General features: G+C 68.1%; 53 protein-coding genes and 1 pseudogene (1 of these 54 only partly in view). 36 read left to right on the top strand and 18 right to left on the bottom strand.

Going from position 1 to position 56,238, the window contains the following annotated elements; translation table 11 throughout:
* The 3 genes from mutL to VK98_RS14380 all read left to right on the top strand — a co-directional run.
* Positions 1-267, top strand: partial view of a DNA mismatch repair endonuclease MutL gene (gene mutL, locus VK98_RS14390; RefSeq protein ID WP_048414706.1) — the 3' end only. Its footprint begins 1,626 nt before the window's first position; only the last 267 of its 1,893 coding nucleotides appear in the window; the start codon falls outside the window, past its left edge; the stop codon is at positions 265-267.
* Between the two features lie 3 nt (positions 268-270).
* The gene (locus VK98_RS14385; protein ID WP_048414694.1) at positions 271-1,092 is read left to right on the top strand and encodes an MBL fold metallo-hydrolase; all 822 of its coding nucleotides are present in this window, start codon (positions 271-273) and stop codon (positions 1,090-1,092) included.
* Between the two features lie 366 nt (positions 1,093-1,458).
* The gene (locus VK98_RS14380; protein WP_048414693.1) at positions 1,459-3,837 is read left to right on the top strand and encodes a glycosyl hydrolase family 18 protein; all 2,379 of its coding nucleotides are present in this window, start codon (positions 1,459-1,461) and stop codon (positions 3,835-3,837) included.
* Positions 3,838-3,845: 8 nt separating this feature from the next.
* On the opposite strand, the gene VK98_RS14375 is transcribed toward VK98_RS14380, so the two are convergent.
* The gene (locus VK98_RS14375) at positions 3,846-4,079 is read right to left on the bottom strand and encodes a hypothetical protein (RefSeq protein ID WP_048414692.1); all 234 of its coding nucleotides are present in this window, start codon (positions 4,077-4,079) and stop codon (positions 3,846-3,848) included.
* Positions 4,080-4,168: 89 nt separating this feature from the next.
* Here VK98_RS14375 and sgrR point away from each other — a divergent pair, with 89 nt between their 5' ends.
* The 4 genes from sgrR to VK98_RS14355 all read left to right on the top strand — a co-directional run bounded on the left by sgrR (position 4,169) and on the right by VK98_RS14355 (position 8,196).
* On the top strand, positions 4,169-5,848 hold the full coding sequence (sgrR, locus tag VK98_RS14370) for an HTH-type transcriptional regulator SgrR (RefSeq protein ID WP_048414691.1): 1,680 nt from the start codon (positions 4,169-4,171) through the stop codon (positions 5,846-5,848).
* Positions 5,849-5,976: 128 nt separating this feature from the next.
* Positions 5,977-6,522, top strand: a complete 546-nt coding sequence (locus VK98_RS14365) for a MarR family winged helix-turn-helix transcriptional regulator (RefSeq protein WP_048414690.1) — start codon at positions 5,977-5,979, stop codon at positions 6,520-6,522.
* Positions 6,519-7,730 (top strand): cyanate transporter, encoded by a 1,212-nt coding sequence (locus VK98_RS14360; RefSeq protein WP_048414689.1) that lies wholly within the window; start codon positions 6,519-6,521, stop codon positions 7,728-7,730. The genes VK98_RS14365 and VK98_RS14360 overlap by 4 nt, the downstream gene beginning before the upstream one ends.
* Positions 7,731-7,779: 49 nt before the next feature.
* Positions 7,780-8,196 carry a RidA family protein gene (locus VK98_RS14355; protein ID WP_048414688.1) on the top strand — a complete coding sequence of 139 codons (417 nt, stop codon included), beginning with the start codon at positions 7,780-7,782 and terminating at the stop codon, positions 8,194-8,196.
* Between the two features lie 57 nt (positions 8,197-8,253).
* On the opposite strand, the gene VK98_RS14350 is transcribed toward VK98_RS14355, so the two are convergent.
* From VK98_RS14350 to VK98_RS14320, 7 genes are all read right to left on the bottom strand, one after another.
* Entirely contained in the window at positions 8,254-9,450 is a 1,197-nt protein-coding gene (locus tag VK98_RS14350) for a flagella assembly protein FlgT middle domain-containing protein (protein ID WP_231589285.1), read from the bottom strand.
* Positions 9,451-9,524: 74 nt separating this feature from the next.
* The gene (locus VK98_RS14345) at positions 9,525-10,169 is read right to left on the bottom strand and encodes an LPP20 family lipoprotein (RefSeq protein WP_048414687.1); all 645 of its coding nucleotides are present in this window, start codon (positions 10,167-10,169) and stop codon (positions 9,525-9,527) included.
* Between the two features lie 109 nt (positions 10,170-10,278).
* Entirely contained in the window at positions 10,279-11,196 is a 918-nt protein-coding gene (locus tag VK98_RS14340) for a GlxA family transcriptional regulator (RefSeq protein ID WP_048414686.1), read from the bottom strand.
* Entirely contained in the window at positions 11,186-12,094 is a 909-nt protein-coding gene (locus tag VK98_RS14335; protein WP_048414685.1) for an EamA family transporter, read from the bottom strand. Before VK98_RS14335 ends, VK98_RS14340 begins: the two co-directional genes overlap by 11 nt.
* Entirely contained in the window at positions 12,081-12,299 is a 219-nt protein-coding gene (locus tag VK98_RS14330; protein WP_048414684.1) for a DUF1737 domain-containing protein, read from the bottom strand. Before VK98_RS14330 ends, VK98_RS14335 begins: the two co-directional genes overlap by 14 nt.
* A 109-nt stretch (positions 12,300-12,408) precedes the next feature.
* Positions 12,409-12,960: an isochorismatase family protein gene (locus tag VK98_RS14325; RefSeq protein ID WP_048414683.1), complete on the bottom strand. Its 552-nt coding sequence runs from the start codon at positions 12,958-12,960 to the stop codon at positions 12,409-12,411.
* 70 nt (positions 12,961-13,030) lie between these two features.
* Positions 13,031-13,741, bottom strand: coding sequence for a LysE family translocator (locus VK98_RS14320; protein ID WP_082159038.1), 711 nt, complete (start codon positions 13,739-13,741; stop codon positions 13,031-13,033).
* Positions 13,742-13,973: 232 nt separating this feature from the next.
* Here VK98_RS14320 and VK98_RS14315 point away from each other — a divergent pair, with 232 nt between their 5' ends.
* The 12 genes and pseudogenes from VK98_RS14315 (at position 13,974) to VK98_RS14265 (ending at position 31,089) form a co-directional block, all read left to right on the top strand.
* Complete coding sequence (locus VK98_RS14315; RefSeq protein WP_048414682.1) at positions 13,974-15,422, top strand: PLP-dependent aminotransferase family protein; 1,449 nt, start codon at positions 13,974-13,976, stop codon at positions 15,420-15,422.
* Between the two features lie 201 nt (positions 15,423-15,623).
* A complete protein-coding gene (locus VK98_RS22860) occupies positions 15,624-18,902 on the top strand; it encodes an EAL domain-containing protein (RefSeq protein ID WP_197083054.1) in 3,279 nt (1,092 codons plus the stop codon).
* A 368-nt stretch (positions 18,903-19,270) separates the two neighbouring features.
* Positions 19,271-19,483: pseudogene (gene infA, locus VK98_RS14305) on the top strand (translation initiation factor IF-1); the annotation flags it as partial.
* A gap of 102 nt (positions 19,484-19,585) precedes the next feature.
* Positions 19,586-19,771, top strand: a complete 186-nt coding sequence (locus tag VK98_RS23765) for a hypothetical protein (RefSeq protein WP_156187881.1) — start codon at positions 19,586-19,588, stop codon at positions 19,769-19,771.
* Between the two features lie 299 nt (positions 19,772-20,070).
* Positions 20,071-21,228, top strand: a complete 1,158-nt coding sequence (locus VK98_RS14300; protein WP_082159035.1) for a chitinase — start codon at positions 20,071-20,073, stop codon at positions 21,226-21,228.
* Between the two features lie 217 nt (positions 21,229-21,445).
* Positions 21,446-22,036 carry an ANTAR domain-containing response regulator gene (locus VK98_RS14295; RefSeq protein WP_082159033.1) on the top strand — a complete coding sequence of 197 codons (591 nt, stop codon included), beginning with the start codon at positions 21,446-21,448 and terminating at the stop codon, positions 22,034-22,036.
* An 18-nt stretch (positions 22,037-22,054) separates the two neighbouring features.
* Positions 22,055-23,152 carry a CmpA/NrtA family ABC transporter substrate-binding protein gene (locus VK98_RS14290; protein ID WP_048414681.1) on the top strand — a complete coding sequence of 366 codons (1,098 nt, stop codon included), beginning with the start codon at positions 22,055-22,057 and terminating at the stop codon, positions 23,150-23,152.
* 375 nt (positions 23,153-23,527) lie between these two features.
* On the top strand, positions 23,528-24,730 hold the full coding sequence (locus VK98_RS14285) for a NarK/NasA family nitrate transporter (RefSeq protein ID WP_048414680.1): 1,203 nt from the start codon (positions 23,528-23,530) through the stop codon (positions 24,728-24,730).
* Positions 24,731-24,748: 18 nt separating this feature from the next.
* Positions 24,749-27,181: a nitrite reductase large subunit NirB gene (nirB, locus tag VK98_RS14280; RefSeq protein ID WP_048414679.1), complete on the top strand. Its 2,433-nt coding sequence runs from the start codon at positions 24,749-24,751 to the stop codon at positions 27,179-27,181.
* Positions 27,182-27,188: 7 nt separating this feature from the next.
* Positions 27,189-27,518, top strand: a complete 330-nt coding sequence (gene nirD / locus VK98_RS14275) for a nitrite reductase small subunit NirD (RefSeq protein WP_082159031.1) — start codon at positions 27,189-27,191, stop codon at positions 27,516-27,518.
* 16 nt (positions 27,519-27,534) lie between these two features.
* Positions 27,535-30,228 (top strand): nitrate reductase, encoded by a 2,694-nt coding sequence (locus tag VK98_RS14270; RefSeq protein WP_048414678.1) that lies wholly within the window; start codon positions 27,535-27,537, stop codon positions 30,226-30,228.
* A 69-nt stretch (positions 30,229-30,297) separates the two neighbouring features.
* Positions 30,298-31,089, top strand: coding sequence for a transporter substrate-binding domain-containing protein (locus tag VK98_RS14265; protein ID WP_156187880.1), 792 nt, complete (start codon positions 30,298-30,300; stop codon positions 31,087-31,089).
* 1 nt (position 31,090) lies between these two features.
* Here the strand turns inward: VK98_RS14265 and VK98_RS14260 are convergent, their stop codons facing one another.
* Positions 31,091-31,879: a DinB family protein gene (locus VK98_RS14260; protein ID WP_048414677.1), complete on the bottom strand. Its 789-nt coding sequence runs from the start codon at positions 31,877-31,879 to the stop codon at positions 31,091-31,093.
* Between the two features lie 208 nt (positions 31,880-32,087).
* Between VK98_RS14260 and VK98_RS24440 the strand changes: the two genes are divergently transcribed.
* Together VK98_RS24440 and VK98_RS14250 are read left to right on the top strand one after the other, a co-directional pair.
* On the top strand, positions 32,088-33,197 hold the full coding sequence (locus VK98_RS24440) for a methyl-accepting chemotaxis protein (RefSeq protein WP_048414676.1): 1,110 nt from the start codon (positions 32,088-32,090) through the stop codon (positions 33,195-33,197).
* Positions 33,190-33,654, top strand: coding sequence for a GNAT family N-acetyltransferase (locus VK98_RS14250; protein WP_048414675.1), 465 nt, complete (start codon positions 33,190-33,192; stop codon positions 33,652-33,654). The genes VK98_RS24440 and VK98_RS14250 overlap by 8 nt, the downstream gene beginning before the upstream one ends.
* 10 nt (positions 33,655-33,664) lie before the next feature.
* On the opposite strand, the gene VK98_RS14245 is transcribed toward VK98_RS14250, so the two are convergent.
* A complete protein-coding gene (locus VK98_RS14245) occupies positions 33,665-34,099 on the bottom strand; it encodes an anti-virulence regulator CigR family protein (protein ID WP_048414674.1) in 435 nt (144 codons plus the stop codon).
* Positions 34,100-34,242: 143 nt separating this feature from the next.
* Here VK98_RS14245 and VK98_RS14240 point away from each other — a divergent pair, with 143 nt between their 5' ends.
* Genes VK98_RS14240 through VK98_RS14230 form a run of 3 tightly spaced genes read left to right on the top strand, consistent with a single transcriptional unit; the run spans position 34,243 to position 37,744 of the window.
* Entirely contained in the window at positions 34,243-35,172 is a 930-nt protein-coding gene (locus VK98_RS14240) for a chromate resistance protein ChrB domain-containing protein (RefSeq protein WP_048414698.1), read from the top strand.
* A 2-nt stretch (positions 35,173-35,174) separates the two neighbouring features.
* A complete protein-coding gene (gene chrA / locus VK98_RS14235; RefSeq protein ID WP_048414673.1) occupies positions 35,175-36,521 on the top strand; it encodes a chromate efflux transporter in 1,347 nt (448 codons plus the stop codon).
* A 32-nt stretch (positions 36,522-36,553) separates the two neighbouring features.
* The gene (locus tag VK98_RS14230; protein ID WP_048414672.1) at positions 36,554-37,744 is read left to right on the top strand and encodes an MFS transporter; all 1,191 of its coding nucleotides are present in this window, start codon (positions 36,554-36,556) and stop codon (positions 37,742-37,744) included.
* A gap of 46 nt (positions 37,745-37,790) precedes the next feature.
* On the opposite strand, the gene VK98_RS14225 is transcribed toward VK98_RS14230, so the two are convergent.
* On the bottom strand, positions 37,791-38,693 hold the full coding sequence (locus tag VK98_RS14225; protein ID WP_048414671.1) for a LysR family transcriptional regulator: 903 nt from the start codon (positions 38,691-38,693) through the stop codon (positions 37,791-37,793).
* Between the two features lie 155 nt (positions 38,694-38,848).
* On the opposite strand from VK98_RS14225, the gene VK98_RS14220 reads away from it, so the two are divergent.
* The 5 genes from VK98_RS14220 (at position 38,849) to VK98_RS14200 (ending at position 43,368) form a co-directional block, all read left to right on the top strand.
* Positions 38,849-40,576, top strand: a complete 1,728-nt coding sequence (locus VK98_RS14220; protein WP_048414670.1) for an acyl-CoA dehydrogenase family protein — start codon at positions 38,849-38,851, stop codon at positions 40,574-40,576.
* A gap of 91 nt (positions 40,577-40,667) precedes the next feature.
* Positions 40,668-41,231, top strand: a complete 564-nt coding sequence (locus VK98_RS14215; RefSeq protein WP_048414669.1) for a putative glycolipid-binding domain-containing protein — start codon at positions 40,668-40,670, stop codon at positions 41,229-41,231.
* 1 nt (position 41,232) lies between these two features.
* Complete coding sequence (locus VK98_RS14210) at positions 41,233-41,742, top strand: GNAT family N-acetyltransferase (protein WP_048414668.1); 510 nt, start codon at positions 41,233-41,235, stop codon at positions 41,740-41,742.
* An 80-nt stretch (positions 41,743-41,822) separates the two neighbouring features.
* Complete coding sequence (locus VK98_RS14205; protein ID WP_048414667.1) at positions 41,823-42,737, top strand: GyrI-like domain-containing protein; 915 nt, start codon at positions 41,823-41,825, stop codon at positions 42,735-42,737.
* A gap of 88 nt (positions 42,738-42,825) precedes the next feature.
* Positions 42,826-43,368: a hypothetical protein gene (locus tag VK98_RS14200; RefSeq protein ID WP_156187879.1), complete on the top strand. Its 543-nt coding sequence runs from the start codon at positions 42,826-42,828 to the stop codon at positions 43,366-43,368.
* A gap of 18 nt (positions 43,369-43,386) precedes the next feature.
* Here VK98_RS14200 and VK98_RS14195 read toward each other — a convergent pair whose 3' ends face one another.
* Genes VK98_RS14195 through VK98_RS14185 form a run of 3 tightly spaced genes read right to left on the bottom strand, consistent with a single transcriptional unit; the run spans position 43,387 to position 45,513 of the window.
* The gene (locus VK98_RS14195; protein WP_048414665.1) at positions 43,387-44,133 is read right to left on the bottom strand and encodes a metallophosphoesterase; all 747 of its coding nucleotides are present in this window, start codon (positions 44,131-44,133) and stop codon (positions 43,387-43,389) included.
* Positions 44,130-44,849, bottom strand: coding sequence for a VUT family protein (locus VK98_RS14190; protein ID WP_048414664.1), 720 nt, complete (start codon positions 44,847-44,849; stop codon positions 44,130-44,132). The genes VK98_RS14195 and VK98_RS14190 overlap by 4 nt, the downstream gene beginning before the upstream one ends.
* A 4-nt stretch (positions 44,850-44,853) precedes the next feature.
* Positions 44,854-45,513, bottom strand: coding sequence for a helix-turn-helix domain-containing protein (locus tag VK98_RS14185; RefSeq protein ID WP_048414663.1), 660 nt, complete (start codon positions 45,511-45,513; stop codon positions 44,854-44,856).
* Between the two features lie 314 nt (positions 45,514-45,827).
* On the opposite strand from VK98_RS14185, the gene VK98_RS14180 reads away from it, so the two are divergent.
* The 6 genes from VK98_RS14180 (at position 45,828) to VK98_RS14155 (ending at position 50,261) form a co-directional block, all read left to right on the top strand.
* A complete protein-coding gene (locus VK98_RS14180; protein WP_048414662.1) occupies positions 45,828-46,046 on the top strand; it encodes a hypothetical protein in 219 nt (72 codons plus the stop codon).
* Between the two features lie 118 nt (positions 46,047-46,164).
* Positions 46,165-46,527: a 5-carboxymethyl-2-hydroxymuconate Delta-isomerase gene (locus VK98_RS14175; protein WP_048414661.1), complete on the top strand. Its 363-nt coding sequence runs from the start codon at positions 46,165-46,167 to the stop codon at positions 46,525-46,527.
* A 15-nt stretch (positions 46,528-46,542) separates the two neighbouring features.
* The gene (locus tag VK98_RS14170) at positions 46,543-47,295 is read left to right on the top strand and encodes a hypothetical protein (protein ID WP_053077395.1); all 753 of its coding nucleotides are present in this window, start codon (positions 46,543-46,545) and stop codon (positions 47,293-47,295) included.
* 182 nt (positions 47,296-47,477) lie between these two features.
* Entirely contained in the window at positions 47,478-48,812 is a 1,335-nt protein-coding gene (locus tag VK98_RS14165) for a DUF3422 family protein (RefSeq protein ID WP_048414660.1), read from the top strand.
* A gap of 175 nt (positions 48,813-48,987) precedes the next feature.
* On the top strand, positions 48,988-49,557 hold the full coding sequence (locus VK98_RS14160; RefSeq protein ID WP_053077394.1) for a cysteine dioxygenase family protein: 570 nt from the start codon (positions 48,988-48,990) through the stop codon (positions 49,555-49,557).
* 77 nt (positions 49,558-49,634) lie between these two features.
* Positions 49,635-50,261, top strand: a complete 627-nt coding sequence (locus VK98_RS14155) for an LpxA family transferase (protein ID WP_048414659.1) — start codon at positions 49,635-49,637, stop codon at positions 50,259-50,261.
* Between the two features lie 103 nt (positions 50,262-50,364).
* On the opposite strand, the gene VK98_RS23760 is transcribed toward VK98_RS14155, so the two are convergent.
* Positions 50,365-50,667 (bottom strand): hypothetical protein, encoded by a 303-nt coding sequence (locus VK98_RS23760; protein ID WP_156187878.1) that lies wholly within the window; start codon positions 50,665-50,667, stop codon positions 50,365-50,367.
* Positions 50,668-50,697: 30 nt separating this feature from the next.
* Between VK98_RS23760 and VK98_RS14150 the strand changes: the two genes are divergently transcribed.
* Entirely contained in the window at positions 50,698-53,100 is a 2,403-nt protein-coding gene (locus tag VK98_RS14150; RefSeq protein ID WP_082159025.1) for a M66 family metalloprotease, read from the top strand.
* A gap of 292 nt (positions 53,101-53,392) precedes the next feature.
* On the opposite strand, the gene VK98_RS14145 is transcribed toward VK98_RS14150, so the two are convergent.
* The 3 genes from VK98_RS14145 to VK98_RS14135 form a co-directional block, all read right to left on the bottom strand.
* A complete protein-coding gene (locus tag VK98_RS14145) occupies positions 53,393-54,025 on the bottom strand; it encodes a LysE family translocator (protein WP_048414658.1) in 633 nt (210 codons plus the stop codon).
* A gap of 419 nt (positions 54,026-54,444) precedes the next feature.
* On the bottom strand, positions 54,445-55,755 hold the full coding sequence (locus VK98_RS14140) for an MFS transporter (protein WP_048414657.1): 1,311 nt from the start codon (positions 55,753-55,755) through the stop codon (positions 54,445-54,447).
* Between the two features lie 35 nt (positions 55,756-55,790).
* Positions 55,791-56,051, bottom strand: coding sequence for a metal-sensing transcriptional repressor (locus VK98_RS14135; RefSeq protein WP_048414656.1), 261 nt, complete (start codon positions 56,049-56,051; stop codon positions 55,791-55,793).
* Positions 56,052-56,238 lie beyond the last annotated feature (187 nt).

Raw genomic sequence — 56,238 nt, 5'->3', positions numbered from 1 at the left:
CCGGTGGACCTGGCTCGCGCGGTGCTGAAGGACGTGCGTGAATTCGGCCTCAGCCAGGTGCTGACCGAACGCCGCAACGAGCTCTTGGCCACCATGGCCTGCCACGGCGCGGTGCGCGCCAACCGCCAGCTGACGCTGCCGGAAATGAACGCGCTGCTGCGCGACATGGAAGCCACCGAACGCTCCGGCCAGTGCAATCACGGCCGCCCCACCTGGACCCGGCTGTCGATGCGCGAGCTGGACAAGCTGTTCATGCGCGGCCAATAAACGATGCGCGTCACCGTGCTGGCGGAAAACCACAGCCTGCGGCCGGATTTGATCGCCGAGCCCGGCCTGGCGCTGCTGATCGAAGACGGCCCGCACCGCATCCTGTTCGACACCGGCCGCAGCGACGCGCTGCTATACAACGCCAGCCGGCTGGGCGTCGATCTCGCCACGCTGAGCCAGGTGGTGCTGTCCCACGGCCATTACGACCACAGCGGCGGCCTGCCGGCCTTGAGCCGCTTGCTGCGCGAACGCGCGGCGCCGCCGCTGCCGCTGCTGGCCCACCCAGAGGCCTTCCGCCGCCGCGAAGCGCGGCTGGGGCCGTTCACGCTGCGCAAGCTGGGCTCGCCGCTGGCCGAGCCCGATCTGCAAGCCAGTTTCGAGCTGCAGCTGCACGCCCGTCCGCACGCCTTCGCCGACCGCTACGTCTTCCTCGGCCAGATTCCGCGGCTGCGCCACGCCGAAGGCCGCGGCGCGCTGGGCCGCCTCGTCGACGCGCGCGGCAGCCGGCCGGACCCGGTGGCCGACGACTCGGCGCTGGTCCGCCGCGGCGAGCAAGGCCTGATCATCTTCAGCGGCTGCGCCCATTCCGGCATCCGCCACATCGTCGACTACGCGCGCGAAGTCTGCGCCGAGCCGCGCGTCCACGCGGTGATAGGCGGCTTTCATCTGCGCAGCGCGGCGCCGTGGCGCGTCTGGCGGACCCGCCGCTACTTCCAGCAGCTGGCGCCGGAGCGCCTGTTCGCCTGCCACTGCACCGGCTACGCCCGCCACGCGCTGGCGCGCCAGCACCCCATCGCCGCCGGCAGTCAACTGAGCTTCGACTAAACCGGTTTCGACAGTTCCTGCCGCGAAAAAACGACAGTTCGTCCGCTTCGCCATTATTCACGGCCGCCGCGCCGCATTGCAGCATTCTCGCAGCAGCTGCTTCCCCCTCCCAAAGCCCCAGACAGCGCAAGCGCAGCCCCCGCGGCGCTTTGCCCGGCCCGACGCCGCCGGCGCGCTCGTCCGCGACCCATCGCTAGCAAAAAACAAGGCGAATACACCTGAAAAAAAGAACAGGTGTGCGCTTAGTCCTTCCCTGCACATGCTTAGGTCCAATACCACTTACATACAACTTTAATACAACTTAAATACAAGTCGGCGCGCCGCGCCGGCCTTTCGCCCCGCCTTTTTCAAAGAAGGAGATGGACTGTGAGCAAAGCCTTACTGCTGCTGAAAACCGGCCTGGCCGGCACCGCCGTGGCCGGCGCCGCGCTGCTGGCCGCCCAGCACGCCCCCACCGCCGCCAAGGCGCCGGCGTCCGCCGCGCGCGACGGCCTGATCAAGACCGCGGCCGCCAGCTGCGCCGATCCGGCCTGGAGCGCCGCCTCGATCTACACCGGCGGCCAACGCGTCAGCTACCAAGGCCAGACCTGGGAAGCCAAGTGGTGGACCCAGGGCAACACCCCCTCCGCCGGCGACGCCAGTCCGTGGAAACTGATAGGCCAGTGCGACGGCGGCGGCGGCAATCCGACCGAGCCGCCGCTGGTGCAAGTGCCGCCGCCCACCGGCAACGCGCTGTGCCGGCCGGAAGGGCTGGCGCGCACCGACGGCGTCGACGTGCCGTATTGCGCCGCCTACCAGAAAGGCGGCGCCGAGCAACTGGCCAACGGCAGCCGCAAGCGGCTGATCGGCTACTTCACCAGCTGGCGCACCGGCAAGAACGGCCAGCCGGCCTACCTCGCCAGCGACATCCCCTGGGGCAAGCTGACCCACATCAACTACGCCTTCGCCCACGTGGACGGCAACAACCGCTTGTCGGTGGGCGAGAACAACCCCGGCAACCCGGCCACCGACATGAGCTGGCCGGGCGTGCCCGGCGCGGAAATGGACGCCAGCCTGCCCTACAAGGGCCACTTCAATCTGCTGACCCAGTACAAGCGCAAATACCCGGGCGTCAAAACCCTGGTCTCGGTGGGCGGCTGGGCCGAAACCGGCGGCTATTTCGGCGCCGACGGCAAGCGCGTCAACAGCGGCGGCTTCTACAGCATGACCATCAACGCCGACGGCAGCGTCAACCAGGCGGGCATCGACGCCTTCGCCGATTCCGCCGTCGCCTTCCTGCGCAAATACGGCTTCGACGGCGTGGACATCGACTTCGAATACCCGACCTCGATGAACGACTCCGGCAACCCGCTGGACTGGAGCGTCGCCAACGCCCGCCGCGGCTCGCTGAACAAGGGCTTCAACGCGCTGACCCGGACGCTGCGCGAACGGCTGGACCGCGCCGCCGCCCAGGACGGCCGCTACTACCAGCTCACCGCCGCGGTGCCGGCCTCCGGCTATCTGCTGCGCGGCATGGAAGCCTTCCAGAGCCTGCGCAACTTCGACTTCGTCAACGTGATGTCCTACGACCTGCACGGCGCCTGGAACGAGTTCGTCGGCCCCAACGCCGCGCTGTACGACGACGGCAAGGACGCCGAACTGGCGCGCTGGAGCGTCTACACCACCGCGCAATACGGCGGCATCGGCTATCTGAACACCGACTGGTCCTACCACTACTACCGCGGCGGCCTGCCGGCGGCGCGCGTCAATGTCGGCGTGCCCTACTACACCCGCGGCTGGAAAAACGTCAACGGCGGCGGCAACGGCCTGTGGGGCACCTCGGTGGGCAGCAACTGCCCGACCGGCCTGAAAACCTGCGGCGACGGCGCGGTGGGCATAGACAATCTGTGGCACGACCTGGACGAGCAGGGCCGCGAAGTGGGCGCCGGCTCCAACCCGATGTGGCACGCCAAGAACCTGGAGAAAAACCAGGCCGGCAGCTATCTGTCCGCCTACCTGGACCCGAGCAAGCCGGAGAACCAGCTCAGCGGCAGCTACCAGCGCTTCTACAACGACACCCTGACCGCGCCGTGGCTGTGGAACGCCGGCAAGAAAGTGTTCCTGTCCACCGAAGATGAGCAGTCCATCGCCAAGAAAGCCGCCTGGGTCGACGCCAACAACGTCGGCGGCGTGATGTTCTGGGAGTTGGCCGGCGACTACGACTGGAAACAGGATCGCAACGGAGGCAAGGGCGAGTACTTCATCGGCACCACGCTGACCAGCCTGCTGTACAACGCCTTCAGCAAGCCCGCCGCCGTCAGCGTCAAGCCCGCCGCCGCGCCGGCCGCCACCGCTGCCATCGACGTCGGCTTCTCGCTAGACGGCTTCGCGCTGGGCGACAGCAATTATCCGATCAACCCCAAGCTGACCATCACCAACCGTTCCGGCAGCAGCCTGCCCGGCGGCACCGAGTTCCAGTTCGACGTGCCCACCTCGGCGCCGTCCAACTTCGCCGACCAGTCCGGCTTCGGGCTCAAGGTGATCAGCGTCGGGCACAGCGGCAACAATATCGGCGGCCTGAAAGGCGACGCCCACCGCGTGTCGGTCAAACTGCCGACTTGGCAAACCCTGGCGCCGGGCCAGAGCGTCAGCCTGGCCGTGGTCTACTATCTGCCGATTTCCGGTCCGCGCAACTTCAGCGTGACCCTGGGCGGCAAGACCTACGCCATCCGCGACGAGGCACCCTACCTGCCCTATCTGCGCTGAGAGCCGCTTCAAGGTCTGGCGCTGGCCCGCCAGGCCTTGAACAGATTCTGAATTCCCTCGTTCTCCTCAGCACCTTCCAAGCCGGGTTCGCCCGGCTCTTTTTTTGCGCCGTCCTCCTCCGGCGGCTGCCATTGCATCAGCTCGTTCAAACGTTGCAACGCCGCCTGCGGCGTCAGGCCGAACACCGGCTTTTTGCCGTCCAGCAAACGTTGGTAAAACAAGTAGGTAGGATCGGTTTTCATCGCTGTGGACTCCCGCTGTGGATGCGAGTATTGTCGGCGCAATATGAGGCAATAAAAATTGCTGACTTTTAATCAGGAAACTTCCTCTTATGTCCGCGCGGCTCGCCCAGCAATATCAGAAACTCCACCGCCACTTCGCCGGCCAGGCAGACGCCGTCTCGCTGCAGCAGCTGGCCGACCTGCTGTTCTGCACCCGCCGCCACATGCGCAGCCTGCTGCAGCAGATGCAGGCGCAAGGCTGGATAACCTGGCAGGCCCAGGCCGGCCGCGGCATGCGTTCGCGGCTGAGCTTCCTGCAGGCGCCGGAGCAGCTGCAGCGCGAACGCGCCGCGCAGTTGCTGGAACAGGGCCGGGTGGAGCAGGCGGTGGACTTGCTGGGCGACGACCGCGGCGAGCTGGCGCCCTTGCTGCTGGCGCGGCTGGGCAAGCGCTGGAGCCAGGACCGCCAGGTGCTGGGCGTGCCCTATTACCGGCCGCTGCCCAATCTCTACCCCGGCACGCCGCTGCGCCGCTCTGAACGGCACCTGGTCGGCCAGATCTTCAACGGCCTGACCCGGATAAATGAGGAAAAAGGGGAAGTGGAAGGCGACCTCGCCCATCACTGGAAGCAGCAAAGCGCGCTGGAATGGCATTTCCACTTGCGCCCGGCGGTGCGCTGGCACGACGGCGGCGAACTCGGCGTCGCCGACGTCCAGGCCTCGTTGCAGCGGCTGCGCGGGCAGCCGCTGTTCTCCCACCTGATCGCGGCGCGGCCGCTGTCGCCGCGCAGCCTGGCGCTGGAGCTGAGCGAGCCCGACCAATGGCTGCCCTGGCTGCTGGCCGACAGCGCCGCGCTGATCCTGCCGGCCGACCACGCCGCGCGCGCCGACTTCGGCTCGCGCCCGGTGGGCACCGGCCCCTACCGCGTCGCCGCCAACACCCGGCACAGACTGTGCCTACAGGCCTTCGACGACTACTTCGGCTATCGCGCGCTGCTGGACCAGGTGGACATCTGGATGATGCCGGAGCTGGGCGAGCAACTGGAACACGGCAACGGCCAGGTCTGCGGCCTGGAGGTGCGCATCAATCCGCGCGAGCCCAGCGTGCAGACCGAAATGGCGCTGGAGTCCGGCGTCTACTTCCTGCTCACCGACGGCCGCTCGCCGCGCTTGCACGACTCCGCGCTGCGCGACTGGCTGGCCCAGGCGCTGGCGCCGCTGGCCGTCATCCACGAAACCGCGCCGGCGGTGCGCCAGTATTGGGCGCCCGCCGCCGGCCTGCTGCCCAACTGGCACCACGCCCAGCCCACGCTGAACCTGCAGCCGCCGGCCGGACTGAGCGCGCTGCGGCTGGCCTATTACGAACAGCACCCGGAATACCAATTGATCGCCGCCGCGATGGCGCGCTGCCTGCAAGCCCACGGCGTGGCGCTGGAGTGCCGCGCGCTGCCCTACGCCGACTGGGAACAAGGCCGGGCCGAGGCCGATTTGTGGCTGGGCTCGGTCAACTTCGCCACCCGGCCGGAATACTCGGTGGCCGCCTGGGTGCTGGGCACCCCGCTGCTGCGCCGCTGCCTGGAGCCGGCGCTGCCGCTGGCGCAATGGCAGCAGAGCTGGCGCCAGGGCCTGTTCCACGCCCAGGACCTGTCCGCCGCCGTGGTCCAGCAACGCTGGATGCTGCCGCTGTTTCACAACTGGCTGCGGCTGCAGGGCCCGGCCCAGATGCAGGGCGTGCGCCTCAACAGCCTGGGCTGGTTCGACTTCAAATCCGCCTGGCTGCAGGACGGCTGAGCGCCTGTCAACGCTCATCCGCGGGACGGCGCCGCCGCAGGCGCCCATTCCGATCAAATAATTTCACATAAAGATACTTTAAGTGAAATATCTTCCAAGGAATACATATCCATGACATAATCGCCGCCATGGACAAGATAGACACCATCATTTCCCAATGGCGGCGCGAGCGACCCGACCTCGACAGCGCCAGCATCGGCGTCATCGGCCGCTTGGCGCGGCTGGTGACCCATGTGGAGCGCGCGCTGGCCGACAACTTCGCCCGCTTCGGGCTGAAGGACGGCGAATTCGACGTGCTGGCCACCTTGCGCCGCGCCGGCGCGCCCTATCAGCTATCGCCCACCATGCTGTACACCACGCTGTTGCTGACCTCCGGCGCGGTCAGCAAACGGCTGGACCGGCTGGAAAGCGCCGGCTGGGTGGAGCGCCTGCCCGATCCCAACGACCGCCGCGGCATGCTGATCCGTCTGAGCCCGGCCGGACTGGAACTGATTGAACGCGCGATGAGCGCCCACATCGCCACCCAGGAAAGCGCGCTGGCCGCGCTGGCCGGGCCGCAACGCGAGCAACTGGCCGCGCTGCTGAGCCAATGGCTGCAAAGCTTCCCCGGAGAAGCGCAAACCGAAGCGGCGTCCCCGCCTCGCCCCCTCCCCACCGAAAGCAAGACATCATGAAGCAAGACAACTCCGTTCAGCGCCCGCTGTGGCTGGCGCTGTCCATCATTCTGGTGGGCCTCAATCTGCGCCCCGCCCTGGCCGCCATCGGCCCGCTGCTGGACCAGTTGCGCCACGCCACCGGCATGAGCTTCAGCGACGCCTCGCTGCTGACCACGCTGCCGGTGGCCACCATGGGCGCCGGCGCCTTCCTAGGCAGCTGGCTGGAACGCCGCGCCGGCGCGCGTCAGGGCGTGGTCATCGCCCTGCTGCTGATCCTGCTGTCCAGCGCGCTGCGCTGGCTGCCGGCCAGCTTCGGCGCCCTGCTGGCCACCGCGCTGATGGCCGGCATCGGCATCGCGCTGGCCCAGGCGCTGATTCCCGGCTTCATCAAGCAGCACTTCCCGCACAAGGTATCGGCGCTGATGGGCTTCTACATCACCGCCATCATGGCCGGCGCCTCGCTGGCCGCCGCCGGCGCGCCGTGGCTGGCCGCGCATAGCGCGCATTGGCAGAACGGCCTGGCCGCCTGGGCCGCGCTGGCGGCGCTGGCGCTGCCCTGCTGGCTGCTCTGCGCGCCGCGCGGCGCTCCCGGCGGCGGCTCCGCCGCCCGCGCGCCGCGGTTCAGCCAGATTCCGCGCGCCTGGCTGCTGGCCTTCTATTTCGGCATCGGCACCGCGGTCTACGCCAGCTCCCTGGCCTGGCTGCCCGCCCTGTTCGTGCAATTGGGCTGGAGCCAGCAGCAAGGCGGCCTGATGCTCAGCTTCATGACCGGCATGGAAGTGGTGTCCGGCCTGACCATCCCGCTGCTGTCCGCGCGCAGCCACGACATGCGCGGCTGGCTGACCCTGGTGCTGCTGGCGGTGCTGGCCGGCTTGCTGGGCATGGTGCTGGCGCCGCACGGCGGCCTGCTGCTGTGGGTGGCCCTGCTGGGCCTGGGCGTGGGCGGCCTGTTCCCGCTGACCATGATCCTGACGCTGCACCACTACGAGGACGCGCGCAACGCCGGCCAGCTGTCGGCCTTCGTGCAGGGGATAGGCTATCTGATCGCCGCGGTGGCGCCGTTCGCCGCCGGCTGGATCCGCGACGCCACCTCCAGCTTTAACCTGGCCTGGCTGTGCCTGGCCTTGCTGATCGCCAGCCTGCTGGTGCTGACTCGCCGCTTCGCGCCGCAGGGCTATGCCGAGGCGATGCAAAGCCCGGCCGCCGTCGCCGCGCAGACCCGCTGATCCCCGGCGCGGCGCTCGGCGCCGCCCGCAAACCGCAAGGAGAAAGTCGATGAGCAAGGCAGTCCCCTTCCGCCTGAGCAATCCCGCCGGCCTGTACGACCCGGCGCCCAACGGCTATTCCCACCTGGCCGTGGTCGACGCCGGCAGCCGCATGCTGCTGGTGGCCGGCCAGGGCGGCGAGAACGCCGCCGGCGAGCTGGCCGACGGCTTCGAGGCGCAAGTGCGCCAAGCGCTGGCCAATCTGCGCCTCGCGCTGGCCGCCGGCGGCGCCGATCTCGCCCATGTCGCCAAGCTGACGGTGCTGATCGTCGATCACAGCGAAGCGCGGCTGCGCGCCTTCGGCGCGGAGCTCTGCGCCGCCTGGGGCGCGCTGCCGGCTCCGGCCTGCACGCTGATCCCGGTGCCGCGGCTGGCGCTGGACGGCATGTTGTTCGAGATCGAGGCCACCGCCTTCCTGCCGGCTTGAATTCGCCGGCGCAAAAAAAGCCCGCCGTGAAGGCGGGCTTTTCGCTGGCGGGCGCGCTCAGCGCCGCGGCATGAAGCGCACGTAATCCCCTTCGCCCACCTTGCCCTGCGATTGCACCGCGCCGACGGCGAAATTGGGCTGCACCTGGCTGATGATGACGTCGCCGGCCAAGGTCTCCGGCACGCCCAGTTCGCGGCCGGAAATCAGATCGCGCACCGGCTGCGCGCTCTTGCGCTGGTAGACCAGGAATTTGTCGCCGACGGCGACGCCGTCCAGCGAGCCGGCGTTGATGTACACCTGGCGCGCGTCGACCAGCTTGACGATGCGGGCGGAGAACGGAATGCAGGAAATCACCTCGCCGATCCGGCTCACCGCCTGATCCAGCGCCCGATTCACCGCCTGGCCGTAATCGCTCTGCCAGAAGGCCGCCGAGGCGAACGGCCGCGGCGGATTGGGCGTCACCTCGCCCCTGGCCAGCTCCGACACCCGCTCGCGAGCCAGCAGCGCGCCGGTCAGCGCGTCGTAGACCCAGACTTCGGCGTCGAACTGGCGCTCGGTGGGCACGTACTTGACCCCGCCGCCGAGCAGGCCGGCGAACGGCCCGTTGTAGAAGGTGCCCTGCTGACTGGTGTTGTTGGACTCGTACAGCGATTTGCGCAGCCCCTTGGCGGTGGCGCCGGTGGCGAGCACCCGGCCGGCCACCACGAACTGAGCATCCTCGGACTGGCCGATGCGGCGAACGATCTCCGCGCCGGCGGCCGGCTCGGCCACGCGCGAATCGGCCAGCACCGACACGGTGTTGGCGTCCAGCAGGCTGTACATGCGGTTGGCGCCCAAGCGCCGCGACAGTTCGGTGGGCAGGCCGGTGGCCAGCTCCGGCATGTCGGACGCCTCCGCCGGGCGGTCCACCTGGAAATAAGTGGTGACGATCTTGCGGCGCAGGCTGCGGCCCGGCGGCATCGCGCAGGCCGGCTCCTTGCCGCGCGCGGCGGCGGACGGCTTGCCGGTGTCCACCTCCACCAGCACGTGGTAGAGCTTGCCTTGCTGGAACTCCTTCGCCACCTTGACCGCGCCCTGAACCGGCGCCAGCGGCGTCAGCGAGCCGGACTCGCTGCTCTTGCCGTAATCCAGCCCCTGCGAAGCCTCCACCCGCGCGCCCTGGCGCAGCGCCACCATCTTGAGCGCGTCCTGCAGCGCTTGCTCGCGCGCGGCGGCCACGCCGTTGTCCAGCGAGGCCACGCCTTCGGCGCGCATGATCTCGGCGCCGGCCGGACAAACAAAAGCCGCCGCAAACGCGGCGGCCAGCAGAGAGGGAAAGCGAAACCGCATCATTGAGCCATGTAGTAGTTGCTGTTGTAGCGCGCCGCGCCGCAATTGCCTTCCGCGCACTGCAGGCCGGAAGTCGCGTTCTCCTGCGAAGCCTTCATCACGCTGCCGCCGGTCTTGTCCAGCGCCTGGCGGAATTGTTTGTAGAAGTCCTGATCCAGCGTGATCTCGGCGATGGCCTCGCTGGTGCCGTCCGGCTTCATGCTGTTGGAAACGATGTTGACCCCGCGCAGATAAGCGTCCACGTAAGTGCGGAAGCTGTCGCTGTTGGCGATCATATTGGACACCGAGCTGTTGCCCACCAGCTTCATGCCCTGCACCTGCTCGGCGATGGCGCGGAAAGCGTCCAGCCGGGCGGCGCGCAGCGCCAGCAGCTTGCGCTGCGACGGCGTCAGGCTGGAGGTGTACGGCGCAGCGCCGCTGCCCACCACCCGCACCACGATGGGCTGATAGGGATTCACTTCCTTGACCACCACCTTGGGCGCCTCGGTCTCGATGCCCGGGCCGACGAAACCGACGCCGCTCGGCGTCATGCCCGCCGCGGCGCGCGGCGCTTCTGCCGCCTGCGGCGGACGCTCGGCGGTGGCGCAGGCGGACAAGCCCAGCAAGACGGACAGGAAGCAGGCAACACTGGGAATCGTTTTCATGGCAAATACCGTTGGATGTTGCTCGAATTATGAAGCGATCTAAGCGAACGTCAACCGCAACATCGGCATTCCCATGCAAAACTTGAATAAAAACAAAATCCCGCCCGCCTCAGCGTCCGCCGTCCCCGGCCCGGTTCAGCTGCCGCGCCGAGGAAAACCCGGCCGCCAGCGCGGCCTTTTCCTTGGACAGCCCGGCGCCGCGCCACTGGCTGGCCAGCGCCAGGCGCAGCCCGGTGTGATAGTCGTGCACCGACACGCCGGCGTGCTCGCGGAACAGCCGCGACAAATGCCGGGCGCTGACGTGCACCTGGCCGGCCAGTTCCTCCACCCGCCAGCCGCGCGCGGGATCGGCGGCGATCAGGTCCTGCGCCTTGTGCACCGCCGGGTGCAGATGGTTGCGATGGGTCAGCCACGGCGACAGCTCCGGATCGCCGGCGGAACGGCGGAAATACACCACCATGTGGCGCGCCACCTCGCGCGCCAGCGCCGGCCCGGCCAGCTCTGCGATCAACTGCAAGGCCAGGTCCACGCCGGCGGTGATGCCGGCGCTGCTGCTGATCGACCCGTCCTGCACGAAGACGCGGTTCTGCTGCACCCTGGCCTGCGGCGCCAGTTGCTGCAGGCGCTCCAGCAAGGTGTGATGAGTGGTGCACTGGCGGCCGTCCAGCAAGCCGGCCTCCGCCGCCAGCAGGCTGCCGGAACAAATGCTGGCCACGCGCTGGCGGCCGGGGTCCACCCGGCGGCGCAGCCAGCGCACGATCTCGCGCGCCTCCGGCCGCGCATAGGCCTCGATCGAATGCGCGGCGCCGCTGATCACCACCAGCGCCTCGTCCGGCAGCGTCTCCGGCAAGGGCGCCGCGCCTTCCAGGCTCAGGCCCAGCGAGGTGGGCACGCCAGCCGCCGGTGCGACGTAATGCGGCCGGAACGGCGCGCCCAGTTGCGCGGCGATGCGGAAGGCGTCGGCCGGGCCGGCCAGATCCACCAGCAGCAAATTGGGCGGCAGCACGAAAAAGACATCAAGCGCCACGCGTCGCCGCTCCTTCGCGCAGGCGCGCCAGCCAGCGCGCGCCGAACACGTTCACCGCCAGTCCAGCCAGCAGCAGCAGGCTGCCGACGGCCTGCAGCGCGCTCAAACGCTCGTCCAGCAACAGGCCGGACGCCAGCACGCCCACCACCGGCACCAGCAGCGAAAACGGCGCCACCTTGCCGGCCGGGTGACGCGACAGCAGCCGGCTCCACAAACCGTAGCCGAACAAGGTGGCGACAAAGGCCAGATAGGCCACCGCGAACAGCGCCTGCGGCGTGAAATGCGCCAGGGCGGCGGCGATGCGCTCGCCGCCTTCCAGCCACCAGGACAGCAGGAAGAACGGAATCGGCGGCACCAGGCTGGACCACACCACTAGGCCCAGCGGCTGCACGCTGTAGCCGGCGCGGCCCATCTGCCTCACCACCACATTGGACAGCGCCCAGCTGAAGGCGGCGGCGATGGTCAGGCCCAGGCCCACCGCCGTCATGCTGCCGCCCTTGCTCAGGCCGATCAAAACCAGGCCTCCCAGGGCCAGCAGCAGCCCGGCCATCTGGCTGGCCTGCCAGCGCTCGCGCAGCCACAGCCCGGCCAGGATCAAGGTGAAGAAAGCCTGCGATTGCAGCACCACCGAGGCGAGGCCGGCGGGCATGCCCAGCTTGATGGCGGTGAACAGACAGGCGAACTGGCCGACGCCCACGCTGAGGCCGTAGGCCAGCAGATAGCGCCAGGGCAGCGCCGGCCGGCGGATGAAGAACAAGGCCGGCACCGCGGCCAGACAGAAACGCAGGCCGCCCAGCAGCAGAGGCGGCACATCGGACACGCCCCATTTGATCACCACGAAGTTGACGCCCCACACCAGCACGATGGCCAGCGCCTGCAGCAAATCACTCCACGGCATCGCCGCCTCCTTGCGCCGACGCCCCCGGCCACAGCACCGCCTGGGCGACGATGACGCGCTCGCCGTCGAAGGTTGCCGCCGGCGAGCCGTGCAGCCGGTAGCCCAAGGCCAGCGCCTCGCTGACGCGGCGGCAGAAGCCGGCGTCGTCCGGGCCGCTCAGCAGACGATAGGCCGGCATGCCGTCGGGGGGAAGGGTGGGCCGCATGCGATTCTCCCATGGCTGAGCGGCGGGCCCGGCCCGCCGCATTCATTTTAGATAGCGCTTCACAGTACCATCAGACAGTCGCGATGGCGACGGTCAAATGCCCGCTCGCTCAGCGCGCCAGCTTGGCCAGCGCCTGCTCCACGCTGACGATGTCGGCGAAGCGGCCGGCCAGCACCAGCTCGGTCTTGGCCCGGATTTCCTCCGGGCTGAACACCTGGCCGCTATGCGGATGAGTCATCGCGAAGGTCAAGGTGGCCTCGGTGACGAAGTCCACCTCGTAACCCAGGTCGGACGCCACCCGGGTGGTGGTTTCGCAGCATTGCTCGGTGCGGATGCCGGACACGATCAAGCGCTGGACGCCGTGGCGGATCAGCCAGGGCTGCAGGCCGGAATCGGTCAGCGCGTTGTGCACGTGCTTGACGAAGGTGGCGGCCGGCCGGTGGCGCAGCCATTCCAGCGGCCGCACCAGGCCGGAGGCGGCGCTGAAGGCCTCGTCGCCGTCTTCGTGCAGGATGTTGATCACCGGCGCGCCCAGCGCTTCGGCGCCGGCGATCAATTGCCGCAGCTTGTCCCGAAAAGCCGGGATCTCGTCTTCCTTCCAATACGGGCGGTGACGGAACGACTCCTGCGCGTCAATCACCAGCAAGGCGGTTTTCTTCATGGCGCTTTCTCCCTCGCGTCCGGGCCGGACGCTGTTGAACACAGCCCGAATGCTACGGACTCGCGCGCCTTTATTTAACGCTGATTACGGACAAGCCGCTGTCAAAAACGGACATCGTGCCCACCGCGGCCGGCGGCGGCGCCGACGCGGCGGCAAGCTCGGCCGCCTTCGCCGGGCCGTGCGGCTGGAACTCGTCGTACAGCAGCCACAAGGCGGTGGCGGCCATCAGCACTCCCATGCTCAGATTGAAGCCCAGCAGCGCGCGCGGGCTGGCGAGCCAGGCGCGCAAGCGCTCGCCGGCCCAGGCCCAGACCCCGATGCACGGCAGGTTGACCACGGCGAACACCGCCGCCAGCATGACCGCGCCCAGCCAGCGCTGCTCCTCCGCCGCCGGCATGAACAGGATGGCGGCGTTGATCACCATCACCCAGGCCTTGGGATTCAGCCATTGAAACAGCGCCGCGCCGACGAAACCCAGCGGCCGCGCCGCCGCGCCCGCCTCCGGCTGGCCGGCGCGGGCTATCTTCCAGGACAGCCACAATAGATAGGCGCAGCCCAGCAGGGCCAGCGGCAGCCGCGCGGCCTGGATGCCGTCCAGCAGCAGCGACAGCAGGCTGCCCACCAGGAACACCTGGAAAGCGCAGCCCAGGCTGATGCCCAGCATGTGCGGAATGGTGCGGCGAAAGCCGAAATTGACGCCGGACGCGGTCAGCATCAGATTATTGGGACCGGGGGTGATGGACATCACCGCCACATAAGACAACAAGGCGAATTCGGGCATGGCGGGCTTCTCTTTAACTTGCTCCGCGCCGTCCGGCGGCGCGGCATGGCGATGCATGGGGCCGACGCGGCCCCGCTTTCCCAATCCATGCTACGCAGCGCAGCCCGACGCCGACAGCCGCAGCTGTCACCTTTCGCGGTGGTGACAGCGCGGCGTTTCCGCAAACTGTCACCATCGCCTATCATGGGTACTGTGTCTGTCTACCGCCGCCCAAGCGCGGCAAGCTGTCCCCATGGAACCCATTGTCGCCCCCCAAGCCCCCACGCTGTATCAGCAACTGGCCGACGATCTGTCGCTGGCCATCAAACGCGGCACCCTGCCCCCCGGCGCCAAACTGCCGTCGGTGCGGCGCACCTCGCAAAGCCGCCAGCTCAGCCTGAACACCGTGGTGGCCGCCTACCGGGTGCTGGAGGACCGCGGCCTGATCGAGGCCCGGCCGCAATCCGGCTACTACGTGCGGGCGCGGCTGCCGTCGCCGGCGCGGCCGGCGGCCACCCTCAGCAGCCCGGCCGCGCCGACGCGCCCGCAGGTGCTGGGCCTGATAGACACCGTGCTGGAGGCGCAGCAGAACGAGGATTACATCGACCTGGCGCTGGCCTGTCCTCACGGCGGCGACTTCTACCCCGGCGGCAAGCTGGGCCGGCTGATGGGTCAGATCCTGCGCCGCCAGCCCGGCATGGTCAGCCGCTACGCGCTGCCGCCGGGCTCCTTGCGGCTGCGCACCCAGATCGCGCGCCGCGGCCTGGAACTGGGCATGACCTTGCAGGCTCAGGACATCGTGCTCACCCACGGCTGCATGGAGGCGCTGCAATTGGCGCTGCGCGCGGTGACCCGGCCCGGCGACACCGTGGGCCTGGAATCGCCCACCTATTTCAACCTGCTGCCGCTGATCGCCAGCCTGGGCCTGAAAACGGTGGAGATCCCCACCGATCCGCAAACCGGCCTGTCCGTCGACGCGGTGGAGCTCTTGTTGGTGGAAAAACGCATCAACGCGCTGGTGGCGATGCCCAACGTCCACAACCCGCTGGGCGCGACCATGCCGCTGGAGGCCAAGAAGCGGCTGGCGCGGCTGATCACCCGCCACCAGGTGCCGCTGATCGAGGACGCGCTGTACGCCGAGCTGCAGTTCGGCGACACCCTGGCGCCGGCGGTCAAGGCCTTCGACGACGAAGGCTGGGTCATCGTCTGCTCCAGCTACACCAAGACGCTGGCGCCGGATTTCCGCATCGGCTGGATGGAGGGCGGCCGTTTCGGCCACGCGCTGCGCCAGCTCAAGTTCGCCTCCTCGGTGGCGGAGCCAGCGGTGCTCTCGGAAACCCTGGGCGCCTTCCTGGAGTCCGGCGGCTACGACCATCATCTGCGCGCCTTGAAGCGGCGCTACGCCGCCCACGTGGAAAAGGTGCGCGGCATGATCGCGCGCCATTTCCCGGCCGGCACCCACGCCACCGCGCCTTCCGGCGGGTTTCTGATCTGGGTGGAGCTGCCCGAGGACATCGACGCGGTGGCGCTGTTCCACGCCGCCATCGCGGAGATGATCAGCATCATGCCCGGCCCGCTGTACTCCCCCAGCGGCCGCTATCCCAACGCGCTGCGGCTGTCCTGCTGCTATCCGCTGGACGAGCGCTATCTGGCGGCGCTGGCGCGCGTCGGCGTTCTGGCCGGCCAGCTCCGGCGCTCCTGACGCCCCCCGGCGGCGCCTCCGCGCGACGGGCGGCGGGCGAGCCCGCGCCGAGCCGCGCGCGAAGACATTTTCAAGGCGCGCGAGGGTTTTTATGAACCGCTCATATTGCTATTAAGTGGCTGGCCTTTTTGAAATCCATGCCTAACAATGAAGCAAGACCTGACCGCGCCCGCAGCGGGCGCGAGCGCAGAAAGAGACTTCATGCCGACGATCAAGAAACCAGCCGCCACCGACAGCGGGTCCGCCGCCGGCAAACACCAGCGCCGTCTGCGCGACCTGCTGAACCGCTACGACGCCGCCTTCTCCGCCGGCGCGTCGCTGGACAGCTTGTTGCGCCAGCTGGAGCAATTGCGCGATTACGCGCTGCGCCACGCCATCGGCGAAGCGCAGATCTTGTCCGCGCTGGCCGCCCAGCCCGCGCTTCCCCAGGACAGCGCCGCCGGACGTCAGGCCCGGCAAATGCTGACCGACATGACCCACAGCCTGGGACGGCAGTTGCTGCAGCCGGCGCTGGCCTCCCCCGCCAAGCCGCAGCCGCCGCCGGCTCAGGCCATGCTGGAACAACTGGAAGACGGCGTGCTGCTGCTGGAGCCCGTCGGCCAGCAAGTGCTGTACGCCAACGCCGCGCTGCTGGAATTGCTGGGCCGCGCCGACGCGCCCGCCTATCCCGTCGCGCTCTCGGCGCTGGCGCCCGGCAGCGGTCTGGCCGAAGCGCTGCGCCCGCTGCTGACCCTGCCCAAGGACAAGCCCAGCCAGATCGCCGCCACCCCGCTGCGCCGGCCTGACGGCGACGCCGGCCACGCCGACATCCGCGCGCGGCCGCTGCGGGCCGAAGGCCAGGACTGCCTGCTGCTGACCTTTCACGACGCCACCGACCGGCTCACCTCCGAACAGCTGCTGACCCGCCATCTGGACATTCTGGCGCAACTGGCCGGCCTGTCCGCCGAACTGGCCAGCCAACCGGCCGAACCGCTGTGGGCGCGCATGAGCGGCCTGCTGGAGCGCGTGGGCCGCTTCCTCGGCGCCGACCGCTGCCTGCTGGCCCTGCTGGACGCCGACGGCAAGCAAGTGCGCATCGCCCGCGAATGGCGGCGCGAAGTCCGGGCCGCCGGACCGCCGGCCGAGCCGCCGGCCATCCCCCGCCCCAAGCTCTGCTGGCTGGAACAACAGCTGGGCCAGCAACGCACTTTGCAGCTGAACGACAGCGCCGACGCGCCGGAAGCGGCCGACGTCCTGCGCCAGCTGCTGGGCGACCACGGCCAGAGCGCCTTGCTGGCCACGCTGCGGCCTCGCCAATGCTGGCGCGGCGTGCTGGCGGTCAGCGCGCCGGCGCCGCACAGCTGGCTGTGGATAGAACAGCACATGCTGCAATCGGTGGCGGACATGCTGTCCAACTTCCTGGACCGCAGCCAGCACCACAGCGACGCCCAGCGTCGCCAGAGCGAGGCGCTGGCCCAGGCTCGCATCGGCCATTGGGAATGGCGGCGCGGCGACGCCGCGCCGCACTGGTCGGAAGAGCTGTACCAGCTGTGGCGGCTGGACCCCGCCCGGCAGCCCCCGCCGCTGGCGCAATTGCCCGCGCTGCTGCCGCCCGCCGACTGGCCTCCGCTGCGCCGCTGCCTGCGCCAGGTGCTGCGCCGGCGCGAAACCGCCCAGCTTGACCACCGCATCCTGCTGCCGGACGGCGGCGACCGCTACGTCCGCCATCACATCGCGCTGGAACAGGACGGCCGCGGCCGCGTCCTCCGCCTGAGCGGCACCCTGCAGGACATCAGCGAATTCAAGCACCGCGAACAGACCCTGCAGCAAGCCGCCGCCGTTTACGAACACACGCAGGAAGGCGTGATGATCGCCGACGCCGACCTGCGCATCCTCGACGTCAACCCCGCCTTCAGCGCGCTCACCGGCTACGCCCGAGCCGACCTCCTGGGCCAGAGCCCGCGCCTATTGCACTCCGGACGCCACGACGCCGGCTTCTACCGCCGGCTGTGGCAGGCGGTGGCGGAACACGGCCGCTGGCAAGGCGAGATCTGGAACCGCCACAAGGACGGCAGCGTGGCGCCGGCCTGGCTCACCGTCACCGCGGTGCGCGACGCCTACGGCGCGGTGCGCAACTACGTCGGCGTGTTCTCCGACATCGCCCAGATCAAGAAATCCGCCGCCGAGATGGCGCAGCTGGCGCACTACGACTCGCTGACCACCCTGCCCAACCGCCTGCTGTTCCTGTCGCGGCTGGAGCACGCGATCCAGACCGCCAAGCGCGAGCGCCGCCGCGTGGCGGTGCTGTTCATCGACCTGGACAACTTCAAGCAGATCAACGACACCCGCGGCCACGGCGCCGGCGACCGCCTGCTGGTGGAAGTGGCCGCCCGGCTCAAGGACTGCCTGCGCGCCAACGACACCGTGGCCCGCATCGGCGGCGACGAATTCCTGATCCTGCTGGAGAACCAGAAGGCCGACAATCCGGTCATCGACATCGCCAACAAGATCGTCAAGGCCTGCGCCCGGCCGTTCCGGCTGGAAGAGCAAGAGGTGGAAGTGGGCTGCAGCGTGGGCATCAGCATCTACCCGCGCGACGGCCAGGACGCGGAAACGCTGATGCGCAACGCCGACGCCGCCATGTACCAGGCCAAGAACGACGGCAAGGGCGCCTTCCGCTTCTACACCGAGGAGCTGACCCAGCGCGCGCGCCTGCGGGTGGAACAGGAGCGCGAACTGCGCCTGGCGCTGGAGCGGCGCGAGCTGTTCCTGGTGTTCCAGCCCAAATACCATCTGCAAAGCGGCGCCCTCGTCGGCGCCGAGGCCTTGCTGCGCTGGCAGCACCCGGTCCGGGGCCTGGTCGGGCCGGACGCCTTCATTCCGCTGGCCGAGGAAACCGGCCTGATCATCCCCATCGGCAGCTGGCTGATCCGTCACGCCTGCGGCATTCTGCGCCGCTGGCAGGACGCCGGCCTGTCGCCGGGCGTGCTCAGCCTCAATATCGCCGGCGCGCAAATCCAGCGCGCCCCCATCCTGCAAACGCTGAAGCAGGCGCTGCGCGATTGCCGGATTCCGCCGCGGCAGATCGAGCTGGAAATCACCGAGCGCTTCGTGATGAGCAATCCGGACGCGCACCTGAAAGTGCTGCGCGAACTGCGCCAGCTGGGCGTAAGCCTGTCCATAGACGATTTCGGCACCGGCTACTCCTCGCTCAGCTATCTGCGCCAGCTGCCGGTGCAAACGCTGAAAATCGACCAGTCGCTGGTGCGCGGCCTGCCGGACCACGAGCACGAGGCCAGCATCAGCCTGGCCATCATCTCGCTGGCCAAGACCCTGCACCTGGGCCTGGTGGCCGAAGGCGTGGAAAACGAGGCTCAGCGCCGCTTCCTGCTGGACGCCGGCTGCGAGCACGGCCAGGGCTTTCTCTACGCCCGGCCGCTGCCGGAAAACGAATTCGCCGCACTGGTCAAAAACGGCGGCGCGGCCCCGTCCCGCCCCTGAGCCTTCCGGGCGGAGAAACCCGCTTGCCGATGAGATTTTCAACGCCGCTGCGACGGCGGCGGACAAATCCATCTCCCTGATTTTTTTGTGAAAACCGCCTTTGCGCCGCGCCTGATTCGGCCATTGGCGCAGAAATGCTTGTATTTTTCTGACAAATCAGTGCGTTAGATATATAATACCGTTCGCCTCAGATTTTCTGATCGTTCCGGCAGCTGCCTGCTGGACGCTCCGCCTTGCCTGAGGGCTGCCTGTGAAGCCAGCCCCTCCCTAGCTTGGTTACCGAATAGACGCGCCAATAGCACCCGCTCGCGGCAGTCCACGTGACTGCCGCTGTGGCTGTTGGCCTACCGTATTAGAAAGGAATCGTAATGTCCAAAGAAGACATGATCGAACTGGAAGGTGTTGTCATTGAAATGTTGCCCGAGTCCCGCTTCCGCGTGCGCCTGGACAACAACGTCGAAATCCTTGCCTATGGCTCGGGCAAGATGAAGATGCACCGTATTCGCGTTCTGGTAGGCGACCGCGTCACTGTAGAGATGTCGCCCTACGATCTGACCAAGGGCCGCATCAATTTCCGTCATCCGACGGCGCCGGCCGGCGGCGGCACGCCTCGCCCCCATCACAACCGACGCCGTTGATCTGCCGGCATGGCCCGCTTTCGCGGTCATGCCCAGGAGCAACATTTGCGAGTCAATGAACTCAAACCCGGCGATTACATCGCCGAACAACACGATAGCGCCGCAATCACATTTACCGTGATTGCGGTCAACGCAGTAGGACGTCATTGCCACGTCACTTTTTCGTCCGAACTGGGCCTGGATTCCGCCAGCTACCCGCACGACGCCTGGATCAACGCCTCTCGCCCCTGAGACGGCCGCCCCGATCCGATTGACGCTCAAACGCCGCACCCGCCCGGGATCTCACCCCGGCGCCAGCCGCGGCCGCTTCCGCCTTGTTTGCCCGAGCCCGGCTTAGCCGCGCGCGCCGTCGTCAATGGCGGGCATCGCCGCGTCAATCTGATTCATCCTCAAAAAGTCATTTGACATATCAAAAATTGGTTCCATAGTGGTATCTATGCCGCGCCATCCGCGCGGCAGAAAACCACATAAACGGCTGCCCCGATTCCACGCGGCGTCCGCCCGCCGGCAGCCCGACAACAGGAGCCAACATGCGCAAACCCCTGACCGCCCTGATCCTGGGCCTGGCCTGCCAGGCCGCCCTGGCCGAGCCTCAGCCGCCCACGCTGCAACAGGCGCTGCAATACGAAGCCGCGCTGACCGACACCCCCTTCTTCCGCAGCGTCAAGGCCTCGATCCGCACCCTGCCCAACGTCCAGGTTGAGCAAGTGGCGCCCGGCCGCGCCGCCAACCCGCTGAACGTGCGCCGGGTGGAACGGCTGCTGCCGGCGGCCAAGTGGGAATACTATTTCTCGCGCCGCGACGCCAGTTACAGCTACCAGCGCTTCCTGCAGGCCATCGCCAAATTCCCCGCCATCTGCGACGACTACCGCGACGGCCGCGACGGCGACGCCATCTGCCGCCACAGCCTGGCCGCCATGTTCGCCCACTTCGCCCAGGAAACCGGCGACCACAATCGCAGCGACACGGTTCCGGAATGGCGGCAGGGCCTGAAATATCTGCGCGAGATGGGCTGCGCCGAAACCGGACCCGGCTGCGGCTACAACACCGAATGCGCCGATCCGGTGTTCAACAAGGTGTGGACTTGCGGCAAGAACGCCGACGGCAGCTGGAAGAAATACTTCGGCCGCGGCGCCAAACAGCTGTCCTACAACTACAATTACGGCCCCTTCTCCCAGGCCATGTTCGACGGCGACCAATCGGTGCTGCTGAAGAACCCGGACCTGGTGGCCTCCACCTGGCTCAACCTGACCTCGGCCACCTTCTTCTTCGTCTTCCCGCAGCCGCCCAAGCCGTCGATGCTGCACGTGCTGGACGGCAGCTGGGTGCCCAACGCCGCGGACAAGGCGGCCGGCGCCGGCAACAACTTCGCCACCACCATCCAGATCATCAACGCAGAGTGCGGCGGCGGCACCGAGCGCCAGGCCGCGCAGAACCGCATCGACTACTACCGCCAGTTCGCCAACGATCTGGGCTGGGACTACGGCAACGAACAACTGTCCTGCGCCAATATGCAGCGCTTCAGCGCCGCCAGCTCCGCCGCCTACAACATCTATTGGGAAAAGGACTGGAAATGGGGCAATGACTACAAATGCCAGTTGGTGAACTACCAGACGCCGTACAGCGCGCTGCAAGCCGGCAACTACCAGCGCTGCGTCGAGGACAACTGGAACGTCAAGCTGAAATGAAATCGGCCGGCTCCGCTCGCGCGGGGCCGGCCTCGCCAACGACTGTCGTTCACCCGTGCTTCACCTCCCCGTCCATTGGCCTATCTCGTTTCCACGATAAGCCATCGCGGCTAAACGCCGCGTCAATCCGGCCGCGTCCCCGCTAAAAATCGCGTCAAGAATTCCCTTGGGCACGGCGCTTGCTTGATCCAAGCCGTCCCTTTCCCCCGGTGCCGCAATGTCCGCCCCTCCGCCGCTGCGCCTGCTGCTGGTCAACGACCACGCCAAAACCATCGCCTCGCTGCGCCAGGCGCTGGCGCGCGCCGGCTACGCCGTCGTCGCCGAGGTGGACGGCGCCGCGGCCTTGCTGCAGGCGGTGGAAGGGCTGCGGCCGGACGTGGTGATCGTGGACACCGAATCGCCGTCGCGCGACACCCTTGAGCAACTGGCGCTGCTGGGCGAAATCGCGCCGCACCCGGTGGTGATGTTCGCCGACCAGGGCGACCTGCCCACGATAGAGGCCGCGGTCCACGCCGGCGTGGCGGCCTATGTGGTGGACCAGGCCGACGCCGCGCGGCTGGCGCCCATCATCGACCTGGCCCGCGCGCGCTTCGCCGAGGACGCCCGCTTGCGGCGGCGGCTGGCGGCGGCGGAACAACAGCTGGCCGAGCGCAAGCTGATCGAGCGCGCCAAGGGCATTCTGATGGACAGGCGCCGGCTCAGCGAGAACGACGCCTACCAGGCGCTGCGCCGCCAGGCGATGCGCGAGGGCCTGCGCGTCGCCGAACTGGCCCGACAACTGATCCAGGCCGCCGAACTGCTAGGCTGAACCACGAGGACCGCCCCCATGACCGTACCGCACCGCCTGCGCCTGGGCTATCTGCCGCTGACCGACAGCGCGCCGCTGATCGTCGCGCGCCAGCTGGGGCTGGACCGCCGCCACGGCCTGGAGCTGGAACTGCTGCGCCAGCCATCGTGGAGCGCGGTGCGCGACAAGCTGCTGGACGGCCGCCTGCACGCCGCCGCGGCGCTGTACGGCCTGGCCTACGGCATGCAGCTGGGCCTGGCCGGCCCGCAAGCCGACATGGCGCTGCTGATGACGCTGAACCAGAACGGCCAGGCCATCACCCTCAGCCACCCGCTGGCCGACGCCCTGACCGCCGCGCCGGAACAGGCCTTGCGCCGCCGCGCCCGCCAGGACTGCGCGCCGCTGACCTTGGCGCACACCTTCCCCGCCGGCACGCATGCCTTGTGGCTCAATTACTGGCTGGCGGCGCAAGGCCTGGACCCGCGGCGCGACGCGCGCCTGGTGGTGATCCCGCCGCCGCAGATGGGCGCAGCGCTGGAGGCCGGCCAGCTGGACGGCTTCTGCGCCGGCGAGCCCTGGCACCAGCAGGCGGCGGCGCGCCAGGCCGGCCGCGTCGTCGTCGCCAGCGGCGAGATCTGGCCCGGCCACCCGGAGAAAGCCCTGCTCTGCCGCCGCGACTTCGCGCAACAAGAACCGGCCGCCGCCGGCGCGCTGATCATGACGCTGCTGGAAGCCTGCCGCTGGCTGGAACACAGCGAACACCGCCGCCAGGCGGCGCGCTGGCTGGCGCGGCCGGAGCATATAGCCCTGCCGGAGACGCTGATCGCCGCCACCCTGCCCTCGGTCGCCGCCGGCGCGGCGGCGCTGCGCTTCTTCGACCAGGGCCGGGTCAACTATCCCTATCCGTCCGACGGCGTCTGGTTCGTCGACCAGTTCCGGCGCTGGGGCTGGCTGAGCGGCGACGAGGACGCGCAAGCCGTGGCCGCCGCGGTCAGCCAGAGCCGGCTCTACCGGCAAGCGGCGGACGCGCTGGGCCTGCCGGTTCCGGCCCAGCCTCAGCGCCGCGGCCGGCTCTGCGACGGCGTGGAATGGGACGGGCAGCCGCGCTACCAAGCCGCGCTGGACCTGCCCGGCTGAACAACGGTTCACGATTTTCTCAGGGCCTGTTCAAGGTCTCGCTCTTGCTCGCAAGATTTTGAGCGGACTCCAGGCCCAGCATGCTGCAACGCACAAACACAGTGCGCGGCCGGCTGCTTCCGCACCAGCGCGGTGCGCCCCTCCGCCGCAAGACCATGTAAACATTGAAATTTCGCCGCGCCGCGGCTGGCACGGCGTTTGCATAAGTCAAGCCGGGCCTGGCACAAAGACGTGCCCCGCCCGCCCCAAATGCTTGTCCGGCCAAAGGCGGCCGGGACGGCAACGGACAACGGCGTCCGCTCCTGCTATCACCGAGGAGCGAACGCCGTTTTTATTTTGGCCGGCCCCCGGCCGCTCGCGGCACAGGAGTTTCGCATGGACCGTTCATTCTGGCACAGCGGGCACAAGCCCACCTTGCTGTCCGCCTTCCTCTATTTCGACCTCAGCTTCATGGTCTGGTATCTGCTGGGCCCGCTGCAGGTGCCCATCGCCGCCGCGCTGGGCCTGGACACCCGCGAACGCGCCTTGATGGTGGCCACCCCCATTCTGGCCGGCGCGCTGTTGCGGCTGGCGGTCGGCATGCTGGCGGACCGCATCGGCGCCAAGCGCACCGGGCTGATCGCCCAGATCGTCGTCGTCGCCGCCCTGCTGGCCGCCTGGCGCGTCGGCCTGTCCAGCCTGGGCGGCGCGCTGCTGCTGGGCCTGTTCCTCGGCGTGGCCGGCGCCTCCTTCGCCGTGGCGTTGCCGCTGGCCTCGCGCTGGTATCCGCCGGCGCATCAGGGCACGGCGCTGGGCATCGCCGGCGCCGGCAACTCCGGCACCGTGCTGGCGGCGCTGTTCGCGCCGATGCTGGCCTTGCAGTTCGGCTGGCAGAACGTGTTCGGCCTCGCCTGCCTGCCGCTGCTGCTGGTGCTGCTGCTGTTCGCGCGGCTGGCCAAGGACGCGCCCGGCGCGCCGCCGCCCAAGCGTTGGGCCGATTACCTGGCGGTGCTGGCCCAACGCGACGCCTGGTGGCTGATGCTGTTCTACGCCATCACCTTCGGCGGTTTCGCCGGCTTCGCCAGCGCGCTGCCCGGCTATTTCCACGACCAGTTCGGCTTCGACGCCAAGACCGCCGGGCTCTACACCGCCGCCTGCGTGTTCGCCGGCTCGATGATGCGGCCGCTGGGCGGCGTGCTGGCGGACCGCGTCGGCGGCACCCGCTCGCTGCTGGCCGTCTACCTGGCGGTGGCGGCCTTGCTGTTCGCCGCCGGCCTGGAGCCGGGCGGCGCCGGCGGCGCGCTGCTGCTGTTCGTGCTGGCCATGCTCTGCCTGGGCGCCGGCAACGGCGCGGTGTTCCAGCTGGTGCCCCAGCGCTTCGGCGGTGAGATCGGCGCGGTCACCGGCCTGATCGGCATGGCCGGCGGCGTCGGCGGCTTCCTGCTGGCGGCCGGCCTGGGCGTGATCAAGCAGGCCAGCGGCGGCTACGCCATCGGCCTGTGGCTGTACGCCGCGCTGGCCTTGGCGGGCTGGGCCGGCCTGGCCGGGCTGCGCCAGCGCTGGCGCGCCGGCTGGTCTCTCGCCAGCGCCCGGCTCTGAGACGCGAGGACATCCATCATGACGAAACCCAAACTGGTAGTGGTGGGCAACGGTATGGCCGGCATCCGCACCGTGGAAGAGCTGCTGACGCTGGCGCCGGACCTGTACGACATCACCGTGTTCGGCGCCGAGCCGCACCCCAACTACAACCGCATCCAGCTGTCGCCGGTGCTGGCCGGCGAACAGACCTTCGACGACATCGTGCTCAATCCGCGCAGCTGGTACTCCGAGCGCGGCATCGCCCTGCACACCGGCAAGACAGTGGTGGAGCTGGACCGAGCGCGCCGGCTGGTGCGCGCCGACGACGACGGCGTCGCCCATTACGACCGGCTGCTGCTGGCCACCGGCTCGCTGCCGGTGATGCTGCCGCTGCCGGGCCGCGATCTCGCCGGCGTCATCGGCTACCGCGACATCCGCGACACCGAGACCATGCTGGCGGCCAGCGCCGGCGGCGGCCGCGCGGTGGTGATAGGCGGCGGCCTGCTCGGCCTGGAAGCCGCCTACGGCCTGAAGCAGCGCGGCATGGAGGTGACCGTGGTCCACCTGGCGGACTGGCTGCTGGAACGGCAGCTGGACCCCGTCGCCGCCCGCTTGCTGCAGGCCTCGCTGGAAGCGCGCGGCCTGCGCATCCTGCTGGGCCGCCAGACCGCGGCGCTGCTGGACGACGGCCGCGGCGCGGTGGCGGCGGCGACGCTCTCCGACGGCGAAACCCTGGAAGCCAAGCTGGTGGTGATGGCGGTGGGCATACGCCCCAATATCGCGCTGGCCGCCGCCGCCGGCCTGCACTGCGAGCGCGGCGTGGTGGTCAGCGACGCGCTGCAGACCTTCGACCCGCGCATCTACGCGGTGGGCGAATGCGTCAGCCACCGCGGCGTCTGCTACGGCCTGGTGGCGCCCTTGTTCGAACAGGCCAAGGTCTGCGCCAACCATCTGGCGCAGCTGGGCAGCAGCCGCTACCAGGGTTCGGTGATGGCCACCAAGCTCAAGGTCACCGGCGTCGACCTGTTCTCCGCCGGCGACTTCATCGGCGGCGACGGCTGCGACGAGATCGTGCTGTCCGACCCGGCCGGCGGCCTGTACAAAAAGCTGGTGCTGCGCGAGGACAAGCTGGTTGGCGTCTGCCTTTACGGCGACACCGCCGACGGCGCCTGGTACTTCAAGCTGCTGCGCGAGCAGCGGGCGATAGGCGATCTGCGCGAGCGGCTGATCTTCGGCGAAACCGCCATCGGCGACGTCGGCGTGCAAGGCCAGAGCCGCGCCGCCGGCATGCGGGACAGCGACGAGGTCTGCGGCTGCAACGGCGTCAGCAAGGGCGCCATCGTCAAGGCGATCAAGGAAAACGGTCTGTTCACCCTGGACGAGGTCAAGCGCTGCACCAAGGCCGGCGGCTCCTGCGGCTCTTGCAGCGGCCTGGTGGAACAGATCCTGATGAACACCGTGGGCGCGAGCTTCCAGGAAGCGCCCAAGACCAAGGCGGTCTGCGGCTGCACCGATCACAGCCACGCCGAGGTGCGCAAGGCCATCCGCGACCACCGCCTGCTGGACCACGCCGCGGTCTACCACTTCCTGGAATGGCGCACGCCCAACGGCTGCGCCAGCTGCCGCCCTGCGATCAACTACTACCTGCTGTCCACCTGGCCGCGCGAGGCGGTGGACGATCCGCAAAGCCGCTTCGTCAACGAGCGGGTGCACGCCAATATCCAGAAGGACGGCACCTTCTCGGTGATCCCGCAGATGAAGGGCGGCGTCACCAACGCCGCCGAGCTGCGCCGCATCGCCGACGTGGCCGACAAATACCAGGTGCCGATGCTCAAGGTCACCGGCGGCCAGCGCATCGACCTGCTGGGCATACGCAAGGAAGACCTGGTCGAGGTCTGGAAAGACCTGGGCATGCAGTCCGGCCACGCCTACGGCAAATCCATCCGCACCGTGAAAACCTGCGTCGGCAGCGAGTTCTGCCGCTTCGGCACCCAGAACAGCACCCAGATGGGCATAGACCTGGAAACCATGCTGGCCAATATGTGGGCGCCGCACAAGGTCAAGCTGGCGGTGTCCGGCTGCCCGCGCAATTGCGCCGAAGCCGGCATCAAGGACGTGGGCGTGATCGCGGTGGATTCCGGCTGGGAGCTGTACGTGGGCGGCAACGGCGGCATCAAGACCGAGGTGGCGCAATTCCTGTGCAAGGTGAAGACCGCCGAGGAGGTGAAGGAATACAGCGGCGCCTTCCTGCAGCTCTACCGCGAGGAGGGCTATTACCTGGACCGCACCGTCCGCTACATCGCCCGCGTCGGCCTGGACTACGTCAAGGCGCGGGTGGTGGACGACGCCGCCAACCGCCAGGCCTTGTACCAGCGGCTGCTGTTCGCGCTGGAAGGCCTGCCCGACCCCTGGGCCGCCCGCATCGCCGGCGCGCAGCGCCAGGAATACATTCCCCTGAAAATCATCGCCTGAGGCCGCCATGGACGCCATCCCCCACCCCTCCTCCCGCTGGCTGCGCGTGTGCGCGCTGGACGACATCCCGCTGCTGGGCAGCCGCGTGCTGGCGCGCGACGGCGGCGACATCGCCCTGTTCCGGCCGCAGCCGCAACAGGTGTTCGCGCTGCTGGACCGCTGCCCGCACCAGGGCGGCCCCTTGAGCCAGGGCCTGGTGCACGGCGCGGCGGTCACCTGTCCGCTGCACGGCTGGACCCTCAATCTGGAAGACGGCGAAGCGCAGGCGCCGGACCGCGGCTGCGCGCGGCGCTTCCCGGTCAGCCTGCGCGACGGCGACGTCTATCTGCAACTGTGAACCCGGGGACAAAGCCATGAGCACCACTCCCTCCACCTGCTGTTACTGCGGCGTCGGCTGCGGCGTGCTGATCCACAGCGACGGCGCGCGCATCACCGGCGTGGAAGGCGACCCGGCCCACCCGGCCAACCACGGCCGGCTGTGCAGCAAGGGCCTGGCGCTGGCGGACAGCTGCGCCAGCCTGTCCGGCCGCGCGCTGCACCCCGAGCTGCGGCTGAGCCGCGACGCCGCGCGCCGGCGCGTGGACTGGGACTGCGCGCTGGACACCGTGGCCGAACGGCTGGCCGGCGTCATCCGCCGCCACGGTCCGGACGCGGTGGCGGTCTACGCCTCCGGCCAGCTGCTGACCGAGGACTATTATCTGTTCAACAAGCTGACCAAGGGCCTGATCGGCAGCAACAACATCGACACCAATTCCCGGCTGTGCATGTCCAGCGCGGTCAGCGGCTACAAGCTGGCGCTGGGCGCCGACGGCCCGCCCACCTGTTATCAAGACCTGGAGCTGGCCGACTGCGTGCTGCTGGCCGGCAGCAATATGGCCTACGCCCACCCGGTGCTGTTCCGCCGGCTGGAGGCGGCCAAGGCGGCGCGGCCGGACAGCAAGTGGATCGTGGTCGACCCGCGCCGCACCGACACCGCCGCGCTGGCGGACCTGCATCTGCAGATCCAGCCCGGCAGCGACGTGGCGCTGTTCAACGGCATGCTGCACCACCTGATTTGGGAAGGCTTGATCGACGAGGGCTACATCGCCGCCCACACCGAGGGCTTCGACGCGCTCAAGCGCCTGCTGCGCGACTATTCGCCGCGCCAGGCCGCCGGCCTGTGCGGCATCGCCGAGGCCGATCTGACCGCCGCCGCCGAATGGTTCGGCCGCAGCCCGGCCAGCCTGTCGCTGTACTGCATGGGCCTGAACCAGTCCAGCCACGGCACCGCCAAGAACCTGGCGCTGATCAATCTGCACCTGGCCGCCGGCCAGATCGGCCGCCCCGGCGCCGGCCCCTTCTCGCTGACCGGCCAGCCCAACGCCATGGGCGGCCGCGAAGTGGGCGGCATGGCCACCATGCTGGCCGCCCACCGCGACATCGCCAATCCGCAACACCGCGCCGAAGTGGCCGCCCACTGGGGCCTGCCGCCGGAACGGCTCTCCGACCGCCCCGGCCTGCCGGCCATCGCGCTGTTCGACGCGCTCAAGGCCGGCCGGGTCAAGGCGGTGTGGATAGTCTGCACCAATCCCGCCCACTCGCTGCCGGACCTGGAACAGGCGCGCCAGGCGCTGGCCCAGGCCGAATTCGTCATCGTTCAGGACGCCTACGCCGACACCGACACCGCCGCCTGCGCCGACGCGCTGCTGCCGGCCGCCAGCTGGGGTGAAAAAGAAGGCACGGTCACCAACTCCGAACGCCGCGTCAGCCGGGTGCGCGCCGCCGCGCCGCCGCCGGGCGAGGCCCGCGCCGACGGCTGGATCGCCGCCGAAGTGGGCCGCCGGCTGGAACGACTGCTGTATCCGGACGCGCCCAGCCTGTTCCGCGACTGCGAGCCGGCGGCGGTGTTCGCCGAGCACGCGGCGCTGACCGCCGGCCGCGACCTGGACCTCAGCGGCCTCAGCCACGCACTGCTGGAGCGGGACGGCCCGCAGCAATGGCCGTTCCCGGCCGGCGCCGCTGGCGGCCAGGCGCGGCGTTACCAAGACGGCCGCTTCCCCACCGCCAGCGGCCGCGCGCAATTCCACGCCACGCCCTACCGCCCGCCGGCGGACGCGGTCAACGCCCACTATCCCTTCCGCCTGCTCACCGGCCGGCTGCGCGACCAATGGCACGGCATGAGCCGCAGCGGCCGGGTGGCGCGGCTGTTTTCCCACGCGCCGGAACCGACGCTGGACATGCACCCGGCCGACGCCGCCCGCCGCGGCCTCCAGGCCGGCGAACTGGTCAAGGTGGAAAGCCGGCGCGGCGGCCTGGTGCTGCCGCTGGCGCTGAGCGAGGACTTGCCCGGCGGCTGCGTGTTCGCCGCCATGCACTGGAGCGGCCAGCACCTCGACAGCGGCGGCGTCAACCAGGCCTGTTCGCCGGCGGTGGACCCGCAATCCTTCCAGCCCGAACTCAAGCACGCCGCGGTGCGGGTGGAGCGCGCCGAACTGCCGTGGCGGGTGCGCGCCGCCAGCCGCCACCCTGACCTGCCGGCGCTGCGCGCCCGGCTGCAGCCCTTGCTGGCCGGCTGCGGCTACGCCGCGCTCAGCTTGCGGCCGCCTGACATCCTGGTGCTGAGCGCCGCCCACGCCCAGCCGCGGCCGGACTGGCTGAGCGAACTGGCCTGGCTGCTGGAGCTGGACGGCGGCCCGCAGCTGCAAAGCTTCAGCGACGCGCGGCGCGGGCTGGAACAACGCATCGCCTGGCGCGACGACGCGCCCTGGGCCTTCGTCTTCGCCGGCGGACAGGACGACGGCGCGCGGCTGCTGGCCGCGATGCAAAGCGGCAAGCCCTGGCCCGGCAGCCGGCTCAGCGCGCTGCTCCCCGACATCGCCGCCGCTCCCGCCGCCGCGCGCATCGTCTGCAACTGCCTGCAAGTGGACGCCGAGCGCATCCGGGCGGCCATCGCCGCCGGCGCTGACCTGGCCGGACTCAAGGGGCAACTGGGCTGCGGCGGCGTCTGCGGCTCCTGCCTGCCCGAACTCAAACGCATGCTGGCGCGACAGACGGAACGGGAATATTGAAACCCCCGCGCGGAACGCTATGCTAGGGAGGTCCGGCGCTGTTACCCTCTGCGCAGGCGATAGCGATGGGTGCTTGGATTGGGCTGGAAACAGATATGGCGGCTGGCCGCGCTGGCCGCGCTGACCACGCAGGCGGCGGCGGCCGCGACGACGCTGGACATGGTCTACGGCGCGGTGGCCTCGGACCCGTATATGAGCGGCGAAGGCGATCAGACGCCGCCCCACCCCGGCGCGGTGGTGGAGATGGCGCAGGCGGCGGCCAAGGGCTGCCGGGTAGCCCTCAAATTGTCGCGGCTGCCGGGCAAGCGCCTGCTCACCGAGATGCAGCACGATCAGCACGACGCCGCCTTCATGTTTTCCCACAACAAGGAACGCGAAGCCTATTTCGACTACCCGATGCAAGGCGGCGAGCCGGACCCGCGCTACCGGCTGACCACGCTGGCCTACTCCTTGTACGCGCTGAAAAGCGCGCCGCCGGCCTGGAACGGCGACAATCTGCCGGCGCTGGGCGCCATCGGCGTCAACGCCGGCTGGTCCATCGCCGACGATCTGCGCGCCAAGGGCGCCCGGGTGGAAGCCGCCAAGGACAGCGAGATGAATTTCCGCAAGCTGCAGGCGCGCCACATCACCGCCTACGCCACGCAAAACCACATCGGCGACCGCTATGTGGAAGAACATCCGCAAGCCGGCGTCGTCCGCCTGCAGCCGCCGCTGTCGCGCAAGGACTACTACCTGGTGTTCGGCAAACGCTGGCACCGGGACAATCCGGCGCTGGCGCGCTGCCTGTGGCAGCAGATCGGCAAGCTGCGCGAAACCTTGCTGCCCGCGCTGCTGCGCCAGCCCTGGTATCTCCAGCCCTGAGTCAGTCCGGCAAGCCGCCCAATTCCGCCGTCAACTCCTCCACCTCCAGCAAGTGGGCGCGGTCGTGTTGCAGCATGTCCTCGGCCAGATCCTCCAGACTCATCCGCCGCTCGCCGCCGAACAGGCAAAGCCGCCCGCGCTGAGCCGGCTCCGCGCCGGCCAAGGCGGCGAGCAAATGCCGCCGCCCGGCCACAAAATCATCCAGCGCCGCTGACCCGTCCTGCTCCAGATACGCCAGTTCGAGCGACATCTCGTTGCCGTCGACCGAGGCGATCTCCGGCATCTCCTCGGCCAGCACCCGCGCCACCCGTTGGCAATATATCCGGTCCAGATCGCGCAGGTGGCAGGCATGCTCGACCGCGGCGAAATCGATGCCGTCCGGCCGCCGCCGCCAGTCCGCGGCCGGAATCGCGCGCAGCGCCGCCGCCAACTGGGCCGGCATCGTCCGCAGCGCTTCCAGCCGCTGCGCCCAATCCAGCTGTTGCGGCATGGCCGACCACACCACCCCGTATGTGAAGTAGCCGCCCGGCACCCGGCCGCGCGGCCGCAACACCTGATGATGATGGCGGCGCATCACCTCCGCCACCATCGCGCCGCAAAACTGGCGCGCGCTGGCGTCCGCCTCCACCTCGGGAAACAGCTGGCGCACATCATGGACGATGGCCGCCACCGCCGGCACCTCGGCGCGCGACAAGGCCGCGTATTCCACATAACGTTGCGGCGTATCGATCAAGGCCTCCAGCTGGCGGCCCAGCGCTTGCTCTCGAAAAGCATCGAAACGGGAATGCATAACCACCCCTTTAGTAACGTATCAAAATGATACCTTAGTAAGCGGCAAGATCATTGTCAACCCTGATTTTTGTCATAACCATCCACATTTAAACAAGACAAATGATTGCAGATTCATGACAGCATTCGGATAATGCTAAACGTTTATTTAAAATCACCCGGCGACATGCAAGTTCGTCCGTCCCGGCCGGCGTCACAAGGAGATAGAAATGGGGTTCTGGAACAAGGCCGATACCGCGCGACAACAAGCGGAATTGTTGCAATGCAGGCAGGAAGCGGAACAACTGCGCACGGAACTGCGCCACACTCGCTCCCGCGCCGACGAAGCGGAAAACCAGCTGGCGCAGAGCCAGGCCAAAAACCAGGAACTGCGCGGACTGATCGCCAATCTGTCCGCCTTCGCCCAATCGATGACCGACACCCAACAATCGCTGGCCACCCTCTCCAGCGTGATGAGCCAGGAAAAAGACCGCGCCGTCGCCGCCCAGGGCATCTCGCTGCATAGCCGCCAATCCATAGACCAGATCGCCGCCGACCTGTCCAAGCTGGCCGGCGCCTCGCAAGGCGCGGCGGAAAAAGTGGGGGAGCTGGACGCCCGCGCCCAGGAGGTGGGCGGCATCGTGCAATTGATCCGCGATATCGCCGACCAGACCAACCTCTTGGCGCTGAACGCGGCGATCGAAGCCGCGCGCGCCGGCGAGCAGGGTCGCGGCTTCGCCGTGGTGGCCGACGAAGTGCGCAAGCTGGCCGAACGCACCGCCACCGCCACCGCCGACATCGCCAAGCTGGTGGAGCAGATCCGCGGCGACAGCGCCGGCAGCCGCAGCCAGATGGAGCAATTGGCGGAACAAGCCGCCGGTTTCAGCCAGGACGGCGAGGCCGCCGCCGGCACCATGAAGCAATTGCTGGACATGTCCACCAGCATGGAAGGCAGCATCGCCGCCTCCGCGCTGCGCGGTTTCTGCGAACTGGCCAAGATGGACCACCTGATCTACAAATTCCGCGTCTACCAGGTGATGTTCGGCCTGTCGGACGAAGACATCGGCCACTTCGGCTCGCACCAGCACTGCCGCTTCGGCAAGTGGTATTACGAGGGCGAAGGCCGCGCCAGCTTCGCCCACCTGCCCGGCTTCCGCGAGATAGAAGCGCCGCACGCCAAGGTGCACACCGCCGCGCTGGACGCGCTGCGCGCCCACGCCGACGGCGACAGTCGGGCCGCGGTGGAGCATGTGGCGGCGATGGAAGCCGCCAGCCTACAAGTGCTGGCCGGGCTGGAACACATGGCCGGCGCCGGCGCGGCGGAACCGCGCCGTGGCTGAGGCCGAGTTTGTCATCCGCCCGCTGCAAGCCGGCGACCACGCCGGCTGGCTGCCCTTATGGCGCGACTACAACGCCTTCTACGGCCGCGTAGGCGCAACCGCGCTGCCCGAGGAGGTGGACCGGGAAACCTGGCGCCGACTACTCGCGCCGGCGGAACCGGTGCACGGGCTGGCCGCGGTCGCCAACGGCGCGCTGCTGGGCATCGCCCACCTGCTCTACCACCGCAGCACCATCCAGATCCAGGACAGCGCCTATCTGCAAGACCTGTACGTGGCGCCGGCGGCCAGAGGCGGCGGCGTCGCCCGCGCGCTGCTGCGGGCGGCGGCGGAACGGGCGCGCGCGGACGGCGCCGCCACGCTGTACTGGCGCACCGCCAGCGACAACCTGGTCGCGCGCCGCTTGTACGATCAGGTGGCCGAGCTGGCGGACGCGGTAATCTACCGCCAGGCCCTGTGAGTCGATAGGCTCAGCGCAGCACGTCCAGCAAAATATCCGCGATCAAGCCGCTGGCCGCCACCAGGACCAGGTCCGCGCCCACCGCCCGCCACTCATAGCCGGGATGGCGCGGCAGCTGGCTCAGCAAGGGCGCCGGCAATACCTGCTTGGCGATGCCGGGAGGCAGCGGCTTGCCGCGCGCCAGACGCTTGCGCATGCCGGGCGGCAGCGATTTATAGCCGGTCACCCCGGAATCCAAGGCCAGCCTGCGCGCGGCGGCGGCGCTGATGCCCGCCGCCACCAAATCCCTGTCCGTCCGCGCCGGCGACGCCTCCCTGTCTTTGTCCTTGTGCTTGCCCTGCCCCTGGCCATGCCCCTGGCCCTTGCCTTCCGGCGGATTGGCCAATACCGGCGCGGCCAAGGCCGCCGCCAGCAACAAGGCCGACCATTGCTTCCATCGCTGCATCTTCGTCTCCCGTCTAGTTGAGCCCGACTTACATTATCGACCAAGCCCCGGCAAAGCTTGAACCCAAACTCGCCAGCTTCGCCAGATTAAATATATTGATCGCTACACAATTGTAGAATACTCTACAAAAAATGGAGCGCATCATGGACTGGCTGCTGCTGATCACCTCTTTGCCCACCGAAAACGCCACCGCGCGCATGCGCGCCTGGCGCGCCTTGAAAGCCTGCGGCTCCGCCGCGCTGCGCGACGGCGCCTATCTGTTGCCCGGCAGCAACGCTCGGCTGCAGCAATTGGAAGCCATCGCCTCCGACATTCAGCAGCACGGCGGCGTCGCCCGGCTGCTGGCCTGCCGGCCGCTGGACGGCAGCGACTTTCCGCCGCTGTTCCAGCGCGACGCCGATTACCAGCAACTGCGGCAAGACATTGAGGAACAACGGCGCGGCCTGGACCCGGACAACGCAGCCGAAAGGCTGAAGCAATGGCGACGGCTGGGCAAGGCGCTGGCCGGCATCGCCGCCGTCGACTTCTTCCCCGGCGCCGGCCAGCAACAGGCGCAGGCCGCGCTGCAACAACTGGAAGCCGCCATCCAGCAACAGCTGTCTCCCGGCGAACCCCATAGCCAACAAATGGCCATTCCGCGCCGCGCCGTCGCCGAACACCAGGGCCGGGTCTGGGCCACCCGCCGCCGCCCCTGGGTGGACCGGCTGGCCTCGGCCTGGCTGATCCGCCGCTTCATCGACCCGCAGGCGCGCATCCTGTGGCTGGCCGCGCCCGGCGACTGCCCGCCGGACGCGCTGGGTTTCGACTTCGACGGCGCCGCCTTCACCCATGTCGGCGACAAGGTCAGTTTCGAAGTGCTGCTGGCCAGCTTCGGCCTGGACGCGCCGCCGCTGCGGCGGCTGGCGGAGCTGGTCCACTATCTGGACGTGGGCGGCGCGGCGCCGCCGGAAGCCAGCGGCGTGGAAACCGTGCTGGCCGGCCTGCGCGCCGCGCTGAGCGACGACGACCAGCTGCTGGCAGCCGCCTCCACGATCTGGGACGGCTTGTATCAACAGTTCTCCAAGGAAGCCTGAAGATGCCGCCCGACCACACCCCCGCCGCGCCCGCTCCGGTCGGCTTCCGGCAAGCGCTGCGTTTCTGGCTCAAGCTCGGCCTGATCAGCTTCGGCGGCCCGGCCGGGCAGATCGCCATCATGCACCAGGAGCTGGTGGAGCGCCGGCGCTGGATTTCCGAACGCCGCTTCCTGCACGCGCTGAACTACTGCATGCTGCTGCCCGGGCCGGAAGCGCAGCAGCTGGCCACCTATATCGGCTGGCTGCTGCACCGCGGCTGGGGCGGCGTCGCCGCCGGCGCGCTGTTCGTGCTGCCGTCCTTTTTCCTGCTGGTGCTGCTGTCCTGGGTCTATATCGCCTACGGCCACCTGGCCTGGATCGCCGGCCTGTTCTACGGCGTCAAGCCGGCGGTGGTCGCCATCGTGGCCCAGGCAGCCTGGCGCATCGGCAAGCGCACGCTGAAACATCCGTGGCTGTGGGGCGTGGCGCTGGCCTCGCTGGGCGCCATCGCGCTGTGGCAAACGCCGTTCCCGCTGATCGTGCTGGCGGCGGCCTTGATCGGCGCGCTGGCCGGCCGGCTGCGGCCGCGCTGGTTCCAGGCCGGCGGCCACGGCGGCGCGGACGCGCATTACGGCCCGGCGCTGATCGACGACCACACCCCACCGCCGGCCCACGCCCGCTTCTCCTGGTTCCGGCTGGGCCGCGCCGCGCTGGCCGGCCTGCTGCTGTGGAGCTTGCCGATGGCCTTGCTGACCGCCGTCTGCGGCTGGCACGGCGGCTACACCCAGATGGGCTGGTTCTTCACCAAGGCCGCCTTGCTGACCTTCGGCGGCGCTTACGCGGTGCTGCCCTATGTCTACCAGGGCGCGGTGGCCCATTACGGCTGGCTGAGCGCCGGCCAGATGCTGGACGGCCTGGCGCTGGGCGAAACCACGCCGGGGCCGCTGATCATGGTGGTGGCCTTCGTCGGCTTCGTCGGCGGCTACGCCAAGGCGCTGCTGGGCCCGGAGCAGCTGTTCCTGGCCGGCGCGCTGGCCGCGGCGCTGGTCACCTGGTTCACCTTCCTGCCCTCCTTCGTCTTCATCCTGGCCGGCGGCCCGCTGATCGAACACAGCCATGGCCAAATCCGGCTGACCGCGCCGCTGACCGCCGTCACCGCCGCCGTGGTCGGGGTCATCGTCAACCTCGCCCTGTTCTTCGGCTGGCACGTGCTGTGGCCGCAGGGCTGGCGCGGCGGCGTGGACTGGGCTGCCGCCGTCATCGCCGCGCTGGCGGCCTGGGCGCTGCTGCAACGACAAGTCAAAGTGATGCCGGTGATCGCCGGCGCGGCGCTGGCCGGCCTGCTGCTCAGCCTGTGGCGCCTGCCGTGAACGGATTCCCACATCGAGAAAGGCCTACCCGCATGCAGCCCCGCATCCCCGCCACCATCTGGGCCCTGGGCCTGGTCAGCCTGTGCATGGACATGTCCTCCGAGATCATCCACGCGCTGCTGCCGGTATTCCTGGTCTCCACCCTGGGCGTCAGCGCGCTGACCCTGGGCGTCATCGAAGGCCTGGCTCAGGCCACCGCGCTGATCCTGCGCGTGTTCTCCGGCGCCATCAGCGATTACTGGGGCCGGCGCAAGGGCTTGCTGCTGCTGGGCTACGGCCTGGCGGCGCTGAGCAAGCCCTTGTTCCCGCTGGCCCACAGCGCCGAAACCGTGCTGGCCGCGCGGCTGATGGACCGCGTGGGCAAGGGCATACGCGGCGCGCCGCGCGACGCGCTGGTGGCCGAAGTCGCCCCGCCGGCCATCCGCGGCGCCTGTTTCGGCCTGCGCCAGTCCATGGACACCTGCGGCGCCTTCGCCGGGCCGCTGCTGGGCATCGCGCTGATGTTCTGGCTGGCGGACGACATCCAGCAAGTGCTGTGGTGGGCCTGCCTGCCGGCCTTGCTGGCGGTGCTGCTGCTGGCGGCCGGCGTCCGCGAGCCGGACGGCGGCGAACGCAAACCCTTCCGCTCACCGCTGCGCCTGGCGCTGCTGCGCCGCTTCTCCGGCCGCTACTGGTGGGTGGTCACCATCGGCGCGCTGTTCACCCTGGCCCGCTTCAGCGAGGCCTTTCTGGTGCTGCTGGCGCAGCGCCACGGCCTGCCGCTGAGCTGGCTGCCGCTGGTGATGGTGGTGATGAGCCTGGTCTACGCGCTCACCGCCTACCCGGTGGGCGTGCTGGCGGACCGCTGCAGCAAAAGCGCGCTGCTGGCCGTCGGCCTGCTGATCCTGATCCTGGCCGACGCCACGCTGGCGCTGTCCGGCTCCGTCGCCGTCACCCTGGCCGGCATCGCCTTGTGGGGGCTGCACCTGGGTTTCACCCAGGGCCTGCTGGCCACGCTGGTGGCGGAGGAAACCCCGGCCGACATGAAGGGCACCGCCTTCGGCCTGTTCAATCTGGTCAGCGGCCTGTGCCTGCTGCTGGCCAGCGTGTTGGCCGGCTGGATGTGGGACCGCCACGGCAGCGCCAGCACCTTCGTTGCCGGCGGCGCGCTGGCGACCACGGCCTTGGCCGCCACGCTGTGGTGGCATTGCCGGGAGCGGCGGCAAGCCAGCCTGGCCACTTGAGAAGTTTTGCGGGATGAACGGCCGCCAAGGCCTGGTAAACCGCCGCTCAGGCCGGATCCCGCGCCGCGGCCTGGGCCTCCATCGCGCCGGCGATCGCCGCGATCAGGCGCTGCGCCGCCGGATCGGCCTGCCGCCGCCAGATGCACAGGGATTCCGAAAACGCCTGCGCGCCGGCCAACGGCAACCAAACCGCGCGCGGCGCGGCGGCGCGCAGCGAGGCCGGCGCCAGCGCCACCCCCATACTCGCCTCCACCAGTTGGGTGACGCTGTGCCAGTGGCGCGGCTCGTGCCGGATCCGCGGGCTGAAGCCCGCCGCCACGCACAGGGCCACGATCCGGTCGTGGTAATGGGTGGACAAGGCGCGCGGGAACAGGATGAAGTCCTCGTCCCGCAAACCTTCCAGACGCACCGTCCGTCCGCCGGCCAGCGGATGCCCCGGCGGCAGACAGCACAGAAACGGCTCCCGCGGCAGCTCCAGCCGGGAGAGCTCGCCGGGCAGCGCGCCGGCATGGATCAGGCCGACGTCGATCTGCTCGCGCGCCACCGCGCGTATCTGCTCCTCGGTGTTCATCTCGCACAATTCCACCTCCACCTCCGGCGCCTGCCGCTGGAAGACACGCACGCCCTCGGGCAGGCCGCGCGACAACATGGCGCTGACAAAGCCGAGCCGCAGCCGGCCCGCCAGCCCCCGGCCGGCGCGCGCGGCGATGTCGGCCACCTCCTCCGCCCGCCTCAGCAACTGCCGCGCCTCCCGGTACAGCACCGCGCCGGCGGCGGTCAGCGCCACCGTCTTGTTGTCGCGCTCGAACAGCAGCGCGCCGATCTCCCGCTCCAGCTGCCGGATGGTCAGGCTCAGCGGCGGCTGGGAAATATGCAGCCGCAAGGCGGCGCGGCCGAAATGCAGCTCCTCCGCCACCGCCACGAAATAGCGCAATTGCCGTAGATCCACGTCCTCGCCTCCCTCGCCCGCCGCCGTCCATCGATAGTTTCCCGGTATCGCATCAGCCAAAAACAGTATTTCCGGCCTGGCTCCATTATGCCGACAATGGCCGCCATCTCCCCCTGCCCGCGGCTCCGCTGCCGCGGCCCCCATCGAGGCCCATCATGTCCACAGACTCGCGCGCGATACCGGACCGCCACGGCGGCAACCTCTTCCTCTGCGACCCTTCGCTGGCCGGCCTGCTGCGGCTTTATCTGCCGCAAGACCTGTACCGCCACCTGGAACCGCGGCTGATCGCGCTGGGCGCCGAGGCCGGCGGCCGCCTCGACGAGCTGGCGCTCGCGGCCGACAAGCATCCGCCCACCTTGCAAGCGCGCAGCCGCGCCGGGGAGGACAGCCAGCGCATAGACAAGCACCCGGCCTACGTCGAACTGGAAAAGCTGGCCTTTTCCGAATACGGCCTGGCGGCGATGAGCCACCGCGCCGGCGTGCTGGACTGGCCGGAGCGCCTGCCGCGGCTGGCCAAATACGCGTTCACCTATCTGCTGGTGCAGGCGGAGTTCGGCCTGTGCTGCCCGCTGAGCATGACAGACTCGCTGACCAGCACCCTGCTGGAGCACGGCGACGCGGCGCTGGCGGAACAGTATCTGCCGGCGCTGCTGACCCAGGACTTCGCGCGGCTGAGCCAGGGCGCGATGTTCATCACCGAACAAGGCGCCGGCTCCGACGTGTCGCGAGTGGAAACCCGGGCCTATCGGCAGGACGGCGGCTGGCGGCTGGAAGGCGAGAAATGGTTCTGCTCCAACCCGGACGCCGGGCTGGCCATGGTGCTGGCCCATGTCGACGGCGCGCCGCCCGGCTTCAAGGGCCTGGGGCTGTTCCTGCTGCCGCGCCGGCTGCCAGACGGCCGGCTCAACCATTACCGCATCGTCAGGCTCAAGGACAAGCTGGGCAGCCGCTCCATGGCCAGCGGCGAAATCCGGCTGGAAGGCGCCCTCGCCCATCTGGTGGGCGAAGTGGGCCGCGGCTTCCAGCAAATGGCCACCATGATCAATCTGTCGCGGCTGTCCAACGGCGTGCGCGCCGCCGGCCTGATGCGTCGGGCGCTGACCGAGGCGCTGCACACCGCCCGCCATCGCCGGGCCTTCGGCCGCGCGCTGATCGAGATGCCCTTGATACAGCGCAGCCTGATCAAGATGCTGCTGCCCGCCGAACAGGCGCGCTCGATGTTCCTGCACCTGGCCGCCTGCGCGGACCGGGCCCAGGCCGGCGACGCCGAGGCCGCGCAGCTGAGCCGCATCCTCACCCCGCTGATCAAGTTCCGCGCCTGCCGCGACGCGCGCCAGGTGACCCAGGACGGCATGGAAATCCGCGGCGGCTGCGGCTACATCGAGGAATGGTCAGACCCGCGCGTCGTGCGCGACGCGATGCTGGGCTCCATCTGGGAGGGCACCAGCAATATCGTGGCGCTGGACGTGGCGCGCGCCGCGCGCCGCAACGGCGCCCTGCCGGTGCTGCAACACTATCTGGCGCGGCTGCTGAGCGAGTCCGAACTGCCCGCCGCCTCGCAAGCGGCGCTGGGCCACGCGCTCGGCCGCGCGGCCGGCTTCGCCGCCGCCAGTTTCGCCGCCGCCGACGACGTGGACGTCCGCCGCGCCGCCAGCGCGCTCTACCACATCGCCAGCGCGGTGTTCATGGCCTGGGAAAGCGCCCGCGCCGCGGACGGCGACCATCGCCGGCTGGCCCTGGCCCATCTGGCCTTGCGCTACCGGCTGCAGCCGCGCGACCCGCTGGCGGCCCGCGACGGCGACGCGCAGCTGGAACTGACGCGCCGCCTGCTGGACGACGCTCCGATCAGCCAGGGCGAGGCGCTGGCCGCCTTGCCGATCTGAGAACCTGTTCAATGTCTGCCACGCCTCGGCCATGGACAAACGCCAGACCATGCGGTCAAATACGCCATCATAAAAACAGCAAGGCCGCCGCATGTCCCCCACCTTTGTCTCCTCCATCGTCTGGCAACGGCTGGACGCCTCCGGCCATGATTTCGCGGCGCTGGAACAGGGCGCGGACGGCCCGCGCCTCAGCGGCTGCGCCGTCTTCGTCGAAGACGGGCTCAACTGCCTGCTGCGCTACCAGGTGGATTGCGCGCCGGACTGGAGCACGCGCCGCGTCGAGGTCAATGGCTACCGCGGCGGCGACGCCGTCGACCTGCTGCTGGAGGCCGACGCCGAAGGCCGCTGGCGGCTCAACGGCGCGGAACAGCCGCAGGTGCGCGGCTGCGTCGACATCGACCTGGCCTTCACCCCGGCCACCAATCTGCTGCCCATCCGCCGCGGCCGGCCGGACATCGGCGCCGCGCTGGAGCTGAGCGCCGCCTGGCTGCAATTCCCGGCGCTGACCCTGGCGCCGCTGCCGCAGCGCTACACCCGGCTGTCCGAGTTCGGCTACCGCTACGAATCGCGGCAGGGCGCGTTCCAGGCCGAGCTCAGCGTCGGCCCGGACGGGCTGCCGCGCGACTACCAGGGCCTGTGGCGGGAGGCGCGCTGAGATGGACGCCGCCCGCATCCGCCCGGCCGCGCCGGCGGACTTTGCCCGGCTGGCCGAGATCGAACGCTCCGCCGCCGCCCACTTCGATCCGCGAGACCTGCCGCCGGCGCTGGCCGGCGACGCGCTGCCCGTGGAGGAATTAGCCGCCGCCTGCGCCGCCGGCCTGCTGTGGGTGGCCGCCGACGCCGACGGCGCGCAAGGCTTTCTGCTGGCGCGCCGCCACGAAGACAGCCTGCATCTGCAGGAAATGGACGTCTGTCCGCGCCGCCAGGGGCAAGGCCTGGGCTCGGCGCTGATCGCGCGCGCGGAAGCCGCCGCGCGCGGCCTGGGCCTGAGCCGGCTGACGCTGACCACCTTCGAACACCTGGCCTGGAACGCGCCCTACTACCAGGGGCGCGGCTTCCAGACCCTCGCCGCCGCCGACTGCCCGCCCTTCCTCCTGGCCCTGCTGCGCGCCGAGGCGGAGCATGGTCTGAAGCGGCGCGTGGCGATGCAAAAACCGCTGCGCTAAGCCCGCCCGCCAACACCGCAAGATCGGTCAGGCGCGCGGCGGCGCGGCCGCGCTAGACTGGCGGCGCCAAGGAGGAAACCATGCCGCAAGACACCACCGCCCCGCGTCTGAACAAGGTGCTGGCCTATATCGACGCCCACCTGGACGCCGACTTGAGCCTGGAACGGCTCAGCCGGGTGGCGGCTTGCTCGCGCTTTCATTTCCACCGCCTGTTCCGCGCCCGCTTCGGCCTCAGCCTGCACCAATACGTGCGGCTCTGCCGGCTGCGCCGCGCCGGAGAACGGCTGGCCTTCCGCCGCTGCGCGGTGCTGGACATCGCGCTGGACAGCGGCTACCGCAGCCCGGAGGCTTTTGCCCGCGCCTTCCGGCAAGCGGCGGGCCAGACGCCGTCCGCCTTCCGGCGGCAGCCGCGCTGGCTGCCTTGGCATGGTCAACTGCAAACCCTGCGCCAATCGAGGAGACTCTCCATGCCGTCCAGCCACGCCCCGTTCGCCGTCGACATCATCGACTTCCCCGCCACCCCGGTGGCCCTGCTCGAGCACCGCGGCGACCCCGCGCTGCTGGGCGACAGCCTGCGCGACTTCATCGCCTGGCGGCGGGAACACCGCCTGCCGCCCAGCGCCGCCGCCACCTACAATCTGCTGTACGCCGACCCGGACGAGTGCGCGCCGGACGACTACCGCTTCGGCCTGTGCGCGGCTTTCGCCGGCGACATCGCCGCCAACCGCCAGGGCGTGCGCGCCGCGCTGATTCCCGCCGGACGCTGCGCCCGGCTGCGCCACATCGGCTCCGACGACGCGCTGGCCGCGGTCGCGCGCCGCCTGTACGCGGAATGGCTGCCCGCCAGCGGCGAAACCCCGCGCGATTTCCCGCTGTTTCTGCAGCGCGTCCGCTTCTACCCGGACGTGGCGGAAAACGAAGCCGTTTGCGATCTGTTTCTGCCGCTGCGAGAACCGGCGCCGGAAACGGAGCGTTCCGCGTCGCTGAAACAATAACAACCGGGATATTCCAAAAACATTCCCTCAAGCGCCTTTTGCCGGCTTTGGGTAAACTAGCTCGCGTTAAACGCAGGGGTAATGCACGATGCGAGCTCGTTTTCTGACTCGAATAAAAAAATGGATCATCAGCGTATTCAATCCGCCCTACCAATTGGTGCTGTGCGATCGAATGCTCAAGAAAAACTCCAAGGAATATCTCTACCTGTTCAAGCTTTACGGCAGCCACGACTTCGTCAAGCTTTCCCACGCCGACATCCTGGCCAGCAATCAGATTTTGTCCGCCATCAGGCCGCGGGACCTGATAAAAATCGCGCTATTGGAAAGCAACAGGAAAGAAGAGGAAAAACGCTGCAAGGTGGAGGAAGAACTGCGCGGCAATCAATACCGGATTCACCTGCACGGCAATAGCGAAACCTTTTCCGGCGAAAGCATCTGCCGGAACATCGATTATTTCGCGGACCTGAACCCGCAAGAGGTCTGCAAGATCGCCTACGCCACCGGCTTCCTCAAGGGCCGCGCCGTCTCCGCCCACATCGGCCGCGCGGCGGCCGAGGCCCGTCGTCAGGAAACGCCGGCGCCGGACGGCGCGGGCAAGGTGCTGGCGCTGCGACGCGCCAGGCCGCGCTGACGCCCGGGCGGCGCCGGGCTAGATCATGACTGTCTGGCTGCGGAAGCCGGCGGCGTCGAACGCCAGCAGCTTGTAGCCGCGCGCGTCCACGGTGTCCAGTTCCGCCGTGCCCTTGCGCCACTGGAAACAGGTGGCCGGACAGACCTCCAGCGCCACGCCGCGCGCCTCCAGCCGGTAATCCCCGTGCGCATGGCCGCAGAGCAGCAGCTGCAGGCGGGGCGTTTCCGCCATCAATTCCCAGAACCTCTCCGTGTCTTGCAGCATGCAGCTGTCCAGCAACGGCGTGCCCACCGCCGCCGGATGATGATGCAGCAGCACCGCGCAGCGCTTGCCGGCCGCCTCCGCGCCGGCCAGCCCTTGCCGGAAGGCCGCGGCGGCGCGCTCGTCGATATGGCCGTCGTCCGTGCCGGGCCGGACCGAATCCAGCGCCAGCAACAGCCAGTCCGCGGTTTCCAGCCGCTCCAGCGGCCGCATGAAGTCGTAGCGGCCCAGCACCTCGGCCGCCAGCGGCGCGGCGTCGTGATTGCCGGCCAGCCAGTACACCGGCAGCCCCGTACGCTCCAGCCGCCGCGCGAAACGCTCGTAGGACGCCGCGCTCTCATCCTGGGAAATGTCCCCGGTGACCAGAATGGCGTCCAGCTCCGCCGCATGCCGCCGCTCCAGCTGGCTCAGCACCCGGTCGAACTCGCGGTAAGTGTCGTAGCCCATCAACTGGCCGCCGGCCTCGGCGAACAAATGGGTGTCGGAAATCTGCGCGGCCCTCATCGCCCCTCCTCCATTGCGTATTTGTTCCTCTTGACGTCCTCGCCGTCCTCCTTGAACACCGCCAAGGGGTTGTAAGACACGCTCCAGTCGAAATAATCGGTCTTCTCTATCCTCTTCACCACCCCCACCAGGTAATAACCCACCGGCAGCAAGGCGATGGAAACGAACACCTTGTAGGACCAGGTGGTGGCGATGATGTTGACCAGCTCCGCGCCGCTATAGCGCGACGACAGGCTGATCGGATAAGCCGTCATCAACAATACCGCCTGGGCCAGCATGGACGCGATCACGTAGCGGATGAAAAAGAAGCGGCCGGCGAAAAACACCTTCATCCGCGACACCACGAAGCCATTGCAGAAATAAGAGGCCGGCACCGAAATCCAGGTGCCCACCATCACCCGCCAAAACTCGTTGAACAATAAATAATACTGTTTCGAGATCTCGTTATTGTCCGGCTGCAGCAAGGCGAAGGCATTGATGATCAAGACAAAAAAAGTTTGGCAGGCCACCAGAATCCACACCGTGCGGCCGCCCAATTTATAGCCGTACACCTCGGTGGACACCGTGGACAATAGATAACACAGCGAAAACACGATGCCGCTGGCGGTGATCTTCAAGCCGTAAACGTCCAGCGTCTTGTACACCAGCGAATCGCACACCACCATGATGGTTACCGACAAACCCACAATCAAACCGTAAACTCTAAACTGTTCCACACCCTCATCCTGCGCTAAAAGTCTTAATCGCCTTGACCGCCACGCCAAGCACCTTGAAATCCCGGCATACGAAAGGCTGCAAATCGTGCATCAAGGAAATGCTTGAAAACAGGAAATGCTCGCCGTCGATGAATACCCGGCGGAAGCAAGGCTGCTGGCCGGCCATGCTGACCAAGACCACATCGCCGTCCACCGGGCGCTCCTGCCGAGCCACGATGAAAACGCTGCCCTGGGAAAAACTGGGGAACAGCGAATCATTGTTCAGCAACACCGCAAACGCGTCCGCGGCGTCGAAACCGGCGGCGTCCACAAAATACCGTTCCGGCTCGATAATCATCCCGTCAAAAAACAGGGTCAGTTCGGTGAACTTGATCAAGGGCACCGCCATGGCCGCAGGGCTGTCGCCGGCCTCGCCGCCCAGATCGCTCTCCACGAAATCGCTGAGCTTGACATCGAAAAACCGGGCCAGCTCCATCAAGGTCAGCAAAGTGGGATTGCCCACGCCGCGCTTGATATTGTTGATCGTCGCCACGCCCAGGCCTATCGCCTCGCTCAATTGCGCGGCGTCGATGCCGGCGCGCCCCATCAGACACGCCAGGTTTTTCGACGCCTTGCTCAACAAGGCGCCGTGCTCGGCTTCCTCTTTCCACACCGCCCTGCTCATTCAGCCCTCCATATAAGCCAAATCCGTTTCGATTCCATTTTTAATTTCACATCCAAACCTGCGCGCCCATTTTAAACGCAAGCGCCAAACCCGGCGCAAGCCTTAAACGACATTGTTCTTGTCCGTATATTTTCCTGTAATTCCTTCACTACTCTTTTAAGCGAAAAGACAATATAATAATTTTGCAACACTATATCATTCGAGGCATGCGCAAGATACTCGCGGCCCGCAAATTTAAAAGAAGAAAAATATCAATAAGAACAATTAAAACAAAGCCAGGCCCGCTATCGCGCAATGCAGAGGAAACCGCTTAAATGAGAATTTCAGAAGACGAATTCGCGCTGGACGTAATTGACGGCGAACCCGCCATCATTACCCAGTCCAGCGTGCTTGGACAGCCGGGCAGTGAATGGGAAGGCTCCCCGGTATTCAGGAAAACCTATTTGCTGGAGCTGATCAGCCGCAGCCTGGAACACGAGGTGATCAAGCCGGAAGACATCCAGAGCCTGATCCGGACCGCGAAAAAACCCTGAGCGCGCCGGGCTTGGGTAGGCCGGGCCATTGCAATACAATGGCGTATCGACCGCCGCGAAACCCTTCCATCGCCCGCCCGGAGCGAGCGGAAGGCGGCGCAACAGCACAGGCCCACACATGCCCCATCTGACACTGGAGTACAGCGGAAATCTGACCGGCTTCGCCGCCGCGGACGCGCTGCTGGACATCAACCGCGCGCTGCTGGCCAGCGGCCACTTCGAAGAAGCCGACATCAAGAGCCGCGCCGTGGCGCTGGACGCCTGCCGCATCGGCGTCCACGACCTGCCGCGCGGCTTCATCCACGCCAAACTGGCCATCCTCAGCGGGCGCAGCCCCGAGGAAAAACAGCGCCTGTCCGAACTCAGCCTGCAAGCGCTGGCCGACAGCGCCGCGCTGCCGTCGGGCCTGGAAGTGCAATTGTGCGTGGAAATCCAGGAAATAGACCGCGCCAGCTACCGCAAACGCCTCATCGCCCGCTAACGGAGGGACAATCCCATGACCGCGCTCAAACTCGCATCCCGCGGCCTGCTGGCCGCCTCCCTGCTCGCCGGCCTGGCCGGCGCGGCCCGCGCCGCCGACGACATCGACCGCGTCAACCTGGAAGGCACGCTGGGCCAGGAACGCATCGGCATGAGCCTGCTGGTGAAGAACGGCAAAACCTTCAGCGGCGGCCACTACTTCTACGGCCGCTATCTGAAGGACATTCCGTTGCGCGGCAAGCTGCAAGGCGAAACCCTGCAGCTGAGCGAACCGGGCGGCGGCGTATTCAAGCTGCGCTTCAAAAGCAACGGCAGCGCCGACGGCCAGCCGCTGAGCTTCGACAACAGCGTGGGCCTGGACGGCGACTGGACGCTGAAGGCCAAGACCCTGCCGGTGACGCTGAGCATGGGCGATATGTCGCCGGCCGCCGAAGGCCGCTGGTATCAGGACGTCACCGAGGAAAGCGACGCCGCCTTCGAAGCCCGGGTGCAGGGCTTCCAGCGCGCCGCGCTGGCCGGCGACGCCCAGCAGGCCAGCCGCTACGTGCACTTCCCGCTGCGGATCAACCACAAGGGCGGCAGCCGCCAAATCGCCAATGCCCGCCAATTGCAAAGCGAATGGAGCGGCATTTTCACCGCGGCCTATCTGGAACAGCTGAAACAGCCGATGCCGCACAATCTGTTCGTGCGCAACGGCCAGGCCATGCTGGGCAGCGGCGTGGCCTGGTTCGACGCCAAGGGCGCGGCGGCCCTGAACCTGCCGGACTGACCCTCTGCTCCAGCCCCGCCGCGCCTGCGGCGGGCATTGCGGGCGGCATGCTCCGCATCCCCGTCAAGGGCGGCCCCGGCCGCCCTTGATTCATGGCGGGATAATCCGGCGTCAAAATATGCTGCATCGCAGCATAAAACGATTTATGCTGAAGACTGCCCAGCCCGCCACCGGAGCCCGTCATGACAGCCGAACTCTCCGATCCGCCCCGCCTCCGTCTCAACGAACACCCGCAACGCCGGCAGCTCAACCGCGAAGCCCACCCCAGGCCGGCGCTGCAGATCGCCGCCGACAACCGGGTCAGCTATCTGGCCTATCTGCATCGCCACATCAGCCGCGAACAGGAAAACTGGCTGTGCCGGGAACTGGCGCAGCAGCTGGGACAGCCCCTTCCCGACCCCGAAGCCGCCCAGTTCCAGCTGGACGCCCCGTTCGGACGCGTGCGCTGGGAACGGCACAGCGAATTCTCCAGCTTCACCGTCCTCGCCCACGGCGCGGAATCCAGCCCCTTCGCCCAACCCGCGCTGCAAGCCCTGCCGCCGGCCTGGCTGACGCTGCTGCCCGGCAATGTGCTGGTGGCCGCCCACGCCGCGCTGCTGCCGCCCGGCGCGCTGCCGCTGCGCATCGACGACCTGGCCGCGCAATGCTTCAACGGCCACGAACTGGCGGGCGCGGAGATAGGCGACGGCGCCGGCCGCGCCTACACCGACTTCCGCATCCACCCGGACGGCTTTTCCCGCTATCTGCTGGCCGACCTCTACATGGGCCGCCGCCAGGCCGGCCGCATGCTGCAGCGGCTGCTGGAGCTGGAAACCTACCGCATGCTGGCCCTGCTGGCCTTGCCGGTGGCCAAGAGCATCGCCCCGGAGCTGGCCAAGGCGGACGAGGAACTGGCCGAGCTCACCGGCGCCATGAGCGGCGCCGGCGCCGACAGCGAGCCTCAGCTGCTGCACCGGCTGACCGAACTGGCCGGCGCCGCCGAAAACGCGCTGTCCCGCACCGATCACCGCTTCAACGCCTCCCTCGCCTATTACGACATCGTCCGCAGCCGCGTCGCCGAGCTGCGCGAACGCCGCATTCACGGCCTGCAGCCCTTCCAGCAATTCATGCAGCGCCGGCTGGCCCCGGCCATGGACACCTGCCGCGCCGTGGCCGCGCGCCAGCGCGAACTGGCCGCGCGGGTCAACCGCGCCACCGCGCTGCTGCGCACCCGGGTGGACATCCGCCGCGAACGGCAAAACCAGGCGCTGCTCACCTCGATGGAGCGCCGCGCCGCGATGCAGCTGCACCTGCAGCAAACCGTGGAAGGCCTGTCCATCGCCGCCATCACCTATTACAGCGCCGGCCTGATCGGCTATCTGTTCAAAGGCGCCAAGGCCGCCGGCCTGCCGCTCAACGTGGAATTGGCCACCGCCGCCGCGGTGCCGCTGCTGGCGCTGGCCATCGCGCTGGGCCTGCGCCGCGCGCGCTCCGCGCTGCGGCGCCACGGCGAAGCGTCCGGCGCGCCAAACGGCTGACACCTGCCCATTCAGGCAGCCGGGCCAGAACCTCATCGGCTATACCGAAATCATGGCCGCGGCCCCGCCGCCGCGAACTTTGCCGGCGCGGGGCCAGTCAGAAAAACGCCGCCCGCGCTCCGGCCCGACGGACAGAACCCACTGTCCGCGGCCGCGCCGGCCAAAGGAGAAACCGATGAACGACACGCTATGCGCGGCCGCGCAGCCTCCCTTCGCCCTCAGCCCCAGCCTGGCCGCTTCTTTGCGGCAACTGGACGCCTGTCAGGCCAATCTGAGCATCGAGCAGATCCGGCTGTTCCACGATTCGCTGCAGCTGGGCCCGGAAGACCTGCAACCCTTCCTCCAATTCAGCGACGAGCGCTACCGCCGCAACCAGATCTACCTCAGCCCCTGGTGCGAATTGCTGCTGCTGTGTTGGCGCAGCACCCAGCGCAGCCGCATCCACAATCACCGCGGCAGTCTGTGCGGCTTGCGCGTGCTGCAAGGCGCCGCCACCGAAACCGTGTTCGAACGCACCGATCACGGCCAGGTGTACGCGGTGGGCTCCCACCGCCTGGAGGCCGGCAGCCTGACCGTCAACAGCCATCTGGACATCCACCAGATCTCCAACCTCCAGCCCTACGGCGCGGATCTGGTCACCCTGCATCTGTATTCGCCGCCGCTGCGCAATATGGAGCTGTTCAGCCTGGAGTCCTCCCAAGTGGAGCGCCCCGGCGACTCCATCAGCTGGGTGTACGAAATCTGAAGCCGCGGCGGCCGGCTCCTGGCCGCTTCGCGCCGCCGGCTCTACAATACAAATCCCCGCACGCCACAGGCTCAACCATGTCCTCCGCCCTCGCCGCCGAGCTGTTCGCCGACCTGCTCACCCACTTTCCCTGGCTGGACCGCGCCCAGCCCCCGTGGCACTGGCTCGGCCGGCTGCCCGACAGCCTGGCGCGGCAAAACGCCTTGCTGGACCCGGCGCACTGGGCGGTGGACGGCGACATCGCCGTGCACCGCAGCGCCTCGATCGAGGCCGGCGCCGTCCTCAAAGGTCCGCTGCTGATCGGCCCCAATTGCCGCGTCGCCGCCCACGCCTATCTGCGCGGCGGCGTGGCGCTGGCCAACGACGTGACGGTGGGGCCGGGCTCCGAGCTCAAGACCTGCGTGATCGGCCCCTACTCGCGGCTGGCCCACTTCAACTTCGTCGGCGATTCCGTGCTGGGCGCGGACGTCAATATGGAAGCCGGCGCCGTCATCGCCAACCACTGGAACGAACGCCGCGACAAGACCATCACCCTGCGCTGCGGCCAGCAAGCCTGGACCCTGCCCACGCAGAAATTCGGCGCCCTGGTGGGCGACCACAGCCGCATCGGCGCCAACGCCGTGCTCTCTCCCGGCACGCTGTTGCCGCCGCACGCCGTGGTGGCGCGGCTGGAACTGGTGGAGCAGGACCCGGAGCTGGGCTGAGTCCAAAACCGCCGCCGGGAGCGGCCCCCTCGTTCCATCTCCCGGCCTTGCGGATATTTGACCGGACAGCGGCAATCCGGCTCATGCCGCATCTTGATTCAATTCAACGCCATTCAAACAAGCCGAATCCATAAACTTCGATTTCAGCGAAAACATCGGACTCTTCGCCGTTTAAAACACGCGGGACATTCAAACCGCAGCGTAAACCAGCGGAGAGTTGCCGGCGCCAATTGCCTCCCAAACCGACCCCCTCCAAAATAAACTCATAAATACAGTCATTTTTAAAACCAATATTGGGCGTTAAAAATAATTGGCATTTTTCACGAAAACAATACCCAATCAGAAACTTCCCGATTAAGGCCCAGTCATTCCTGATAGCTGCGCGGCTATGGTTCCAAAATGTCAACCACCCTCATTCATATAAGGGCAAGAGAACATGCGCCTAGCTATTATTCCAAGTCTGCTTATCGGGGTTTCTTTATTTGGCTGTAATGAAGACGACGCGCAAAAACAGCTGGCCGGACAGGCCGCCGGCTATGCCGCCGTCGCCAACGCCTGGCCGTTCAACGCCGTCACGCCGCGCAACGACCTGAGCGGCGCTTTCGAGGCCGAGGTGTCCTTCGCCCAAAGCCAGGTCATGCCGGCCGGCGCCGGCATCGCCGGAGACAGCCAGCCGCATTTGGTGGCCGGACGCCAGGCCTTGCTGATGCTGCGCCCCATTTCGGCCATCAGCGCCAACAAGCCGCTGCAGGTCGCCGTCAAGGACAAGAGCGGCGCCACCTTGGGCACGCTGTCGCTGAATCCGCCGGACAAACAGCCCAAGACCGCGTATTTCGTCGACGGCGCGCCGGAAGGCGGCATCGACTTCACTCCGCCGTCGGGCGCTCAAACCACCATCAGCAGCAATGCGGATCTGGCCAAGCTCGACGATCCCAACGGCGCCTTCCTGCGCGGCAAGCTCGCCGCCAACGTCATGGTGAACATCCAGACCGCCGACGGCAGCTGGGTCAAGACCGTCTACCTGCCGGCCGACCCCGCCTTCGAAGGCAAGATGATCCGCTTCCAGTCCCAGGCCGGCTACGGCTCCACGGTGCGCTACAGCTCGCGCTCGGTGGACGTCAGCCGCGGCGACACCCTGCTGTTCAAATACGTCAACGGCCAGTGGTTCCGCCAGGGAGAGCTGGACAACAACCGGATCGTCTACTCGCAAGACCTCTGGAGCGCCGTCCTGCCGGCCGCCTGGATAAAGCCCGGCATGTCCCTGCAATTCAGCCACGAATCCAGATCCGGCGCGCTGAGCAAGCTTGAAGTGGGCCCGGCCACCCAATTGCAGATCAACACCATAGACATCGGCATGCTGGTGGAGCCGCGCGGGGCTTTCGCCTTCGCCAACGATCCCGACGCGCATCGCGAATACCTGCAAACCGCTCCGCTAAATCAGCTGCTGGTGGCCCAGTACGCGCCCGTCCATTTGAAAGAGGTGATGTTGCCGGACGGCACCCGGCTGACCCAGCAAGACCCCAGCCAAGGCGGCTGGCACACCGGCACCATGCGGGAAGACATCGGCAAGGAACTGATTTCCACCGGCATCAATTACGCCAATTACGGCGTCAACAGCACCGCCGGCCGAGGGGCGGCCTTCCCCCTGGTCGCCGCCTTGCTGACCGCGCACAACAGCCAGGGCAGATACGCCAACGGCGTGCAGGTGCACGGCGGCTCCGGCGGCGGCGGCGTGGTCACGCTGGACGAGTCTCTGGGCAATGAATTCAGCCACGAGGTGGGCCACAACTACGGCCTGGGCCATTATGTCGGCGGTTTCGACGGCTCGGTCCACCGCCCCGCCGGCGCGATCAACTCCAGCTGGGGCTGGGACGCGGACCTCAAACGCTTCCTGCCCAACTTCAGCGGCGTCGTCAGCAATCAAAACACCTGCATGCCGGAGGGCAAGCCCTGCCAGTCGCCCTTCGCCGGGCGCAGTTACGGCCTGGACGCCATGGCCGGCGGCAGCCCGATGAGCGCCGTCAACCGCTTCACCCTGTATACGCCCTATGCGGCCAAGCAGATCCAGCGCTTCCTGGAAAGCAAGCCGGTGTTCGACTCCGCCTCGGCCACCGGCTTCAGCCAGTGGAACGCGTCCACTCAGAGCATGGACACCTACCGTCACCTGATCTCGCCGGACACGACGACCGTGCCGCTGGAAAAGCTGAGCGAGGCCTATCTCGCCGAGGTTCTGGGCCAGGCCGACCGCGCGCTGATCAAGATGGAGGACGGATATTGGATCCGCGAGGTCAAGGCGCCGGCGGCCAGCGCCGCCAACAAGGGCAAGTTCATCACCATCAACAGCCGCGCCACCTACGCCACCAGCCTGCAGGCTCCGGGCCAGACCTTCCCAGTGGCGGGCCAGAGCGGGGACAACCACTTCGTGTCCGACGGCCGGCAGTGGCTCAAGACGCAGTCCATTGAAACAGAGCGCAAGCCGCAACGCTTTGGCGTGCCGGTCACCACCTTGCTGGGGTATTACGACCCGGAGATGAAGCTCCCCTCCTATGTTTACCCGGCCCTGCGCGGCGCTTACGGCTATAGCTACCCGGATGACGGCGCGTCGGCGTCCCCCGCGCAATGCCAGTTGCAGGTGGACACCGCCAGCGGGCAGCTGAAGTACAAGCTGCAAAGCGCGCGCGTCAACGGCGAGGTGATGAACAAATTCCACGTCAACGTGCCCAGCGCCTTGCAGCCGCAAAACGTGAAAGTGGTGTGCGGCGGCAAATCGCTGGCCAGCAAGACGGTGCCCGCGGCGAGCGGCGCCTTGCGCTACACGGTCAACGGCGTGTTGCAGTAAGGCCTGGTCCGCTTAAGAAGCGGTTCACGATATTTTCCGCGTTTTTAAGCCGGCTGGGCGCACGCCCAAACGGCCACAAGCCTCTGCAAGCAAGCTCCGCGTGGGAATCGCCGCGCTCCTCCCACCCTACCCCTGGCCAACGGCCGCGCGTAGGGTGGGTGGAGCCCTAGGCGATGCTCACCGCGCCGAGCGGAACTGACTGTGCGCAGCGTCTTGGGCGGAAAGCAATGCGGCGGCCCCGCATCCACGGGGCCGCCGCATTAATTTTCTCGCCGCCCAGCGTTCAATCGCCTCAGCGCGGCTTCTCCAACAGCATTCTGACCGCCAGGCCGCCCAAGACCGTGCCCATGATCCAACGCTGAACCACGCCCCAGACCGGACGCTTGGCAAGCAAGGCGGCCATGGCGCCGGCGCTCAACACGATCAAGGCGTTGACGCTGACGCTGATCAGGATTTGGGTGAAGCCGAGCAAGAGCGACTGGGACAGCACGTCGCCGCCGGCCTTGGACAGAAACTGCGGCAACAGCGCCAGATACATCACGGCGATCTTGGGATTCAGCAGATTGGTCAGGAAACCCATCATGAAAAGCTTGCGGGCGCTGTCCGGCGCCAGTTCGCGCACCTGAAACGGCGAGCTGCCGCCGGGCTTGAGCGCCTGCCACGCCAGATACAGCAGATAAGCCGCGCCGCCGAAACGCAAGGCGTCGTAGGCATAGGGGATGGCCAGCAGCAAGGTGGTGATGCCCAGCGCCGCGCACAGCATGTAGAACACGAAGCCCAGCGCCACGCCGGACAAGGAGATCAGCCCGGCCCGTTTTCCCTGGCAGATGGAGCGCGAGATCAGATACATCATGTTCGGCCCCGGGGTGGCCACCATGCCCAGGGAGACCAGCGCAAAAGCCAACAGATTCGAGTATTCCGGCATCGTCGTTCCCAATCGGTTAAACAGGCTCCGCTCCAGCGCGCCCCGCCGGCGGCCGCGTGCGGCGCGGAAGCGCTTATGCTACATGAATCACGCCCCGGTCGTTTTGATTTTCCGCCTCAGGCCCGGTATGTGGATGCGGCCACGGGGCATGTCGTCCGGCCGCGGCATCGCGCAGAAAGGGAGTCGGCATGAGCTCGCCTCTGGCGCCACGCCAGCTCCAGCGATGGCGTTTGCTGCGCGTGAACCTTATCAACCTAATGCCGCTTGCCCCCTCCTCACACAAACGCGCTCCGCCAACGGGATCAGTCGGCCTAACCGTTCGATGGGAAACCCGGGGACGGACTTCCCATCACCTGAATATCCCCCGCCGCGTCAGCTAAACCGGGACATTCTCCAATCGTCAGCCCGGGATCAGAAGCTCAGGATTTTGGCCAGCGCGGATGCAAGTCGTCGATCACGAACACGTGCTCATGAGTTTCGTCCGCCTCATGCTCGGCCAGGTGCGGGTGATCCGCGGGCAAATCGTCATGGCGGTGCGAAAGCTGGTCCGGATCATGCTCCACCCAAATCCACATGCTGATCAAGGCCGCCAGGCCGGCCAGCGCTCCCAGGATGACGAAGGTCGCCATCAGGCCGGCCTTGGCGCCCAGCCAGCCGGCCAGCGGGTAGGTGATCAGCCAACAGGCGTGCGATAAGGCGAATTGGGCGGCGAACAAGGCCGGACGATCTTCCGCATGAGCGGAGCGGCGCAGCAGGCGGCCGGACGGCGTTTGCACCAGGCAATATCCCAGCCCCAGGACAAACCACAGCGGCAGCAGCCAGGCGTAACTGTTCAACAAGCCTCCCAGCAGCAGGCCGACCACCAACACCCCGGCCCCTCCCAGCATCGCGCTGCGGTCGGCAACGCCTTGCAGCAGCCTCGGCAAGGCCAGCGCGGCGATCATCGAGCCGCCGCCAAAGGCGGCCAGAGCCCAGGCGGTCTCTTGCTGCGACAGGCCGAAACCCGCCTGGACCAGCACCACAGTGTTGACGATGACCATCGCGCTGGCCGCCGCCACGGCAAGATTCAGCGCCAAGAGGCCGCGCAGCCGCGGCGTGGCCAGGTAGATGCGGATGCCGCGCGTGGTGCGGTCGTAGATGCCGCGCCGAATGGCCGGCGCCGCTTTGGGCAAGGCGACCGAGACCACCAGCGCCGCCGAGGCGAGAAAGCCCACCACGGTGCCGGCGAACAGATTATGAAAGCTGATCACCGACAACAGAGCCGCGGCCAGCATCGGACTGGCCACGCTTTCCAGGTCATAGGCCAAACGCGACAGCGACAGCGCGCGGGTGTAGTCCTCCTCGTCCGGCAGCACGTCGGGAATGGTGGCCTGGAAGGTCGGCGTGAACGCGGCCGACGCCGACTGCAAAACAAAGATCAGCACATAGATCTGCCACACTTGGCTGACGAAGGGCAAGGCAAGCGCCACCGCCGCCCGCACCAGGTCCAGCGCCACCAGCATGGTGCGCCGCGGCCAGCGGCTGGCGAAGGCGGTGGCGATAGGCGCCACGCCGATATAGGCCACCATCTTGATGGCCAGCGCGGTGCCCAGCACTTCGCCGGCTTGTCCGCCGGCCAGTTCGTAGGCCAGCAGGCCCAGCGCCACGGTGGCCAGGCCCGTGCCGATCAAGGCCACCACTTGGGCCAGGAACAGATGGCGATAAGTTCGATTCGCAAGCACATTCAGCATAAATAAGTTCTCTGCGAGGAGACCCTTTTAGAGTCCTACAGGTATTTGGTCAGCGCTTTCAACTCCCGGATCGCCTCTTTGGGATCATGGATCGCGGCGTGCTCCAGGCAATGGTCGATGTGCTCATGCACCAGGGTGCGCTTGGCATTGGCCACTGCGCTTTCCACCGCTTGAAGCTGTTGGGCGATGTCGAGACAAGGCCTCTCCGTTTCCAGCATGGTGATAATGCTGCGCAGATGACCTTCCGCGCGCTTGAGGCGCTTGATGATGTCCGGGTGCGAGGCGTGCGTGCTCATGATGCTTCTTATCCTATACTGGGGGATAGCATAATAATAGATGCAACTCCCCCAGCAAGGCGACTGTTTTTGATAGCGGGCTTTGCGAGCGGCAAGGGTTCTGGCCGCCCGCCACGGCCCTGAGAGCCTGTCCAAAGTCTCGCGAGCGAGGGCGAGACAGGGCGAAAACTAGCGAAAAAGCGGAATG

Source organism: Chromobacterium sp. LK11 (assembly GCF_001043705.1).
Lineage (GTDB): Bacteria > Pseudomonadota > Gammaproteobacteria > Burkholderiales > Chromobacteriaceae > Chromobacterium > Chromobacterium alkanivorans.
Note: the sequence above shows the minus strand (reverse complement) of the source record. Positions and strands in the feature narration are given on the sequence as shown.

Bases quoted from the DNA above. Each gene is read 5' to 3' on its own strand.
- nirD (WP_082159031.1), top strand. From the start codon at position 27,189: ATGGACGCCATCCCCCACCCCTCCTCCCGCTGGCTGCGCGTGTGCGCG.
- nirB (WP_048414679.1), top strand. From the start codon at position 24,749: ATGACGAAACCCAAACTGGTAGTGGTGGGCAACGGTATGGCCGGCATC.
- VK98_RS14210 (WP_048414668.1), top strand. From the start codon at position 41,233: ATGGACGCCGCCCGCATCCGCCCGGCCGCGCCGGCGGACTTTGCCCGG.
- VK98_RS14240 (WP_048414698.1), top strand. From the start codon at position 34,243: ATGGACTGGCTGCTGCTGATCACCTCTTTGCCCACCGAAAACGCCACC.
- VK98_RS14270 (WP_048414678.1), top strand. From the start codon at position 27,535: ATGAGCACCACTCCCTCCACCTGCTGTTACTGCGGCGTCGGCTGCGGC.
- VK98_RS14320 (WP_082159038.1), bottom strand. From the start codon at position 13,741: ATGCCCGAATTCGCCTTGTTGTCTTATGTGGCGGTGATGTCCATCACC.
- VK98_RS14175 (WP_048414661.1), top strand. From the start codon at position 46,165: ATGCCCCATCTGACACTGGAGTACAGCGGAAATCTGACCGGCTTCGCC.
- VK98_RS14170 (WP_053077395.1), top strand. From the start codon at position 46,543: ATGACCGCGCTCAAACTCGCATCCCGCGGCCTGCTGGCCGCCTCCCTG.
- VK98_RS14245 (WP_048414674.1), bottom strand. From the start codon at position 34,099: ATGCAGCGATGGAAGCAATGGTCGGCCTTGTTGCTGGCGGCGGCCTTG.
- VK98_RS14230 (WP_048414672.1), top strand. From the start codon at position 36,554: ATGCAGCCCCGCATCCCCGCCACCATCTGGGCCCTGGGCCTGGTCAGC.
- VK98_RS14345 (WP_048414687.1), bottom strand. From the start codon at position 10,169: ATGAAAACGATTCCCAGTGTTGCCTGCTTCCTGTCCGTCTTGCTGGGC.
- sgrR (WP_048414691.1), top strand. From the start codon at position 4,169: ATGTCCGCGCGGCTCGCCCAGCAATATCAGAAACTCCACCGCCACTTC.
- VK98_RS22860 (WP_197083054.1), top strand. From the start codon at position 15,624: ATGCCGACGATCAAGAAACCAGCCGCCACCGACAGCGGGTCCGCCGCC.
- VK98_RS14220 (WP_048414670.1), top strand. From the start codon at position 38,849: ATGTCCACAGACTCGCGCGCGATACCGGACCGCCACGGCGGCAACCTC.
- VK98_RS24440 (WP_048414676.1), top strand. From the start codon at position 32,088: ATGGGGTTCTGGAACAAGGCCGATACCGCGCGACAACAAGCGGAATTG.
- VK98_RS14205 (WP_048414667.1), top strand. From the start codon at position 41,823: ATGCCGCAAGACACCACCGCCCCGCGTCTGAACAAGGTGCTGGCCTAT.
- VK98_RS14200 (WP_156187879.1), top strand. From the start codon at position 42,826: ATGCGAGCTCGTTTTCTGACTCGAATAAAAAAATGGATCATCAGCGTA.
- chrA (WP_048414673.1), top strand. From the start codon at position 35,175: ATGCCGCCCGACCACACCCCCGCCGCGCCCGCTCCGGTCGGCTTCCGG.
- VK98_RS14360 (WP_048414689.1), top strand. From the start codon at position 6,519: ATGAAGCAAGACAACTCCGTTCAGCGCCCGCTGTGGCTGGCGCTGTCC.
- VK98_RS14365 (WP_048414690.1), top strand. From the start codon at position 5,977: ATGGACAAGATAGACACCATCATTTCCCAATGGCGGCGCGAGCGACCC.
- VK98_RS14290 (WP_048414681.1), top strand. From the start codon at position 22,055: ATGACCGTACCGCACCGCCTGCGCCTGGGCTATCTGCCGCTGACCGAC.
- VK98_RS14330 (WP_048414684.1), bottom strand. From the start codon at position 12,299: ATGCGGCCCACCCTTCCCCCCGACGGCATGCCGGCCTATCGTCTGCTG.
- VK98_RS14135 (WP_048414656.1), bottom strand. From the start codon at position 56,051: ATGAGCACGCACGCCTCGCACCCGGACATCATCAAGCGCCTCAAGCGC.
- VK98_RS14185 (WP_048414663.1), bottom strand. From the start codon at position 45,513: ATGAGCAGGGCGGTGTGGAAAGAGGAAGCCGAGCACGGCGCCTTGTTG.
- VK98_RS14160 (WP_053077394.1), top strand. From the start codon at position 48,988: ATGAACGACACGCTATGCGCGGCCGCGCAGCCTCCCTTCGCCCTCAGC.
- VK98_RS14335 (WP_048414685.1), bottom strand. From the start codon at position 12,094: ATGCCGTGGAGTGATTTGCTGCAGGCGCTGGCCATCGTGCTGGTGTGG.
- VK98_RS14350 (WP_231589285.1), bottom strand. From the start codon at position 9,450: ATGCGCGCCGAAGGCGTGGCCTCGCTGGACAACGGCGTGGCCGCCGCG.
- VK98_RS14375 (WP_048414692.1), bottom strand. From the start codon at position 4,079: ATGAAAACCGATCCTACCTACTTGTTTTACCAACGTTTGCTGGACGGC.
- VK98_RS14180 (WP_048414662.1), top strand. From the start codon at position 45,828: ATGAGAATTTCAGAAGACGAATTCGCGCTGGACGTAATTGACGGCGAA.
- VK98_RS14295 (WP_082159033.1), top strand. From the start codon at position 21,446: ATGTCCGCCCCTCCGCCGCTGCGCCTGCTGCTGGTCAACGACCACGCC.
- VK98_RS14215 (WP_048414669.1), top strand. From the start codon at position 40,668: ATGTCCCCCACCTTTGTCTCCTCCATCGTCTGGCAACGGCTGGACGCC.
- VK98_RS14300 (WP_082159035.1), top strand. From the start codon at position 20,071: ATGCGCAAACCCCTGACCGCCCTGATCCTGGGCCTGGCCTGCCAGGCC.
- VK98_RS14150 (WP_082159025.1), top strand. From the start codon at position 50,698: ATGCGCCTAGCTATTATTCCAAGTCTGCTTATCGGGGTTTCTTTATTT.
- VK98_RS14145 (WP_048414658.1), bottom strand. From the start codon at position 54,025: ATGCCGGAATACTCGAATCTGTTGGCTTTTGCGCTGGTCTCCCTGGGC.
- VK98_RS14195 (WP_048414665.1), bottom strand. From the start codon at position 44,133: ATGAGGGCCGCGCAGATTTCCGACACCCATTTGTTCGCCGAGGCCGGC.
- VK98_RS14325 (WP_048414683.1), bottom strand. From the start codon at position 12,960: ATGAAGAAAACCGCCTTGCTGGTGATTGACGCGCAGGAGTCGTTCCGT.
- VK98_RS14155 (WP_048414659.1), top strand. From the start codon at position 49,635: ATGTCCTCCGCCCTCGCCGCCGAGCTGTTCGCCGACCTGCTCACCCAC.
- VK98_RS14385 (WP_048414694.1), top strand. From the start codon at position 271: ATGCGCGTCACCGTGCTGGCGGAAAACCACAGCCTGCGGCCGGATTTG.
- VK98_RS14285 (WP_048414680.1), top strand. From the start codon at position 23,528: ATGGACCGTTCATTCTGGCACAGCGGGCACAAGCCCACCTTGCTGTCC.
- VK98_RS14260 (WP_048414677.1), bottom strand. From the start codon at position 31,879: ATGCATTCCCGTTTCGATGCTTTTCGAGAGCAAGCGCTGGGCCGCCAG.
- VK98_RS14315 (WP_048414682.1), top strand. From the start codon at position 13,974: ATGGAACCCATTGTCGCCCCCCAAGCCCCCACGCTGTATCAGCAACTG.
- VK98_RS14140 (WP_048414657.1), bottom strand. From the start codon at position 55,755: ATGCTGAATGTGCTTGCGAATCGAACTTATCGCCATCTGTTCCTGGCC.
- VK98_RS14165 (WP_048414660.1), top strand. From the start codon at position 47,478: ATGACAGCCGAACTCTCCGATCCGCCCCGCCTCCGTCTCAACGAACAC.
- VK98_RS14355 (WP_048414688.1), top strand. From the start codon at position 7,780: ATGAGCAAGGCAGTCCCCTTCCGCCTGAGCAATCCCGCCGGCCTGTAC.